This window comes from Mesorhizobium sp. M0410 (assembly GCF_040321435.1).
Classification (GTDB): domain Bacteria; phylum Pseudomonadota; class Alphaproteobacteria; order Rhizobiales; family Rhizobiaceae; genus Mesorhizobium.
Genome location: NZ_JAMYRN010000004.1, coordinates 333422 through 384046 on the forward strand (window position 1 = coordinate 333422; position 50625 = coordinate 384046).

Below are 50625 nucleotides of genomic sequence, written 5' to 3' on the forward strand. Positions count from 1 at the left end.
CGGCTGACGGGTTGGCGAAGATGATGGTCATGTCTTCGGCGACGATCAGCACCGGATGGTCGAGGCTTTCGATGATGGAACGGAAGATTTCGGCCTTTCGCCGCTCGGCCTCGAACAGGTCGCCGATGGTCACTGCGCGCCGCACATGCGGCGCCAGCAGGCAGACAAGCTCGAGATCCTCGCGGGAAATCTGGCGTCTGTCCTTGTCGGTCACCACCATTAGCGTGCCGATCCGGGTCGGCCGCTTCATCAACGCCACCCAGAAGAAATCATCCAGCCGGTTGGGTTGTACCCATTCGCGCACGATGCGGCTTTCGAGCCATCTCTGTCGCGTATCCGGGCCTTGCAGGGTGTAGATCGAATCGACGGTGAAGGGCACGTCGATCTCCATCTTGGGAACCGCCGCATAGAACGGTACTTGCGAGCCGTAGTCATGCTTCAACGGCTCAAGAACTGCGGGATCGCCGCAGGACACCGAAAACCGCGCAGAGCTGCTGATCGTGTCGATGACGGCGAGCATGGCAAGCCGGCCTTCCGCCAGATTGCAGATGGCCTCGAGTGTCGCCTGCCAGCGGTCGACGTCGGCAATCGAATCGTAGATCGCCTCAACGACCTGCGGCAATGCGCGACCGGCCGTGCGCGCCAGCGATGACATAAACCCCTCTCATTTGCCGTCCTAGGCAACGAAGCATCAACTGCTAGAATAACGCTGCGTAAGGTTACCAACAACTTATTTGATCTGCTTCGGACGGCCGCGAAAATAGCGTGAACGTATCGCTTTTCCGTCAGCCATTTTGCTCGCCGGTTGCGGCAAGACCCTTGCCTTCGCAATGCCGTGACGCCATAAGCAGGAACAGGCGCCGCAGCCGCCGCGAGGACTTGCCACAAGGACTTGCCACGAGGATTTGGATGAAGACTTTCCTTCTGCAGTTTTTCACCTGGTGGAACAGCCAGACATTGGGAACGCGCTTTCACACCTGGCGGCATGGCAAGAAGGTCGGGCAGGACGAGGTCGGCAACGTCTACTATGAGGGCGGCGTCGATTCGGAAGGCCGCACCCGCCGCTGGGTCATCTACCGCGACTATTCGGAAGCCTCGGCGATTCCGCCCGGCTGGCATGGCTGGATCCATCACCGTGTAGACGTTCCGCCGCCAAGCGAAGACTACAAGCCACGCGACTGGCAAAAGCCGCATGTGCCGAACCTCACCGGCAGCCCCGCAGCCTATCGGCCGAAGGGCTCGGTGCTGACCAACCGGCATCGTCCGCAGGTGACGGGCGACTACGACGCCTGGACGCCCGGTTCGTGATCGATCGCCGCGACAGGCCGCAGTCCCCCACGGAGGCGGTCCCCACGCGGGCGGTCCTTTGTCGCCACAATTACTGTTTAGTTGCTTGCTGATCCGACAGCAGCAACTAGCCTTGGCGTTAAGAGAATCACCCGGGCGCAAATCACCGGACCTTGCATGAGCATGTTCAGCCGAATTTTGACGGGCGGATTAACCGCGGTCGTTCTCGCTTCCATGGCGGCGCTTGCTGCTGCGCAGGAATTGGCGCCGCCTGCGCCTGACGCGTCGGTGGCGCCTGCAGCACCGGCAGTATCCGAACGCCTCACCAATCCCGTCGCTGAATTCGCCGGCATCGACAAGATCACCGGCCGGATCATCACCTTCGATGTCTATATCGACGAGACGGTGCAGTTCGGCGCTTTGCAGGTGACGCCGCGCATCTGCTATTCACGGCCCGAAAACGAAGAGCCGAAGACGGATTCGTTCGTCGAGGTCGACGAGATCACGCTCGACCGGAAGATACGCCGTATCTTCACCGGCTGGATGTTTGCCGAAAGCCCCGGGATCAACGCCGTCGAGCATGCCGTCTATGATATCTGGCTGAAGGGCTGCAAGCAGAAGTCCGACGTGCCGGCACCCGCCGCCCCCAAAACCAACTAGAATCTGTCAGCGCGCGGCGGATACCGCGCCCCGCGGAACCGCCGCGTTCCCCGAGCGTTGGTGCCTCTCTACGGAGGAGGTTGCCATGATGATGGCCAACAAGAACGAACTTCTCGACATCGAAAGGGGATTCTGGAGCGGCGACGCCGACTACTTCAAGGCCAATGCCGATACCGAATGCCTGGTGGCCTTCCCGCAGATGGCGCGGGTGATGAGCAATACCGATCTGGCCGAAACCGCCACGGACCCGAACCGCTGGCGCGATCTCGACATCGACCTCAAGGGCATCATCGAGCCGGGCAGCGACATCGTCATGCTGACCTACGAGGCGCGTGCGACCCGGCAAAATGGCGAAGCCTATGCGGCGCTGGTCAGTACTGGCTATGTCCACCGCGTCAATGGCTGGAAAATGATGTTTCACGCACAGACGCCGCTGCCGACGGCAGCAAAAAGCTGAGCGGCCGATAGAGCAATTCCAGGAAGAGTGTGAACGGCTTGCCGTCCGGAATTGCGTTTCTTTGAAATGATGAGCCATTCCAGGTTATGGAAAAAACGAGGCCTCGCCCTTCAGCGCCTCGGCCAGCATCTTCTCGTATTTGCCGCGCGGCACGTCGATTGCGCCGAAGCGTTTGAGATGCTCGGTGGTGAACTGCGTGTCGAGCAGTGCAAAGCCGCGCGCCTTCAGGCGTTCGACGAGGTGAACCAGGCAGGCCTTTGACGCGTCGGTCTCCCTGGCGAACATGCTCTCGCCGAAAAACACGCGGCCGAGCGATACGCCGTAGAGCCCGCCGACCAACCGGTCGTTGTGCCAGGCCTCGACCGAATGGCAATGGCCCATCCGATGCAGCTCGATATAGGCTTCGCGGATCGGCGCGTTGATCCAGGTCGACCGGCGTTCCTCGCGCCTTTCGGCGCAGGCCTCGATCGTCGCCTCGAAGTCGAAATCGATGCGGAACTCGAACAGGTTCTTGCGAATCGTCTTTCTCAGGCTTTTCGGTATGTGGAACCCGTCGAGCGGAATGATGCCGCGCGTCTCCGGCCGCACCCAGAATACTTCGGGGTCATTGGCGCTTTCGGCCATCGGGAAGACGCCGGAGGCATAGGCTTTGAGCAAAAGGTCGGTCGGGATGCGATAACCGGGTGCGTAGGGACGAGTCATCGCTTCGCCCCTGTATCACTCGCCTTCGGCCAGGTATTTTTCCAGCCAATGGATATCGTAGTCGCCATTGGCGATGTCGGCGTTGCCAACGAGGTCGCGAAACAGCGGCAGCGTCGTTTTGATGCCGTCGACGACGAATTCGTCGAGCGCGCGCCGCAGCCGCATCATGCACTCGACGCGGTTGCGGCCGTGCACGATCAGCTTGCCGATCAGGCTGTCGTAGTAGGGTGGGATCTTGTAGCCCGAATAGACGCCGGAATCGACGCGGATACCGAGGCCGCCCGGCGTGTGAAAGTGGGTGATGGTGCCCGGCGAGGGGGTGAAGGTCCGCGGATCCTCGGCGTTGATGCGGCATTCGATGGCATGGCCGTGGAAGCGGATATCCTCCTGGCGCACCGAAAGCCCGCCGCCCGAGGCGACGCGGATCTGCTCGTGCACGAGATCGATGCCGGTGATCGCCTCGGTCACCGGATGTTCGACCTGCAGGCGCGTGTTCATCTCGATGAAATAGAACTCGCCGTCCTCATAGAGGAATTCGATGGTGCCGGCGCCGGAATAGCCGAGATCGGCGATCGCCCTGGCGCAGACGCCGCCAATATGCGCGCGCTCCTCGGCATTGAGCGCCGGCGAGGGCGCTTCTTCCCAGACCTTCTGGTGGCGGCGCTGCAGCGAGCAGTCGCGCTCGCCGAAATGCACGCCGCGCCCGGCGCCATCGCCGAACACCTGCACTTCGATATGGCGCGGCTTCTGCAGATATTTCTCGATGTAGACGGCGTCGTCGCCGAAGGCCGCACCCGCCTCCGAGCGTGCCGTCTGCAGCGCCACCTCGAGGTCGGCCTCGCTATGCGCCACTTTCATGCCGCGCCCGCCGCCGCCGGCCGACGCCTTGATGATCACGGGGTAGCCGATCGCGGCGGCAATGCGCTTGGCTTCTTTGTCCTCGGTGACCGCACCGTCGGAGCCGGGCACCACGGGGATGCCGAGGCGCTTTGCCGTGCGCTTGGCCTCGATCTTGTCACCCATAATGCGGATATGGTCGCCGGTCGGGCCGATGAAGGTGATGTTGTGCGCGGCGAGGATGTCGGCGAACTTGGCGTTCTCCGACAGAAAACCGTAGCCGGGATGCACTGCGTCGGCGCCGGTGATCTCGCAGGCGGCGACGATCTGGTGGATGTTGAGATAGCTGTCGCGCGACGGCGGCGGGCCGATGCAGACGCTCTCGTCGGCGAGACGCACATGCATGGCGTCGGCGTCGGCGGTCGAATGCACCACCACCGTCTGGATGCCGAGCTCCTTGCAGGCGCGCAGCACCCTGAGGGCGATTTCGCCGCGATTGGCGATGAGGATTTTCTGGAACATCTTTCGCCTGTTCCCGGCTCTACTCGATCACGACAAGCGGCATGCCATATTCGACCGGCTGCGCGTCTTCGAACAGGATCGCCGTCACCGTGCCGGCGCGCGGCGAGGGGATCTGGTTCATCGTCTTCATCGCCTCGATGATCAGCAGCGTCTGGCCTTCCTTGACTTTCTGTCCGACCTCGATGAACGCCTTGGCGTCGGGCGACGGCGCCAGATAGGCTGTGCCGACCATCGGCGAGGCGACGGCGTTCTTCGACACGTCGGGCGCCGCCGGCACGGCGGCTGCCGCGGGCTGCGCGGCTGCCGGCGCGTGGGCCGGCTGCGCTGCGGCGACAGCATGGACGGCCGGCGCCTGCCGCGAGACGCGCACCTTCAGATCGCCCAGCTCGACCTCGATCTCGGTCAGGTTGGTGTCGTTCAGTATGCCCGCCAGATCGCGGATCAGCTGCTGGTCAACACCGTTCTTCTTTATCGACATTTTCGAGCCTTCTGTTTGTTGGCCGGTCATAGGCGTGCAGCCAGCGCCTGCAGCGCCAGCGTGTAGCCGAGCGGCCCGAACCCGCAGATCATGCCGACGGCGACCGGCGCGACCATGGAGACGTGGCGGAATGGTTCCCGCGCGTGGATGTTGGAGAGATGCACCTCAGCCACCGGCAGCGGCGCGACGGCGCGGATGGCATCGTGAATGGCGATCGAGGTATGGCCGTAGGCGCCCGGATTGATGACGATTGCGGCGGCCTTGTCGGCGGCCTCCTGGATCCAGTCGACGAGGTCGCCCTCATGGTTCGACTGGCGGAAATCGATCTCCAGCCCAAGTGCGGCACCTGCCTGCTTGCAGTCGTCGGCGATCGCGGCAAGCGTCTTGCCGCCATAGATGCCCGGCTCGCGCTTGCCGAGCGCGTTGAGATTGGGGCCGTTCAGGACGAAAACCGTTTTCAAAAAATGCCGACCTTTCCCGGCGCGGCTAAGCCGGCGCGCCGGACCCTCTATAATGGGCATAGACGCTGGCGAAAAGAGCGCAAGTGCGTTCTTTCTCCGTCCACAACAGCCGGAAAACGGCCCGCGCCGGAAACCCGTAGCCCTAATCGAAACCCGAACGCTAATCAGAGCGCCGCCTTCGCCGCCTCGATCTTTTCGGCCAGCACTTCCTGGCCAAGCGCGCCGAACACAACCTCGTTGCCGACCACGTAGGACGGCGTTCCGGTGATTGCGAGCTTGGTGGCGAGATCATAGGTCTTGGAGAAGGCCTCGGTGATGCTCGGGTCCTTCATCTTTTCGCGCAGCGCCGTCTCGTCGGCGCCGAGCGACAGCGCCACCTTGATTGCCGCCGCCTCGGTGGCGCGTCCTTGGCCGCCGAGCAGCGCGTTGTGGAATTCGCCGTATTTCTCCGGCTTCAGCAAGTGGAAGGCCATCGAGACGACGCTCGCCTTCTGCGAATCCGGGCCGAGGATCGGGAATTCCTTGAGCACGAAGCGCAGGTCCGGATCGGCCTTGGTCAGCGCGCGCATGTCTTCGATGGCGCGTTTGCAGTAGCCGCAATTATAATCATAGAATTCGACGATGGTGACCTTGCCGTTCGGATTTCCGACAACACCGTCAAAGGAGGAATTGAAGATCTGGTCCTTGGCGTCTTTGATGACGCCGAGACTGGCGACGCGCTGTTCTTCCTTCTGCTTGGCCTCGAGTGCCTGCTGTGCCTCCAGAAGCACTTCCGGGTTCTTCAGGAGATAGTCGCGGACGATGCCTTCGACTTCGGTGCGGTCGAGCTTGGTATCCGAGGACGCCGTCTGGGCAAGCTGCGCCGTGCCGGCCTTCGCCATCTGCGGATTGCCGGCGACGAAGCCGAACGCCAGCATGGCGAGAGCCGCTGCCACTCCGGTAGTGCCCAGCAGAATTGCCCTGGTCATGATCCTCGATCCTCTTGCCCGTGTTCTGGTCCGCTCGCTTTGGCTGTATCGCAGCCTGCGTCCGAAAGGTTCACTTCTTCTTACCTGATGGTGCGTAGTTTATAATGTCCTGCGCGCGAAGCCAGCCCGGCTCGCCCCGCTTCATGCTCTGCTGCGCCCGCATGGCGAAGATCTTCGCATTCTTGTAGTCGCCGGAATAGAAATGCCCTTCGGCGGTTGCAAGCTCGGCGGCCGGGATGTTGCCGAGTTCCCCGTAAGCCTGTGCCAGATAGCGGTATCCGTCGGCGTTTTCGCGATCCCGTCCGAGGCCGGTGTTGATCTGCGCCACCGCCTTCTTCAGCGAATCCGCCGTGCCGATGGCCATCAGCGCCTGGCCGTAAGAGACCGGCAGCAGCCCGGATCGCGCCGGATCGAGGCTGACCGCCTTGGCATAGGCGTCGGCAGCATCCTTCGGCCGGTTCGCCTTCATCAGGATGTCGCCGCGCAATTCCTGGAAATACGGGTTTTTCGGCTGTTCCTTGATCAACGCGTTGGTCTTGGTGAGCGCCGAAGCCAGATTGCCGAAAAGATAGGTCATCTGCGCGTCGCCATAGCGCGAGGCGAGGCTGCCGGGGTTCTTGCGCATCAATCGTGACGCCGCCGCCTGGCCTTGCATGTAGGCGGCGATCTTGATGCGCATCATATCGTGGCGCTGCTGCAGTGCCGGCGGGTCGACTTTATCGACGTAAGGGCTCTGCTTCACCAGCACTTCGAGATTGGCGATACGCTCCTGCGGCATCGGATGGCTGATGCGATAGGGATCGACTTGCGCGCCAGAGAGCGACAATGCGTTCTGGAAACGGCCGAACGTCTTCAGCATGCCCATGCCGGACTGGCCGGTTGCATTCAGATAAGCGATTGCCGAACGGTCGGCGGTCATCTCTTCGGTGCGCTGATAGGCTAGGATACTGCGTTGCGCCATCTCGCCGCCGCCGGCCATCACGCCCATGCCGGCCCCAGCGAGGCCGCGGCTGTTGCTGGTGGCGCCGGCAACCATGGCGCCGGCGCCAAGCAGCGTCGCCAGTATCGCCATCGTCTTGGCACGCTCGAGCTGCTCGCGCAGTTTCTGCTGATGCCCGCCGGCGATATGGCCGGCCTCGTGGGCGATGACGCCGATGATCTCGTTGGGCGTTTCGGCCGTCATCAGCGCGCCGGTATTGATGAACATGCGGCGCCCGGCAACAAAGGCGTTGAAGCTCTGATCGTTGACCAGCACGATGTTGATGGCGTCGCCCGATAGGCCGGCCGCCTTGAAGATCGGCCGCGCGTAGTCGCGTACCAGCGCTTCGATCTCGGCATCGCGCACCACCGGCACATTCTGCGCAAATGCATCGACCGAGCCGGCCATGGCGACCACCGCGGCAAGCGCAAGCGTCGCGAAAGCGCGCGCTGTCCTGGCGATCGTCGATTTGGGTCGGCTCAACATGGCAGGTCCACTGGTAGACGAGTGGGCGAAGGATGAAAAGTCAGCAGCCTAAACTTACCGAACTTGTGATCCCCACACCAATCGGGCATTTGTGCGGCGCGGCCAGCATGGCCGGCACGCGCGGACAAGTGTGGTGGATTGAAAAATGGTTGTTTCGCTTTCGCGCCGCGGCGCGGTCGAACCGTTCCACGCCATGGACATCCTGGCCGAGGCGAATCGGCTGAAAGCCAAGGGCCTGCCGGTCGTATCCATGGCCGTCGGCCAGCCTTCCGATCCGGCGCCGGCCGGGGTTCGCGAAGCGGCCGCCAATGCGTTGAAAGCAGGCCGCATCGGCTATACCGACGCGCTGGGCCTCGCCGGTCTGCGCAAGGCGATCGCGGCGCATTATGGCGAGCATTACGGGCTTGACGTTTCGCCCGAGCGGATAGCTGTCACCACCGGATCGTCGGCTGCCTTCAACCTTGCTTTTTTGGCGATGTTCGATCCAGGCGATCGCGTCGCCATCGCCGCCCCCGGCTATCCGGCCTATCGCAACATCATGGCCGCGCTCGGCATCGACATCGCCGAGATCGAGTTGGACGGCGCCGCCTATCTCCATGCCGAGCACCTGCAAGCTGCGCATCGCGAAAAACCTCTGAAGGGCGTGCTGTTCGCCAGCCCGGCCAACCCGACCGGCGCGGTCATTCCCGCCGGCGATCTCGAGGCGCTGGTCAAGACGGCGCAAGAGCTCGGCATCGCCGTAATCTCGGACGAAATCTATCACCGGCTGGCCTATGCGGCGCCAGACACGACCGCGCTTTCTTTCGGCGCGGATGTGACGGTGATCAATTCCTTCTCGAAATATTATTGCATGACCGGCTGGCGCATCGGCTGGATGGTGCTGCCGCAGGAGCTGGTGCGGCCGGTCGAGCGCATCGCCCAGAGCCTCTACATCTCGCCGCCCGAGCTGTCCCAGATTGCCGCGATCGAGGCGTTCAAGGCGACGCCAGAGCTGGAAGCGGTGAAGGCGCGCTATGCCTGGAACCGCGAGCTCCTGATGCAACGCCTGCCGGAGCTCGGCTTTGCTTTGGCCGCGCCCATGGACGGCGCGTTCTACGCCTTCTGCGACGTCACCAGGCACACCAATGACAGCATGGCGTTTGCGCGCCGGATGCTGGCCGAGGCGCATGTGGCGGCGACGCCCGGCCGCGATTTCGACCCGCTGCAGGGCCATCGCACGATGCGCTTTTCCTACGCCGGCAGCCACGACGACATGGTCGAGGCGATGGCGCGTATCGAACGCTGGCTGAAGTAGCGGGGGGCGACGATGCCGGAGCTTGAACAGGCGTCTCAACTTGAACAGGCGCCCCAGCTTGAACAGGCCTTGCGCGAGGTCGCCACCGAAATGGCGGAGCGTACCGATCGCGGCGACGTCGCCAGCTATATTCCCCAGCTCGGCAAGATCGATCCGAAAAAATTCGGCATCGCCGCGGTGACCAATGACGGCCGCGTGCTGACCGCGGGTGACGCCGACGAGGCGTTTTCAATCCAGAGCATCTCAAAGGTGTTCACGCTGACGCTGGCGCTCGGCAATGTCGGCGACGCGCTGTGGCAGCGGGTTGGGCGCGAACCTTCGGGCAATCCGTTCAACTCGATCGTCCAGCTCGAGCACGAGAACGGCATTCCGCGCAATCCATTCATCAATGCCGGCGCCATCGTGGTCTCAGACATCCTGCTTGCCGGCCATCAGCCGCGCGAGGCGATCGGCGAGATCCTGCGCTTTATCCAGTTCCTGGCCGATGACGACACGATCATCGTCGACCGTGAGGTCGCGGCGTCCGAACGCGCCACTGGCTTTCGCAATTTCGCGCTTGCCAATTACATGAAATCGTTCGGCAATCTCCACCATGCGCCGGAACTGGCGCTGGGCGTTTACTTTCACCATTGCGCTATCGCCATGAGCTGCCGGCAACTGGCCCTGGCCGGCCGCTTCCTCGCCAATGGCGGCAAGAACCCGGCGACCGGGCATTCCGTCGTCTCGGCAGAGCGCGCGCGCCGCATCGGCGCGATGATGCTGACCTGCGGCCACTATGACGGCTCCGGCGACTTCGCTTTCCGCGTCGGCATTCCCGGCAAGAGCGGCGTTGGCGGCGGCATATTGGGAATCGTGCCGGGCGTCGCCTCGCTTGCCGTCTGGTCGCCTGGCCTCAATGCCAACGGCAATTCCAGGCTGGGCTCGATCGCGCTGGAAAAACTGGCGAAGATAATGAACTGGTCGATCTTCGCACCATAGTGTCGTCGCCTGCAATTGGGGCAAAAAAATCCCGCGCAGCCGATCGGCGACGCGGGACTTTTCCAATCAGAAAGTCTGGCTAATGCACGCAAAGGCTTAGAAAAAACCCTTCCGCTGCCACCAGCCGGCACGCTTTGGCTTGTCTTCGGCCTTTGCTTCCTCGGTCTTTGCCTCGTCGGGAACGATCGAGGAGACGACCGGGACGACCGGAGCATCCACCGGTACGGGCTTGCGCCGCGACGGCCGGACCTTCGGCGTTTCCTCGGCAGCCGCCACTTCGGTCTCCGGCGACACCGGCGCGGGGGTCTCGCCGGAAGCCACTGAGGCGGCCTCGGCAGCCGATGTCTCGGCGCCCGCAATCTCGGCAACTGCTTCCGCCGCAACCTTCTTCGGCTTGGCGGCGCGGCGCGGCTTCTTCGGCTTTTCGGCGCTCGGCATGTCGTCGTTCGCCGGAGCAAGCACCGCAAGCTCTTCCGCCGGCGGGGCACCTTCCGGTTCGCCGGTCACGGGCTCTGCTTCCGACACGGCACCTTCCGTCATGGCGGCTGGCTCGCCGGCGCTGGCTTCGACGCTGTCCTCGCCGTCTTCACGGCGATTGCGCTTGCCGCCGCGCTTGCCGCGCCGGCGCTTCTTGCCGTGACCGTCGTCCGCCGCTTCCGCCGTTTCGGCAACACCGGCCGGCGCTTCACGGCCCGCTTCGGCGCCTTGGTCGCCGGCGGCTACCAACGCATCGTCTGTCGGCGCCGAAACGGAAGCACCTTCCACAGCAGCGCCATGTTCGCGGTCCCGGTGGTCACGATCCCCGTGTTCACGATCCCCGTGTTCACGATCCTTGCCGCCCCGCCGTCTGCGGCGCTTGCGGCGCTTGCGATCGCGGCCTTCGCCGTCCTCGCCGGACCTTGGCTGCTGCGGCTGCGGCGCAAGGCGTGGCTGCTCGGCCTGCACCGGTGCCTCGTCTTCCTCCTCGATGACGATCTCGTCCTCGGGTTCTTCCGGCTCGACATAGGCCGGGAAGGTGCGCGCCTCGACGAAGCCTTCCGGCTTTTCGGCCAGCGCACCGCGGAAGATGGCATAGTGTTGTGCACCGACCGTATCATCGGCTTCGATGGTGATGGTGACACCGAAGCGGTGCTCGAATTCCACCAGCGTGCCGCGCTTGTGATTGAGCACATAGAGTGCGGTCGCTGCCGGCGTCCGCACCGTGATGTGGCTGCGCGAATCCTTGAGCAGGAATTCCTCGATTGCCCGTACCACCATCAGCGCGACCGACGAATCGGAGCGCACATGGCCGGTGCCGCCGCAATGCGGGCAAGGCTTCATCGTCGATTCCAGCACGCTGGCACGGATGCGCTGGCGCGACATCTCCATCAGGCCGAAATGCGAGATGCGGCCGACCTGGATGCGGGCACGATCGTTCTTGAGGTGATCCTTCAGCCGCTTCTCGACGGAGCGGTTGTTGCGGTTCTCCTCCATGTCGATGAAGTCGATGACGATGAGGCCGGCGAGATCGCGCAGCCTCAATTGCCGGGCGACTTCCTCGGCAGCTTCCAGATTGGTGTGAAGCGCGGTGTCCTCGATCGAGTGCTCCTTGGTGGAACGGCCCGAATTGACGTCGATGGCGACCAGCGCTTCCGTCTGGTTGATGATGATGTAGCCGCCGCTCTTCAGCGTCACCTGCGGCTGCAGCATGCGGTCGAGCTGCGCTTCGATGCCGTTGCGCACAAAGATCGGCGTCGTGTCGCGGAACGGCTGAACCACCTTGGCGTGGCTCGGCATCAGCATGCGCATGAAGTCCTTGGCCTCGCGGTAGCCTTCTTCGCCGGAAACCAGGATCTCGTCGATATCCTTGTTGTAAAGGTCGCGTACCGAGCGCTTGATCAGGCTGCCTTCCTCGTAAACCAGGGCAGGGGCCGTGGATTGCAGCGTCAGATTGCGGACGTTTTCCCAAAGCCGCATCAAATATTCGTAGTCGCGCTTGATCTCTGCCTTGGTGCGGCTTTCGCCGGCCGTACGCAGGATGACACCCATGCCCTGCGGCACTTCGAGATCGGCGACCACTTCCTTCAGCCGCTTGCGGTCCTGCGCATTGGTGATCTTGCGCGAAATGCCGCCGCCGCGCGCCGTGTTCGGCATCAGCACCGAATAGCGGCCGGCCAGCGACAGATAGGTGGTCAGCGCCGCGCCCTTGTTGCCGCGCTCTTCCTTGACGACCTGCACCAGCAGGATCTGCCGGCGCTTGATCACTTCCTGGATCTTGTACTGGCGGCGCACCGGCTTGCGGCGGTTGCGCACTTCTTCCAGCGCGTCTTCGGCGCCGACCGATTCGACCTCGTGATCGTCCGAATGCGAGGATTGCACCTCTTCCAGCATGCCGCGATCATTGTCTTCGGAGGTTGCCTCGCCGCTTGTCTCGGCCCCGCCCGTCTCGGCTTCGCTTAGCTCGACTTGCGGGACGGCTTCCGAGATTACGTCGGCATCGACGCTGGCAGCGATGGAACTGGAACCGCCTTCGGACGGCTCGGTCTCGCCGCGATCGGCGACTTCATCGCTCTGTCCGGCGGCACCCTCGCTCTGTCCAGCAACGTCGGACATGGTTTCGCCATTGTCGGTAGCGGCATCCAGCTTTTCTGCGACGGCACCTTCGCCGTTCTCGCCGTCGGACGCGCCTGCCTCGTGCCTGTGCTCGCCGCGGTCACGGCTCTTGCCGCCGCGCCGGCGTCCGCGCTTGCCACGGTCGCGGCTCTGGCGGTCCTCGCCTTCGGCGGCTTCCTCGTCCTCTTCGTCCTGGGCTTCCTGTGCTTCCGCACGCAGCAGCGCCTGACGGTCGGCGACCGGAATCTGGTAGTAGTCGGGATGTATTTCACTGAAGGCGAGGAAACCGTGACGGTTGCCGCCATATTCGACAAAGGCTGCCTGCAGGGAAGGTTCGACGCGCGTTACGCGGGCGAGATAGATATTTCCTTTGAGCTGCTTCTTGTCCTGGGATTCAAAGTCGAATTCTTCAATTCGGTTACCGCGAACGACGACAACGCGTGTTTCCTCCGGGTGGGAGGCGTCTATCAGCATTTTGTTGGGCATTATTTCGTTTCCTCCCGGCAGCCGTCGGCCGCAGCTTGCGGGGCAATGCCCGCTGCCGTGGACCTGGAACATGAGTGCCGGACAATTGAACGTCCGCCGGCCGCTGCCTGAGCGCCATGGCGGTGCCGCCCGCAGCCGTAGTGGCGCGGTTTGTTGCGGACCTTTCCATGATTGCGCTTGAAGCCATCGTCACCAGCAGAACCTTTTGAACCAAAGCCCGGGAAAAACCGGACCAGCTTGTTTGCTCATACAGAGCCGGCACGGGACAATCCCGGCCGTTTTGCTCACGCAGGCGATTCCCCCGCCACGGGAGCACGCCTGCGAAAATCGTCGCGATCACCGATGCCTTCTTCGCCTGAAGCGAAAGGAGCCGTCTTGCGTCTGACCTGTAGCAGGAAGCTGCGGAGGAGGACGGTTCCAGGATTGCAGTGATCCACCATCGCTTTTATGATTTGGCAGGTTGGAAGGCAACCCCGATTCCCGATGCCGGCAAAAAGCCGTTCCGCAGCGGAAGCACAGGTCCCAAGCCTTCCATGAAAAGGCTTGGTTAACCTTCTCTGGATACCAATCGTTAATCGAGTTCGCGGCCTGCCGGCACTTTGACAAGCAACAGGGCCCTTCGACAAGCGGTCGGGCATGACGCCAAAACGGGAGCGACTGGTAGAAAGATGGGACTGGCAAGCTTCGCAGACAAGGGCCGTCATCATGGAGGCTGGTTCTTCCGCACCGCCTGCCTGCTGTCGCTGATCCTGGCTTGCCTGGTCTTTTCGCCGCTTTCGCGTGCTGCCGACGCACCGCTTGCTGCCACAAGCTACAAGATGGCCGGCGATGCCACCAAGATGCGCATCGTCATCAATTTCGACCGCGAGCCCGACATCAAATGGTTCCTGCTGCGCGGCCCCGATCGCCTGGTCATCGATCTGCCGGCCACGAGATTCGCCCTCAATGCCAAGGACGTAAAGCCGCGCGGGCTTGTCCGCGCCGTGCGTTACGGCGAGCTCGGCGAGGGGAAATCGCGGCTGATTCTCACCGGCAAGGGACCGTTCGCCGTCGACAATCTCGACGTGCTCAAGAACGGTGACGGCAACGGCTACCGCATCGCCATCGACATGTCGGCGGCCTCGCAGCGAGAATTCGACGCAGCGCTCGCTAATCAGGCGCTGACGACCGGCTCGACGGTCTCCGCCGACAAGGCCGGCAGGGTCGGTACCGGGCCGGTCTCCAATCCGGGCCATCGTTTCACCGTCGTCGTCGATCCCGGCCATGGCGGCATCGACGGCGGTGCCGAGGGCCTGAACGGTACGGTCGAAAAGAACGTGACGCTCGCCTTTGCCATGGAACTGCGCGACAAGCTCGCCGCCAGCGGCAAATACGACGTGTTCCTGACGCGCGAAACGGACGAGTTCCTGCGGCTCGACGACCGCGTGCGCATTGCCCGCCAGCATGAGGCCGACCTGCTCATCTCGATCCATGCGGACACGATCAGCCTCAAGGGCATTCGCGGTGCAACCGTCTACACCGTGTCCGACAAGGCTTCCGATCCCGAGGCGCAGGCGCTTGCCGACCGTGAAAATCTTTCCGACCAGTTCGCCGGCATGGAGATCAAGGACGACAGCAAGGAAGTGACCGATATCCTGATCGACCTGATCCGCCGCGAGACGCATAATTTTTCGATGAGCTTCGCCCATACTCTCGTCGGCCAGCTTTCCACCAGCGTCGGTCTGATCAACAACCCGCAGCGTTCTGCCGGCTTCAAGGTGCTGAAGGCGCCGGACGTTCCATCCGTGCTGGTCGAACTCGGCTATCTGTCGAACGCCAAGGACGAAGCGCAGTTGCTCAGCGCCGATTGGCGCAACAAGGCGACCCAGAGCATAACCAATGCCGTTGCCCTGTTTGCTTCGGCCAGAAGCGGAACGGGGGCCGGAGGCTGAAATGCCCACCGGCGCCCACAACCTGAAGCAGCGTTGCACGGCGACAACACCCTGTGCTTTTATTTCCGGCATTCGAAACCGAAATCCCGCGCCGCCGTATTTTGCCCACATGGTCGCGACATGGATTTTGCGATTACGGTTTGGGATCGTCCCGAAAGCTTGCGTGAAGGGCGGCTTCGTTTAGGAAATTCCCGAACCAAGGACTGGAGCGGGTATGATTCGTCTCATTGGCTATTTCTTCGGCATCGGCACGACGCTGGCCCTTTTGGTCGCGGCGGGCGTGGCGATCTATATCGGCCATTTGTCGAAGGACCTGCCCGATTATGAGGTGCTGGCCAAATACGAGCCGCCGGTGACGACCCGCATCCACGCGTCGGATGGCGCGCTGATGGCCGAATATGCGCGTGAGCGGCGGCTTTATCTGCCGATTCAGGCGATCCCGGATCGTGTCAAGGCGGCCTTCCTGTCGGCCGAGGACAAGAATTTTTACAATCACCCCGGCATCGACGTGACCGGCCTTGGCCGCGCCATTGTCGTCAACCTGCAGAATGTTGGCTCGGGAAAGCGCCAGGTCGGCGCCTCGACGATTACCCAGCAGGTGGCAAAAAACTTCCTGTTGTCTTCGGATCAGACCTACGAGCGTAAGATCAAGGAGATGATCCTCGCCTTCCGCATCGAGCAGGCCTATTCGAAGGATCGCATTCTCGAGCTCTATCTCAACGAGATTTTCTTCGGCTTCGGCGCCTATGGCGTCGCCGGTGCTGCACTCACCTATTTCGACAAATCGGTGAACGAGCTCACCGTTGCCGAAGCCGCCTATCTCGCCTCCCTGCCAAAGGGGCCGAACAACTACCATCCCTTCAAGCATGCCGATCGCGCCTTGGAGCGCCGCAACTGGGTCATCGACCAGATGGTCGAGAACGGCTACGTCACGCATGAAGAAGGCGAGAAGGCCAAGGCCGAGCCGCTCGGCGTCACGCCGCGCCGCACCGGCAACTATCTCTTCGCCGGGGAGTATTTCACCGAGGAAGTGCGTCGCCAGATCATCGCGCGCTATGGCGAGAATGCGCTCTACGAAGGCGGCCTTTCCGTCCGCACGACGCTCGATCCGAAGATGCAGCTGATTGCCCGCAAGGCCATGCAGAACGGTCTCATGAAGTTCGACACGTTGCGCGGCTACCGCGGGCCGGTCACGAGCATCGACATTTCCGGCGACTGGGGCGTGCCGCTCGGCAACGTCAAGCGATTGGAGGACGTGCCGGAATGGTCGCTCGCCGTCGTGCTCGACAGCTCTGCCACCGGCCTGTCCATCGGCCTGCAGCCGACGCGCCAGATCTCCGGTGAAATCGTCAAGGACCGCGTCGAAGGCACCGTCAGCAAGGAAGACATGAGCTTCGCCATGCGCCACGTCGTCGACGGCAGGACCGTCAAGGCGAAGTCGCCGGCCGACGTGCTGAAGCCGGGCGACGTGATTTTCGTGCAGAAGAACGAGGGCTCGGACAACAGCTACAGCTTGCGCCAGGTTCCCGAAGTGGAAGGCGGCCTGATCGCCATGGATCCGCATACCGGACGTGTCCTGGCCATGGTCGGCGGTTTCTCCTACGCGCAGTCGGAGTTCAACCGGGCGACGCAGGCCATGCGCCAGCCCGGATCGTCGTTCAAGCCGATCGTCTATTCGGCCGCCCTCGACAATGGCTATACGCCCGCCTCCGTGATCATGGACGGGCCGATCACCATCCAGAGCGGCAACACGACCTGGACGCCCAAGAATTACGACGGAACGGTTGCCGGCCCGGCGACCTTGCGCTCCGGTATCGAGAAATCGCGCAATCTGATGACGGTGCGGCTTGCCAACGACATGGGCATGAAGCTGGTCGTGGAGTATGCCGAGCGTTTCGGCGTCTACGACCATCTGGCGCCGTATCTGCCGATGGCGCTGGGATCAGGCGAGACGACGGTGATGCGCATGGTGTCGGCCTATTCGATCATGGCCAATGGCGGCAAGTCGATCAAGCCGTCGCTGATCGACCGCATCCAGGACCGCTACGGCAAGACCGTCTTTAGGCAGGACGAACGCGGATGCTCGAACTGCAACGCCGCCGAGTGGCAGAACCAGCCAGAGCCGGAGCTGGTCGACAATTCCGAGCAGGTGCTCGATCCGATGACCGCCTACCAGATCACATCGATGATGGAGGGCGTCGTGCAACGCGGCACCGGCGCCACCATCAACGAGCTCGGCCGTCACATCGCCGGCAAGACCGGAACGACCAACGACGAAAAGGATGCCTGGTTCATCGGCTATACGCCGAACCTCGTTGTCGGCCTTTATATGGGCTACGATCAGCCGAAAGGCCTTGGCAAGGGCGCGACCGGCGGCGGCCTCGCCGCGCCGATCTTCAAGGATTTCATGCGCGTGGCGCTGGACGGCACGCCCAATGTCGACTTCAAGGTTCCGGAAGGCATGAAGCTGATTGCGATCAATCGCAAGACCGGCATGCGAGCCAACGCGGGCGACGCCGGAACCATCATCGAAGCCTTCAAGCCGGGTACCGGTCCCGCCGACAGTTATTGGGTGATCGGCATGGGTGCGGACGGCTCCAACGCCACCGGCGGGGCGCTGTCGCCGCAGGCCAACCAGGCCATCCAGTCGGGCGGCGGCGGGCTCTACTGATAATCGCTGCATCGGGTCGGACCGGCTTGACGATGATGGTCGAGCCGGTCCATTCCGCTTTACAGGGGCCGGTACATTACAGGGCCGGCGCTTTACAGGAGACTGTGCCGTCCCTATGTATCGCGCCACCAAACCGCCATCCAGCAACAGGACAGAACAGCCAGCCATGCGCGCGGAAACGCAAAACATTGTCGACGAGATCAGGCAGGCAATCACCCTGCTGAGGAGGCATCTTTGACTGGGACCAAGCCATAAAGCGGCTTGAATACCTGAACGTCCGTGCCGAGGATTCGAGCCTCTGGAACGAGCCGCTGGAAGCGCAAAAGCTGATGCGCGAGCGTCAGGGCCTCGAGGAAGGCATTGCCGCGGTCAAAGGCCTCACCCAGGCCCTGGAAGACAATATCGGCCTCATCGAGCTTGGCGAGGAAGAGGGCGACGAGGGCGTCATCGCGGAGGCCGAAGCGGCGATCCGCTCGATGCGCGGCGAGGCCAAGGCGCGCCAGATCGAGACGCTGCTGTCGGGCGAGGCTGACGCCAACGATAGCTATCTGGAGGTCCATGCCGGCGCCGGCGGCACCGAAAGCCAGGACTGGGCCTCGATGCTTCTGCGCATGTATACGCGCTGGGCCGAGCGCCGGCGCTTCAAGGTCGAGGTGCTTGAAGTGCATGACGGCGAAGAAGCCGGCATCAAGTCCGCCACGCTGCTGATCAAGGGCCACAACGCCTATGGCTGGCTGAAGACGGAATCGGGCGTGCATCGTCTCGTGCGGATTTCGCCCTATGACAGCAATGCGCGCCGCCACACCTCCTTCGCCAGCGTCTGGGTCTATCCCGTCATCGACGATACGATCGACATCGACGTTTCCGAATCCGACGTCCGTATCGACACGTATCGGTCGTCGGGATCGGGCGGCCAGCACGTCAACACCACCGATTCGGCGGTGCGCATAACCCATCTCGCCACCGGTATCGCGGTTGCCTGCCAGGCCGAGCGCTCCCAGCACAAGAACAAGGCCAAGGCCTGGGAAATGCTGCGCTCGCGGCTTTACGAGGAAGAGCTGAAGAGGCGCGAAGCGGTGGCGAACGCCACCGAAGCGTCGAAGAGCGATATTGGCTGGGGCCACCAGATACGGTCCTACGTGCTGCAGCCCTATCAGCTGGTGAAAGATCTGCGCACCGGCGTCGAGAGCACCAGCCCGTCGAGCGTGCTCGACGGCGACCTCGACGATTTCATGGAAGCCTCGCTGTCGCAGCGGATCGAAGGTGGCGCCGGCGAAACGGTGGCCGATATCGACTGAGGCGCCGGGCACCAATCCGGCAGGAACGTGGGTTCATCACGCGAGCGTTACGGCCACCGCGCGAGAGTGACGAGCTCTCAATTCGCACTTACCTGTCGTTCTACAACTTTGTTTTTCATCGGATTCTTCAAGATCGATTTCCGCTTTTGACGCGGATGTCGCCGGCCGCCGGTGCCAAGCCTGGAACCAGCGCGAGCCAAATCCCGTTATTGGCGATCCCGTTGCCGGGCTTGACCAGGTTTCGTCAATCAGGGCGGCAGGTTGGTTCCGACTGCAGAGGTCGGCGTTCGGTTGCGACAGCAATTGCTTGCGCCAGCCAAGGAATCAGCCCAGCATTCATGCGCTGGGGAGGAAAAAGCATTTATGGCCGGACGCGGCGTATCTGCGACCTGACGATCCGGCCACTGGGAAGACACGTTCCGGGAACGGGCAAGCGAGATGCTTGACAACCGTTGATAGGAACTGCGCTCATGCCTGCTCTCACAACCAGACCGGCCTCAGTCGCCCGCACGGCGCGCCGACTCCTGAATTCACTTGTCGCGGCAGTGGTTTTGATTGCTGCCGCCATTCCATTTGCGGCGCCTGCTCTGGCGCATGATGCCAAACCGACCGCGGCCATGCCGCAAGGCTGGAGCTATCCGTTCTCCTGCTGCTCGGGCTATGATTGCCGCGAGGTCTCTCAGACATCGATCAGCGAACGTCCGGAGGGCTATGTCATCAAAGGAACCGGGGAGGTCGTGGCCTATAGCGACAAGCGGATCAAGAATTCGCCCGACGGCGAATATCATTGGTGCTCCGTTGCCGGTGCCAATGACGGAAAGACCATCTGCCTGTTCGTGCCGCCATCGTCCTATTAGCGCATGACGCCCAAAGCTTGCCGACGGGTGACCCGAGGGTGTGCGGCGGCTTTGGATCGATGAGCCTTCGATCGGCACTCCAGCACTGTTAACCTGTGCATCGCAGGCTCACAGGCCTGCTGACCGGCAGTTGTCAGGAGCGTTTCTTTATGCTGCCTTTGCCGTACGGGCGGCGGCATTGTGAGGGACCAATTCATGACCATCAAGGCAAGCTGCCACTGCAAGGCGACGACATTCGAGGTTTCGCAAGCGCCGCAGACAGTGACGCGATGCACCTGTTCCTTCTGTTCGAAACGCGGTTCGTTGTGGGCCTATTACACCCCATCGCAATTCAGACTCACCAGCCCGCCGGAGAATGTTTCGTTCTACCTGTGGGGATCGAAAACCATAAAACACGGTTTTTGCGCCACCTGCGGCTGTGGCACCTTCACCGAGACGCCGGACTGGTCGACAGGCGAGCCGAATTTCGACAATCCGAAGATCAGCGTGAACTCGCGGCTGTTCGACGATTTCGATCTCGACACGGTCGAAGTGGTGGTCATCGACGGCAAGAATCTCTGGTAGCCGGTCGAATTGCGGTGGTCGCACGAGCCGCCGCAGGCGTGTGGAATTGGGCCGGGAAAAGCCGCGGCAACGGCTTTTGCTGGTCCGCTTTTCGCCGCATTTCATGTTACAAGTCGCTGGAAGGGCTGATGCGGTGCGCCGTTGCGCGGCCGTGGAATGGAGAGGGACCACCATATGAAAAAGATTGTGCTCGCCGTCGTGGCGACGGCTGTGCTCGTGAGCGCATGCACCACCGATCCCTACACCGGGGAACAGAAGGTTTCCAACACCGCTGCCGGCGCCGGTCTCGGTGCTTTGGCGGGTGCCGGGCTCGGCATGCTAGCCGGCGGTAACGACCGCCGCAACGCGCTGATCGGCGCGGGCATCGGCGCGCTTGCCGGCGGTGCCATCGGTGCCACCATGGACCAGAACGAGGCCGAACTGCGCCGACAGCTTCAGGGCACCGGCGTCAGCGTCACCCGCACCGGCGACCAGATCATCCTCAATATGCCGTCCGACATTACCTTCAACGTCGACCAGGACGCGGTGAAGGCCGGTTTCTATCCGGTGCTGAATTCAGTGGCCCTTGTGCTGAAAAAGTTCCGCCAGACCACGGTCGACGTGTTCGGCCACACCGACTCGACCGGCAGCGACGAGCACAATTTCGACCTGTCGCAGCGCCGTGCTTTGGCGGTCGCCAACTATCTGTCCGGACAGGGCGTCGATTCCCGCCGCTTCGCCGTCACCGGCTTCGGCAAGACGCGTCCGATCGCCTCCAACGCGACCGCTGCCGGCCGGGCTCAGAACCGCCGCGTCGAGATCCAGCTGTCGCCGCTTACCTGAGGCAAGCGCACAAACCGGCAGCGGCCTCGCAAGGGGCCGCTCTAATGGCTAGGCCGGCCCTATGGCCGCCGGCACCCTTCATTCGTGATGTCAGGACCGGGCCGGTTGATCGACAATCGCGGCAACGATCCGGCGCACGATCGGAAGCACAATCAGCAGACTGGGAAACGCAACAAGCCATGAAGCGCCCCATGCATAGCTCCAGGCCGCTATAAACCCGTTGGTCCAGCCTGCGCCGATTGCCGTCGAAACCGCCGAGACAATCGACGACATCAGAATCGAAAGAACCAACGGCATCACCACCGCGCCGTAGGAGGGCGGCAGCTTTTTCAACTTGAAGGCTTGGTCCGGTGATGCTTGCATCGAAGTCTCCTAATCAGAAAATATGCGTAGGCGTTATTGTGAGGACGATCAGGCGGCATATGCCGTCTGCAGCGCCAGTTCCCGAATGAAGCTTCGCAGCGAACGCGGCTCGCGGCCAAGCACGGCACGCAACGTCAGGCTGTTCCCGCCGAGGCCGTATTTGGCGTAGTGGCTGTGTACTTTGGCCAGCATCTGCAACTGCCTGTCGGTATAGGGAAGGCGGGCCTTCGCCGCCCAGTCCTGAAATGTCGGCTCGCCCGCCGAAACCGGCCGGCCAAGCGCTTCGCTCATCATGGCGACGACCTCTTCGCGGCTGTGCATACCGTCGGCGCACAGCTCGAGGGTCGCATAGGACAAACGCGCTTCGGTCAATGCGATTGCCGCCACTTCAGCCACATCGCGATAGTCGACGCGGGCGAGCTTCGCCGTCCTTGGAAACGGCTCGGCGAAAACGCCGTGCTCGACGACGGACGGCCAGGCCGCCGCGATATTTTGCATGAAATTGGCCGGGTGCAGAATGGTGTATTCCATGTTCGTCGAATAGAGGGCAGCTTCGACGGGTACCTTGCTTGCATGGTTTTCCAGCCTCGTATTGGTCGGCTGGATCACCGACGAAAAGACGAACTTTCGAACGCCCGCTCGCGCCGCTGCCTCAACCATGGCAACCCCCATGGCGGCTTCGTCGGCAGCAAAGGCCGGTCCGATGTGAAAGACACCGTCGACACCTTTCACGGCCTGCTCAAGGCTCTGATGGTTGCGCAGATCTCCGATCGCGATCTCGGATGCGCCGGCTTTCCGGGCTTTTTCGGCACTCGCGGCGTCACGAACAAGCGCCCGAATCCTGGCATTGCGGCGGACGAGTTCAGGCACCACCAAACCGGCAACGCGGCCTGCGGCGCCTACGACCAGGACGGTTGGACTGGGTGTTCGCATGACGATCTCCTTCCCTCGAGTCTGCCTTTCGGCCTGTGCAGGGAAGATAAAATCTAGCGGACTGCGTTACAATTCATCGATTTCGCGATAGTTTATCCCGATTTTCGGGAGAAATAGGCGATGAGCCGGATAGACGATTTCGAAGCCTTCATTGCCATTGTCGAGCATGGCAGCCTGACGGCTGCCGCACGCCGGCTGAACCGTTCGCTGCAGTCGGTCAGCCGGTCCCTGGCGACATTGGAGGAATCGATCGGGGTCGAGCTTCTGCACAGGACCACACGCCGCTCGACGCCGAGCGAAGCCGGAGCGGCCTTTTTCCAGCGCATCAAACCCGCCGTCGAGGAGATTAACGAAGCCAGGCTTCAGGCGGCCAACCGACGATCCGAGCCGTCCGGCATCCTGCGCATGAGCGCCCCGGTTCTGTTCGGCCCGGACTTCCTCGTGCCGGTTATCGCCGACTATATGCGGACATATCCCCGGGTCGAGGTTGACCTCCAGCTTTCCGATGAATTTGTCGATCTCGATGCCGAGGGTCTCGATCTGGCGGTAAGGATCGGCAATTTGCCGGATTCCAATTTACGTGCGAAGCGCCTGGGCGCACTGCGGCGCGTGGTGTTCGGCGCACCTGCCTACTTCCAGCAACACGGCCGACCGGCCCATCCGCTCGAATTGCGCGAGCATGAATGCATCGTACGAACCGTTGACGGCCGCCCAGGCGAATGGATGTTTCAGATAGAAGGCAAGCCCCGGCCGGTGAAGGTCGCGGGCACCTTCCGGTCAAATTTGATGATATCGATCTATGCAGCCGCGGTTCACGGATTGGGTTTGGGCTACTCGCCGCTTTGGCAGGTAAAACACCTGGTGGACGACGGCCGCCTGGAACTGGCTCTGACCGAATTCGAGCCAGTGCCGGTGCCGATACACGCCGTGTGGCCGGAAGGCAGATCATCCTCGGCCAAAGTCCGCGCTTTTCTGGACCTGTTGGCATCCCGCCTGGAACTCAAGAACCTTTAGGCGCAGACCAAACTCAACGCCGAGCTTACCTCATTGACATCAAGTTCGTGACTAGAACAGCCGTGGCGGCATCGAGTGCGGGTTGATGGACCTCCGAATGACCGATGTCCTTCAACTGATCGGTCGTCAAATCTGCCAGTGCCCTCCGTCTTGCGGCGGTCCGCCGCCATCCCGTGAAGGCAGCGATCATCATTGCTGCGCCTTTCAGGCTAGACCCAAGCAAGCGTTTGGACATGCTGCGGGCGGCGCGAGTTTCCGAGTGAGCCATTGTTTTGGTCTCCCATTTCGAGTTTGCGCATGGGAGCGTGCCACGCAGACGTTTTCGGCCTGTTCGGCTGAGCGTGAACAACTGGGAGAAGTCCGACGAGCCGCCGTTAAATCGGTGTTAAATCGATCCACCGAGATGCTATTCTGTCGCCGCGGTCAAAGTCTGGAGACGATTTGTGCGCATCCGGTTGCTTGGTGGCCTGGAGGTTACTTCCCCGGAGCACCGGCCTGTCCGGTTCGCCACACGCAAGACTTCGCTCCTTTTTGCTGCCCTGGTTCTCGCGGGCCGCCGCGGCCATGGTCGCGAGCAGCTTTCCGAAGCCTTTTGGCCGGGGCGAAGCAACGGGCAGGCCCGCAATAGTTTGCGGCAAGCGCTAGTCGACATCAGGCGCACGTTCCCCGCCAGCTCGGATGCAGCCGTCTACATCTATGGGGATCAGGAAACCGTTGCACTTATTGCCGGTCCGGATGAGGCGGACATCTCGATCTTCGACAGGAAATTGGAGCAGGGCCGAACCGCCGATCTCGCCTTCGCCGCCGATCTCTACCGCGGCGAGCTGCTTGCCGGGCAAGCCATCCCTGACGAACTGGACGAGTGGTTTGGACCGTATCTGAGCAAGTATCAGCGCAAGGCGCTGCAATTGGTCGACCGGCTGAGCCTGGCGCTGCCCGCACCCGGCTCAGCCGAAAAGACGGCCTGCGAAGGGCTCGCGGAGAGATTGCTCGCCTCGGATCCGACGGCGGAGGCAGCCCATCGGGCGCTGATCCGCATCCACGCTCATCGAGGCCACGAAAACGCCGCCTTGCGTCAGTTCGAGCTGTGTCGGGCAGCTTTAAGGAAACATCTGAACGCCGAGCCTGAAGAGCAGACAAGCTCGCTGGCGGCTTCCCTGCAGTCCCGTGAACGACCTGAACATCAGCGGCCGGAGCCAAGCTCTGGCGCCGCATCACTGGCGCCGGTTCTGGCAGTCCCGACGAGGCGCGACGACCAGCCATCGATTGCGGTGCTGCCGTTTCAGAACCTAAGCGGTGATATCGAGCAGGAATATTTTGCCGACGGCATGGTGGAAGACATTGTCACCGCCTTGGCTCACTTTCGGCACCTGTTCGTAGTCGCACGGAATTCGAGCTTCACCTACAGGGGACGGTCCATAGACATAAAGCAGGTCGGGCGTGAGCTGGGCGTGCGCTATGTGGTCGAGGGAAGTGTTCGCCGGGCGGGCGACCGCCTGCGCATCGCCGGGCAGCTCATCGACACCTCGACGGAGGCCTATCTCTGGGCCGACCGTTTTGACGGGACGCTCGCCGAAGTCTTCGATCTGCAGGACCAGGTCGCCTCGAGTATTGTCGGTGCAATCACACCGAAAATGGAGGAGGCTGAGATCGAGCGTGCCAAACGCAAGCCGACAGAAAGCCTCACGCTTATGATTACTACCTCCGCGGGCTGGCGGCCTTTGACCGGACGATCACTAGTAGATCGGCCATCGACGATGCCTTGCGCCTCTTCATGAAAGCGATCGACCGTGACCGGGAGTTTGCCGCAGCCTATGCGCGGGCGGCGCGGTGCTACGCCACCCGAAAAAGCAACGGCTGGATGGTCGACCGCGCGAAAGAGAATGCCGAGGCTACTCGACTGGCCAGGAGAGCGGTCGAACTCGGAAGGGACGATGCGATTGCGCTTTCCTTCGGTGGATACGTCCTCGGCTACGTAGGTGGCGACCTTGACGACAGTGCGGCTTGCATCGATCGCGCGCTCGTTCTCAACCCGAATCTAGCGGCCGCGTGGGGCCTAAGCAGCTGGGTCAAGGCTTGCTCTGGCGAGCCAGGCAAGGCCGTCGAGCACGCCGCGCTTGCCATGCGCCTAAGCCCATTGGATCCACGTCTGTTCGCTTGGCAATTCAACACCGGGCTCGCTCATTTTTGTGCCGGCCACTACGATGACGCCGCCGCTTGGGCGGGAAAGTCGCTACGGTACCAACCGAACTGCGTGAGCGCGATGCGTGTAGTGGCGGCGAGTCATGCCCTGGCGGGGCGCCTGTCGGAAGCGCAGCAGATTATGGCCCGGGTCTGCGAGGTCGATCCCTCGCTGCGGCTCTCGAATCTCGCCGAGGTGCTGCCGCCGTTTTATCGACCGGACGATCGCAGCAGATATATCGAAGGTCTTCGCAAGGCGGGCCTGCCGGACTGACTGGCGGCAACGCTTCGCGCGGCCATGGGACGCGCAAGCTGGATATCAGACCTTGGCGACGATCCGCATGAAGGCCGGCATGTCGTCGCCGAAGCCGACGGTCGCGTCGTTGTCTTCCTGGCGCTGGCGGGCAGGGCGCTCGCGCTGCGGCCTGGTGTCGCCACGTTCCGGCGCGCGCCGTTCGTTGCGATCGGGCGAAGCCTTCCGTTCAGGTGAAGCCTGGCGCTCGCTGTTTTCCGAGCGGATCGCCTCCTTGCGGGTACGCCGCTCGCCGATGTCGGCGACTGCGGCTTCGGCCACGACCGGCTGTTCCTCGCTAACCGCTCCCGGCTCTGCTTCTTCGCTGCGCTTGGCGTGGCGTTCACGCGGCTTGCGCTCGCCCCTGTCCTTGGCGTCGTCCTTGCGCCCGGCGCGGCGTGGCGCACCACGGCCACGGCGCGGGGCCTCGTCCTCGCCGCCCTCGCTGGCGACGACTGTCGACAGGTCGCCGTCATGCCACTCGATCTTGGTGCCGATCAGCCGTTCGATGGCGTCGATGTATTTGGTGTCCGATTTGGTCGCGATGGTGAAGGATTTGCCCGAGCGTCCGGCGCGGCCGGTGCGGCCGATGCGGTGGACATAATCCTCGGCGTGGATCGGCACGTCGTAGTTGAAGACATGGCTGACGTCGGGAATGTCGAGGCCGCGCGCCGCGACGTCCGAAGCGACGAGGTAGCGCAGCTTGCCGTCACGGAAATTGGCCAGCATCTGCATGCGCGCGCGCTGGTCCATGTCGCCGTGCAGAGCGCCGGCGTCGAAATCATATTTCAGTAGTGAGCGGAACAGCTCCGACACTTCGATCTTGCGGTTGCAGAAGATAATGGCGTTCTTCAGCTCGGCATCCTCGGCCTTCATCAGATTGCGCAGCGTCTCGCGCTTGTCCCAGGGTTTTGGCCCGGATTTCACCAGCCGCTGGGTGATGTTGGTGGCGGCCGATGCTGCCTTCGACACTTCGACGCGCACCGGCGCGTGCAGGAATTTCTCGGTGAGCTTGGTGATTTCCGGTGGCATCGTCGCCGAGAAGAACAGCGTTTGCCTGGTGAACGGGATCATTTCGCAGATGCGCTCGATATCGGGGATAAAGCCCATGTCGAGCATGCGGTCGGCCTCGTCGATGACGAGGATCTCGACGCCGTTGAGCAGGAGCTTGCCGCGTTCGCGATGGTCGAGCAGGCGGCCTGGCGTCGCGATCAGCACGTCGGCGCCGCGCTCGAGCTTCTTGTCCTGCTCGTCGAAGGACACGCCGCCGATCAGCAGCGCGATGTTGAGCTTGTGGTTCTTGCCGTATTTGACGAAGTTTTCCTCGACCTGCGCGGCGAGCTCGCGCGTCGGCTCGAGGATCAGCGTGCGCGGCATGCGGGCGCGGGCGCGGCCCTTTTCCAGCCGGGTGAGCATCGGCAGGACAAAGGACGCCGTCTTGCCGGTGCCGGTCTGGGCAATGCCTAGCACGTCCTTGCCGAGCAAGGCGTGCGGGATAGCACCAGCCTGGATCGGCGTCGGCTCGGTGTAGCCGGCATCGGTAACTGCGGAAAGGACCTTCGGCGACAGGCCGAGGTCTGCGAAGGTCAACGCTTCTTGAGCGATCTGGGTGTCTGAGGACAAGTTTGGCGGTCTTTGGCTGGTTCGGGGGCGCAACGTAAGCAGTCGCGGCAAGCGCCGCGCGCCTGCAAGATTGGTATTGCAGGTAGGCGCAAGCCCACGATTTGTCAACACAAACGGGCGGCATTGGCACGATTGTGAAGTCGTAACCTTAATCGCGATGGTTACCGCATCGCCGATGCCGACTTTCCAGGAAGGCAACAGTTTTTTCCGCACCAGCGCAAGTGTTGCGGATCAGCAACGCCTTGCTGCATTCATCCCGATTGCACGGCAAAATTGCATTTAGGATTTGAGTTGGAGCAGAAACCTTGACACGAATGATTCATCCATTTTTCTTAGTCGAGGGGCCACATCATGAAAAAAATTCTTCTCTCTGCCGCATTTGTGGCACTTGCCTTGATGCCGGCGATGGCGGCCGACGTCGTGGAGTTGCCGGTTGCGTCAACATACAACTGGACGGGCTTTTATTTAGGCGCGCATGTCGGCGGCGGCAAAAGCAAGGTGGACTGGGAATATAGCCTTAACGGGGCGACGGCTGATCACGATGGCAGCGGTGCTCTAGGCGGCGTTCAGGCCGGCTACAATTTCCAGAGCGGAAATATAGTCTATGGTATCGAGGCGGATATCGCGGCCGCCAAGATCGATGGGGACACATCTTGCCCAAACCCAGCCTACACTTGCGAGTCCGATGTAAAGATGCTCGGTTCGTTGCGGGGTCGAATTGGCTACACGATGGACAGGCTGCTGATTTACGGTACCGGTGGTCTCGGCTATGGAACCATAGAGATTGGCACCAGTGGTCCCGTCGGGACGAACGATACCACGAAGACCAAAGCAGGCTGGACGCTGGGTGCGGGCCTGGAATATGCCTTTAATGATCACTGGTCGCTCAAGGGCGAATACAAGTATTTCGATCTAGGCAAGGGCGATTATACGGTCGACGGCGGCGAGAATGTCGAGGCAAAGGTCCGGATACACACCGGAGTTGTCGGCCTGAACTACAAGTTCTAATCGTAAGGATCGGTTGCGGCGAGACTTTGTGTTGCACTGGACCCGGCCTCGTGCCGGGTTTTACTTTTGTCGTTTAATACCTGAACTGTTCGGCGAGAATGCGCTCGTTCCACGAATGGTTGGGATCGAACAGCAGCGTCGCCGTTGCCGTCGGCGATTCCCTTACCGTGACCGTCGTCACCGCCTTGACCTCGGTGTGGTCGGCGGCGGCGTTCACCGGCCGCTTTTCCGGCTCCAGAATGTCGAAACGCACACTCGCCTTGTTGGAGAGCAGCGCGCCGCGCCAGCGGCGCGGACGAAACGGGCTGACCGGAGTCAGCGCCAGCAGCGGAGCGTCGAGCGGCAGGATCGGCCCGTGCGCGGACAGATTGTATGCGGTCGAGCCGGCCGGCGTCGCAATCATCACGCCGTCGCAGTGCAATTCCTCCAGCCGCTCTTGCCCATCCACGGTGATGCGGATCTTGGCGGTCTGGTAGGACTGGCGCCAAAGCGCGACCTCGTTGATCGCCAGCGCCGAAATCGTCTCGCCCTCCGCCGTAACTGCCTGCATCTCCAGCGGGCGGATCGTTTCGGCAATGGCCGCCGCGATGCGCCCGGTCAAGCCGCTGGCGCGGTATTCGTTCATCAGGAAACCGATGGTGCCACGGTTCATGCCGTAGACCTTCTTTCCCGTGCTCATCGTCTCACGCAGGGTCTGCAGCAGAAAGCCGTCGCCGCCGAGCGCCACGACGATCCCGGCTTCTTCGACGGATGCCTGGCCGTAACGCGCAGAAAGGCTTTCCAGCGCCGCATTGGCGTCGGCTGTACCGGATGAGACGAAGGCGAAACGGTTGGCGGTTTTGCTCATGGCTCTCAACGACAACCGATTGGCGACGACCGTTTGGCGACCGATTGGCGGCGACCGGTTGCTGGGCCGCGCCAGCGCCGGGTTAGCATGGGTGGGCATTTCTGCAAAGGGCGGGAGGTGTCTTGATATGGCGGCCGAACATGGCGCACTCGCGCATCGTGTCGGAGGACAAAATGATGTGATGGTTAAGGCCCGCCTTAAGCCCTCGTAAAGCCGGATCGATCATGTTAGCCGGCAGCGGACGGGCGGCGTGGGGGCTAACCAGTCGAGGCCGATCTATTGCCGCTGGCACGCTTGATTATCGTCTTCCTGATGCTGGCAAGTTTTGCCCTGGCTTTCGCGGAACTGGTGCGCCAGTCGGAAGAGAAGAGTTTTAGACCGCAGCCCACCGCCTCACGCTGCGGCGACGCGGCGGGGACACCCTGTCCGCAAAGGGCGCTTTGACGTTACTACGCTGGTCCTTAACGGGCGAGCAGATGACAGCCGGCCTGGCGCTTTTGCGCGAGATACTCGTCGACAAGCTGGCGATAGCGGACTCTCCCGAAGCTCGGGAAATGGCCGCCATGCACGACCGAGACATCGAAATCGCGCAGGCGCAGCAGCGTTTCGACATAGTCGTCGATATCGGAGTGATAGACGTCGTCGATCAGCGGGCCGTCATAGATGATGTCGCCGGAAAACAGGATGCCCGTCCTGTTTTCGTAGAGCGCAACGCCGCCGGGTGAATGACCGGGCGTGTGGATCACCTCGAAGGCACGGTCGCCGAGATCGAGGATATCGCCTTGCTCGAGCAACCGGTCGGCCGGTGCGGGCAGGATCCGGTAGCGCTTCGTGTCCCAGCCTTGCGGCATGCCGTCGAACATCTCGTCGGTGGCATAGCGGTCGGCAACCGTCCATTCGTTGCGCGGGTCGGCGAGGATCCCGGCCTCGGCCGGGTGCACGCAGCGGTCGGGAAATTCGTGATGGCAGCCGATATGGTCGAAATGCGTGTGGCTGGCCACGCAGGTGAGCTTGCGCTCCGTCAGCAGCGGCACGTGGCGCCGCAAGCTGAAATGGCCGAGGCCGGTGTCGAACAGAAGATCGCTGTCGCGGCCGCGCACATGCCAGATGTTGCAGCGGAAGAACGGCTTGATCCACGGCTCGTGGATCAGCGTCACGTCATCTCCCATGCGGATCGTTTCGTACCAGTGGCCGGCGTCGATGGTTGGAAGCGTGCTCATGTTCAGTCCGCAAGCAGGATGATGTCGCCAGCATCGCACGATACCGCGACCACGTCGCCCGGCTGGACGGCCGATGCCGAGGGAACCTTGGCGATGAAATGCAGCGCCGGGTCGGTCGCGGAGGTCCCCAGAACACGCTTGAAGCTGCCCTGAAAGACGACATCGCTCACCTTGACCGTGCCAAGCGCCACGCCGCCACTGGTTGCGCCGAGGATAAGATGCTCCGGCCGGACGGCCAGCGCAACGGTCGAGCCGGCCGGCAATGTGCCAGGCACGGAGAGCGACCCAAGCTTCGTGGTGACGGTGAGCTTGCCGCTCTTCGCCTCCGTCACCGTTCCCGATATCAGCGTGCTTTCGCCCATGAAGGTCGCGGAAAAGCGCGTCGCCGGCCGTGCATAGACACGCTCGGGCGGTCCTTCGTCCTCGATGCGCCCGTCATTCATCACCACGCAATGATCGGCCAGCGCCATCGCCTCTTCCTGGTCGTGGGTGACGTGGATGAAGGCGGTGCCGACGCGTTTCTGGATCGCCTTCAACTCGTCCTGCATCTGCCGGCGCAATTTCAGGTCGAGCGCGCCGAGCGGCTCGTCGAGCAACAGCACCGCCGGCTCGACCACCAGGGCGCGCGCCAGCGCCACGCGCTGCCGCTGGCCGCCGGAAAGCTGATGCGGCTTCTTGTCGAAGGCGGTGGCGAGGCCAACCAGCGCCAGCGCCTCGCGTGCCCTTGCTGCCCGGGTTGCGCCATCGACACCCTGCATGCGCAGACCGAAGCCGACGTTGCTGCCGACGCTCATGTGCGGGAACAGCGCATAATCCTGGAACACGGTCGTCGTCGGCCGCTTCGCCGGTGGCACTGCGGTGCAGTCCTCGCCGCGGATCAGCACCTTGCCTTCGCTCGGTGTGACGAAGCCGCCGAGGATGGACAGAAGCGTCGTCTTGCCGGAGCCGGATGGCCCGAGCAGGATCGTGTAGCTGCCCGGCTCGATCGTCAGCGAGACGTTCTTCAGCACGGTGAGCTGGCCGAAGCGATGCGAGACCGAGCTTATATCGACCAGTGGCGCACTCATGCCGGCTTCCTCCGCAACAGCATCAGCTCGAACAATACCACCAGTACGATGGAGACGGCGAAGACCAGCGAGCCGACGGCGTTGGTCTTGGGATTGAGGCCGGAGCGCAGCAGGTTCCAGATCTCGACCGGCAGCGTCGTGTCGAAGCGCGTCAGCAGGAACGAGATGACGAATTCGTCCCAGGAGAAGGTCATCGACAGGAAGAAGCCGGCGAAGATCGCCGGCGCCATAACGGGTACGGTAATCAAAAGCAGCACCTTCCATTCGGCGGCGCCGAGATCGCGCGCGGCGCGCTCGATATTGATCTGGTGGTCGCCCATCTGGCTGTAGATGATGGCAAAGCAGAGCGGCAGGTTGATCACGACATGGCCGATGCCGGCGGCAAGTAGCGATTTCGGTATGCCGGTCCAGTTGAACAGCACCAGCAGCCCCATGCCGATGATGAGATAGCTGACGGTCAAGGGCAAGGTGATCAGCCCGCGCATCAGGCCCGAGCCCGGCAAGGCGAAGCGCGCAAAACCCCAGGCGGAGAGAAAGCCGAGCGTGACGGCGACAGCCGAGGAGACGACCGCCACCAGCAGCGAATTGACCAGCGCCGAAGTCAGCCGCGTGTCGGCGAGCACGGCCTCGTACCAGCGCAGCGACGGCCCGGTGAAGGGCGGGATCGGAAACGAGGTTGCCTGCAGCGAAAACAGCACCAGAACGACGACCGGCAGAAATATGAAGCCGTAGATTGCGATGGCGTAAAGGCCGGAGACGAGGCGGATGAAAGCGCGCATGGTCAGGCCCGCTCGATCTTCAGCCAGCGGGCGCAGGCGAGGTAGGCGATGGTGACCACCGCCATCAGGATGATCGACAGCGCCGAGGCGAGCGGAAAGTCGCCGCGCCGGCCGATCTGCATCATGACGAGCTGCGGCATCAAAAGCTCGTTGTTGCCGCCGAGGATCTGCGGCGTGATGTAGTCGCCGATGCACAGCACAAAGGTGAGGAAGGCACCGACCATGATGCCAGGCAAGGTCAGCGGCAGAACGACATGCAGGAAAGTCCGCAGCGGCCCGGCGCCGAGGTCGGCGGCGGCCTTGCGGTAGCTGGGGCTGAGCTGCTTCAGATTGGCGAAGATCGTCAGCGTCAACAGCATGACGAAGAAATGCACGAAGCCGGTGATGGTGGCCAAACGCGTATTGGCGAGTTGCAGCGGTTCGCCGAACAGGCCGGAGCCGGTCAACGCGCGGTTGACGACGCCGTTCTGTGCCAGCACCAGCAGCCACGAATAGGAGCGCACGACATAGGAGGTCCAGAAGGGCAGCACCGCCAGCATCAGCGCCAGCCGCTGCCAGCGCTCCGGCACCTGTTCGGCCAGAATCCAGGCAAAGGGATAGGCAAGCAGCACCGAGATAATGGTGACGATCGCTGTGACCTGTAGCGAGTTCACCATCGCCTGCCAGTAGGACTGATTGGCAAAGAATTGGCTGTAGTTGGACAGCGTGAAGCCGCCGCCTTCGTGCGCCGTCAGGCTAGATACCGCCATGGCGACGAAGGGCAGCACGAAGAACAGCAACGTCCAGCCGAGCGCCGGCGTGACCAGCGCCCAGGGCAGGGCGCGCCCGCTGTTGGCGGCGTTCACGACCGGCAGCCGGTCATTGCGCCTGCAGCATTTCGGTCCAGACGTCCTGCATCTTCTTGTCGAGATCGGCATTCGGCGCCGGATAGGCCTGGGCGCGGGCGAGGAATTCCGGCTGCTCGTCGAAGCGCAGGATCTTCTTCTGCTCGTCGCTCAGGGCCGCCTTGCTGTTGGCCGGCATGCCCCAATAGCAGGACGAGGTGGCGAGCCGCGCCTGCCCTTCGGGGCTCATAATGTACTGGATGAATTTAAGCGCCAGATCCTTGTTCTTGGAATCCTTGAACATTGCCAGCGACTGCGACCACAGCACCGCGCCTTCTTTCGGAATAGAGAAGTCGAGGGCAGGGTTTTCCTTGGCCAGCCCAGCCGTCACCCATTCGCCGCCGCCGACCAGTATGTCGACCTCGCCTGTCGCCAGCGCCGTCTGGCTGGCGGTCACTTCGCCGACCAGCTTGGCGTTGGCCTTCATTTTGAGCAGCTCTTCCTTGATGGCGGGAAGGTCAGCTTCGGTCAGTTCCGCAGTCTTCTTACCGATCGCCAGTGCGGCCATGCCGATGACCGGCAGGTAATAATCGTAGATGGCGATCTTGCCCTTGTATTTGTCGCCGGTCAGCGCGGCAAGCGACTGCATGTCGGCCGGGTCGACCTTGGTCTTGTTGTAGCCGATCGTGTTGTAGCCGAACTTTTCGGTGATGCCGTAACGCTTGCCGTCGACGACGGTGGAGCTATCCATCTTCACCTGCGGAAACAGATCGGCCAACGGCAGCTTATCTTCCGGTAGCGGTTCGAACAGGCCTTTTTCGACGCCCCGCGGTATGTCGATGCTGTCGATCACCATCACGTCCCAGTCGCCCGGCTGCGACTGTTCGACGATGGCCAGGCCGGCGCCGGTGCCTTCGAACTCCTTGACATTGACCTTGACGCCGTTCGCCTCCTCGAACGGCTGCAACAGCGCCGGATCGGCGTGATCGCACCAGATCAGCGCGTTGAGGTCCTGCGCCTGAGCGAGGCTGCCAGCCGCCAGCAGCAGTGCTGCGGCGGCGCACGCGCCTTGGAGATAGCTCTTCAGAAAAGAAAGCGGATTCCTGACGGTTGGATTGGGGGTCTTTGGATTGACGGACATCGAGTGTTCTCCCTTGCCTTTTTGGCTTGTAGCAAAAAATTGAACCAATTCTAAAATTGAGTCAATTCTGTTTTTGTGGCAAACAGCCGCTATGAACGGATTGCGGGCAAGGCAGAAGGCGGATCGGCACCGCCGCATCATCGAGGCGGCGGCGGCGCTTTTCCGCGATGCCGGCTATGAAGGCGCTAAGATCGAAACTATCGCCGCGCAGGCCGAAGTCTCGGTCGGCACGATCTACAACTACTACCAGAACAAGGGCGACATCCTCGGCGCGATCGTTTCGATGGAGGTCAACGAGGTGCTGAATGCCGGGCGCGGCGTCGTCGCCAACCCGCCAGCCAATGTCGGCGACGCTCTCGATACGCTGCTCGGCATCTATATCGAACATTCGCTGCATTATCTCAGCAAGGAGATGTGGCGGCAGGCGATGGCGATCTCGACGCAACTGCCGGACAGCCCGTTCGGCCAGGCCTACACGGCGCTCGACCGGGCACTGACCGAGCAGATTCGCGCGCTGATCGCCAGGCTACAGGCGCTCGGCCTGGTGCGCCGCGACATCGATGGTCCCGCACTCGGCGAACTCATCTTCAACAACATGAACATGATGTTCATCGAGTTCGTGAAGCGCGAGGAGGCGAGGATTGCAGAATTGCGCACGGCGATACGCAGGCAGAACCGGATATTGGTGGCGGCGATTGGGGTGTAAGACGATCAAGGGCGAGTAGGACCAGCAACACAAATCGCCGCAGCCGGAGTATCGCCTAACGGTTGATCAGCCATAGAATGGCCGAGAGCACGATGCTGACCAGTATCGCCGTGGTGATAGGGACATAAAGCCTGAAGTTCTCACGCTCGATCACGATATCGCCGGGCAGCCTGCCAAGGCCGGAGCGGGCCAACCAAGGCCACAGCAGGCCTATGGCGACTATGCTGAGACCAACGACGATCAGAGTTCGCGACATGGCATCCTGCCGGAAAGTGTCGTGCCAGAAATATAGTGTTGACGGATCTTGCAAGCAGCGCTCCACTCGATATTGCCTCTTGAGTTGAGATTGAAATCTGCTACAACCTTAACGGGCATCAAGGGAGGGATTGGATGCGGATTTCCATCTGGCATTGGGCTATACTGCTGCTGCTGATCGGCGTGCCCGTTTTCTTTGCCGTTCGGTCAGCCGCAAAGCCATTACAGGATCCTTCGGCTCTCGTCGGTTTTGGAGGCTGGCTTATGCTGCTGGCGATTGGACAGTGCTTGGCACCTTTCCGCACGCTGGCTGAGCTGTTCTCTTCGAGCGGGGGCTATCGACAGCTAATGACGCTCCCCAACGGCGCCTTGGCGGTCTACGGCGAGGTCGCCCTGTTGCTGGCGTTTCTGGTGCTCCAGCTGGTTGTGTTCGTTGCAATGCTCCGGCGGAGTTCCCGTTTCAAGCAGCTGTTCCTGTATCAATGGTTTGCAATACCAATCGTATTTATTCTGGACACGACATGGATCTCAGCGGTTATGAGCGCTCCTGTGAGCTTGGTGCTTGCAGGGGATGCGCTGGTAATGCCCGCAGTTTCTTTTGTCCTGACCGGGATCTGGGTCGCCTACGTCTACAAGTCGGTCAGGGTGAGAAACACGTTCGACCGGGCCGCGATATCCGGTCGGGTCGCGAGTGCTTCCTGAGCTTGCCGCGAGCCCTATGTATGGCAGCCGACAAAAAATGCCGGGCGCGCTGCATCGACCCGGATCACCCGGCCTGTAGGCCTGCTCGAGCGAGGATTTCAGGCGCCGGCGTGACATGCCCGTGCGGCTTGCAGTAGCCGGGGTCGATCGCGCGATAGCCAAGCAGATGGCCGAGTGGCGCCAGGATCCCCAGCGCCACTCGCTGAATAGCAGGTGGCGGGTGCGTGAAGACGATCACGTCGGCAAATTCCCTGGCGATGACCGCTGCCTGAAGCGGCGAAGGCCTGCCTTTTCTGTCCACCTTGCCGGCATTGGCCAGGCCGAAGAGCATGCCGATCAGCAGCTCGAAACGGTTCGGGTCGACATTGTCTGCACCTGGCGCCCGGTCGACTTCGACCAGCACATGCGCTTCTTCGGTTTTGCTGCTGTTCCACCAATCATGTGCGACGCCTGCTTCGACCGTGGCGGATTGGCCGGGCCCCAGGGACAAAGTCTTCCCGGCCATGCGAGCGTCGAGCCGGCCGCCGAGGACGGCAAACCGCTCCGTCAGGTTCGGGTGGTAGTGCTCGCCCACCACTGCGGCTCCCGGTCGGGCGGTCAGATGAGCGATGCCAGGTCCCTGGCCGCGGTCTTCGGTGCCACGCAGGATGACCGCATATTCGCCGGTCACCTTGTTCTCGTAGACATCTCCACAGCGTGACATGGATCAGCTCCGGGTTTCAGAGCACCGCTGCCGGCAAGCTTACGGTTAACGGGTTGGCGGTTCAACGACCGCTCGAACGAGCGATTGCGGAAACACTAGTTGCCGGCTCTTCGTCAACGCGGGCGATCAGCGCTCTATCGGACATGCTTAGGCGGGCGCGCTCGCGGAAACGGCACGACCGTCAGTGGCGCCTTGCGGAATTCCGCGATGGCTATTTCTTCAATCAGCGCGTCGAGGGCCTGGTTGACGCGTTGGCTCGTTTCATCCGCGCCGCAGAGGCGGTTTTGTGCGCACTCCAAAAGCTCGCGCGCCGCGGCGAAATCACTACGCATGACAACACCTTTGGTTTTTGGCCCGCCGCACGGGCATTGTCGGCGCGCTTAATTGAGCGAGTGCTAATATACACTGGAGCAATTTAATCGAATGCTGTTAAGTGGCCGTCGGGAGGCGGGACGAACCTATGGCCCAGCAAAAAGCAAGACAGGAATGAGCTCGGCGTCTCCTGGTAGGAGATGCTTGAGCCTGTTCTGGTTCAGGCTAAGCCGGCAATTTCACGGGAACTTTCTGGCGATCCCGACGCTCCCGGTACGTACCGTCCTAATCTTTCGTATAGTCAGGCCCAAAACGAGTCGGTAGATTGTCGGCGAGTTTCAACCAAGGGAGCTTCTCCTCAAAAGCGACATGCAGCGTAGGTGCAAATTTTTCTGGCTCCTCCATCGCCGCCGCAAAAAAATGCATGACATCAGACATGTTCTTTGAGCGGAAGGACAGCGGCGTACCACAGTGATCGCAAAATGTTCTTTCCACACCGGGAGAAGAGTTGAATACCTTCGGTAGCTTGCCCAGCCATCGCCATTGGCCGTTCAAGACGCCAATATAGGTGGTCATCGGCGCAGAACATTGCCGCCGACAACTTTCACAATGACAGACCACGCAGGCCTGTGCCGGGCCATCGACTTCAAAGGCAATAGCGCCGCATAAGCAATGACCACGCATGCAAATACTCCTCGAGTCAACAAGGACAGCTTCATGCCTGGGCGTGAGGGAGGCGCCATGAAATGCGCCGAGCTGGCGCCCAATTCCGACATTCGGCGCTGGCGATTGTCCTCGCCCGCGCGAGGCGTTGCCTCCAAGCTGCCTTCACTATCGCCTTTGCGGCATATTGAAATGTTCGTAGAGTTTCTCCGCCAGGCCGCTGGCGCCAAAGCCCGTCAATACCGATGAAAGTGCCAGCGGCGCCTTCTTGTCGAGCATGGCTTTGGCGATCATCAGATCGTCGCTTCGCTTATGAGTCCTCAGCCTAATACGATCTTGGGCGGCTTAAGAATTCTCTGGCGGCGGCAATCTGGCGTCGATGCTCGCGAAGGAATGCCGCGCCGAAGCAAATGGCGAATGCCAGTACCGAAAGGCTTGTGGTTGCTCTTGATGCAGGATCAGGATCGGGACTTACCAGGAAACGGAAGCCGAACGCCAAGGCGAAGACGACAACGCCACCAAACATGCCGCTGACGAAGGGGGCGGTCGTGCGTTTCTGCTCCAACGACAACTCCTAGGTTTTCCGCTAGGGAACTATGGTTTCCGCCAGGGAATATATGCGTTGAAGCTGATGTGCTACCGATCCTGACGGCCCCGGCCTGTGGATATCGGGGATGAGCAGATATCAAGCGCCCCGGAGGTCTCAAGAAGCCCGTGCTGGTGCCCCCGGACGGGATCGAACCGCCGACCTTCGGTTTACAAAACCGCTGCTCTACCAGCTGAGCTACAAGGGCACGGCGCTCCGGTTAACATATTTGCTGCGCCAGTAAAGACAAAACTCCGTTTTGCCCGGCATGTCACATGGGCCGTCGGCGAGGGGCATCCTGAAAAGCGCCTGATTGCTTCCTACATATGGAAACGGTGCAATCGCTTCGAGCAGGGGTGCCGCATGATCAGATTTGTCATCATTCTCCCGATCATCTTCGTGGCCTGGATGCTGCTGGTGAAGATCATCAGAGATGTGAAGAAGGCCAATGTCGACTGGACCGGCGTCACCACCATCATCGGCTTCATCGCGCTCGCCTTCTGGCTGCGCCATGTCACGGGGATGTGAAAAGAGCGAGTAGCGAATAGTGAATAGCGAATAGCAACGTAGCGAGTGGTACGTGGCGTTCCTGGCTTTCCCTGCTCGCTATTCGCTATTCGCTCCTTCTGATCTCCACCTTTCCCGCGCCGCACCGACTGAGGGTCAGAGGCGAATGGGTCGCCTCGATCAACCTTTGTCCTTGCCGCGACGACAGATCATCAAGAGGCGGATGGATCGCCTCGGTCAACGAAGCAAGGAGATCGTCATGTTCACACGCACACTCGTTTCCGGCGTCATCGCCACCGCCGTCGCCGCCAGCACACTGCTCGGCACCCGTCAGCCTTCGGCCGCCCATCAAAACCACAAGCACCTCGGCATCGGTATTGCCGCAGGCGTCGGCGGCTTCCTGTTCGGCAGTGCGCTGGCCCAGCCGCGCACCGTCTATATCGAGGAAGACGGCGGCTCGTGGCACGTCCGGCGCTGCCTCAATCGCTACCAGAGCTACGACCCGTACTCGGACACCTATATCGGCTACGACGGTTATCGCCATCGCTGCCGGCTTTGAGAGCCACTATGCCAGCTTGAGAGGAGGCGACCGTTTCAGGCAACCGGAAGAAGGGGCACCCCCACTGCCCCTTTTTCTGCGTGTCTGAGTGGCAGGGCAGAGGGGTTGTTCCTCCGACCTCTTAGGACCTGGGTTCCTCTCCCCACCTCCGTGGGGCGAGGAACCCAAGCTGGAATAAAGTCGCGCTCCGTCAGCCTCTCTGTCCTGTCGAACATCGCTTAAGGCGAGATCGGATGCCGCTTCAGCATTCACCAACACTCTTGCCGATGTACAGGGATTTCCCGACAGCCTAATCTACTGCCGAGCCGAAACAGGGAGAGAGGGCGCTTGGGCGAGCACGATCCGAACGAAGAGCCGATCGAGACGGTTTTCCGCAACGGCACAATCACCACCGTCGGCATCCTGCTGGCGTTCTCGCTGGGCTTCATCACGCATTGGGCCGCCAACCCGATACCATGGGAAATCTATCACCTGGCTGCCGTCGTGCCGATTTTGATCGGCATTGCCCTGCAGATACGAGCGCTGCGGTTGCTGCTCGACATAACGTCTCTACAACGGCGCGTTTATGAACGCGCCAATCGTATCTTCATTGCCGGCCTCATCTTCACCGCCTGCGGAGTTGGGCTGGCGATGCTGCTTGATTTCTACGACCTGTCGACCAAGAGCGCGGTGCCCGGGGGCTAGCTCTGGCCATCCTGGCAGATGTCGCACCATTCGGCGCTGGTCAGCGCTGCCATGCGCTCGGTTCGCTGCCAAGGCCGGGAGGGGTCGGCAGGCCGCCGATCATCCTAGTCACCTGCGCTGCTGCATCGCGCACCAGCGGGCCGATTTCGGCCAGCCGCTCCGGTGTGACCCGTACCGTCGGCCCGGAGACCGAGACGCCGCCGATCGGTTCGCCGAATTCGTTGAAGATGGCGGCGGCGACACAGCGCATACCTGGATGCCGCTCCTCGTCATCGACCGACCAGCCGCGCAGCTTGATCGTCACCAGATCGCGGGCGAGCGCCGAGATGTCGGACAACGTGTTTTCGGTGAAGCGCTCCAGCCCGGCCTGGCGCAGTATGGTGGCAACGCGCTCCGGCTCGAGATGCGCCAGCACCGCCTTGCCGATGCCCGAGGCATGAAAGGAACTTCGCGTGCCCGGCCGGAAGAAGGCGCGGATCGCCTGGTGCGTCTCGACCTGGCTGACGAAGACCACGCAATCGTCCTCGGCGACGCCGAGATTGGCGGTCTCGCCGGTCTTCTCCATCAATTCCTGCATGACGATACGGGCGCGGTCGACCAGCTTGCGGCGGCGCAGGAACGCTGCGCCCATGCGATAGGTCTCGACGCCGATCGACCACAGCTGGTCGGTGCCTTCGAACTCGACCATGCCATGGTTCTCCAGCGTCGTCAGCATGCGGTAGGCGGTGGATGCCGGCAGGCCGGAACCGGCGGCGATCTCGCTCAACGACAGGCCGCTGCCATCGGCGACGATTGCCAGGATGCGCAGCGCCCGGTCCAGCGACTGCACCGAGGCGGCCTCGGACGGCCCGTTGAAAGCGCGCGGCCGGCCGCGCTGACGTTTTTCGGTGGTTTCCATCAGGCCATTCTCCGCTCTGTTCGCCCAACAAGCAATGAAAAAGTTTTTCATCCGCCGGCGAAGCTAATTTATGGAAAACAGAAAGGCCAATCAATTCAAGCAGCAAGAGCCGTTCCCTAGAAATGAAAAAATATTCTGAAAAAATTGAAAAATAATCGACGCACTGGCATCATCAGCCATCAACAATTCCGTGGAGGCTGACATGGCCAAGATGCGCGCAGTCGACGCAGCGGTTCTCGTTCTCGAAAAGGAAGGCATCTCGTGTGCCTTCGGCGTGCCGGGTGCTGCGATCAACCCGCTCTATTCGGCGCTGAAGGCGAGGGGCACCATCCGCCACATCCTTGCGCGGCACGTCGAGGCGGCCTCGCATATGGCGGAAGGGTTTACCCGCGCCAGATCGGGCAATATCGGTCTGTGCATCGGCACTTCGGGTCCGGCCGGCACCGACATGATCACCGGCCTCTATTCGGCCGCCGCCGATTCTATCCCCATCCTCTGCATCACCGGGCAGGCGCCGCGGGCGCGTCTCAACAAGGAGGATTTTCAGGCCGTCGATATCGCGGCCATCGCCGCACCCGTGGCCAAATGGGCGGTCACCGTCATGGAACCTTATCTGGTGCCGATGGCGCTGCAGAAGGCGTTCCATCTGATGCGCTCGTCGCGGCCGGGGCCGGTGCTGGTCGACCTGCCGGTCGATGTGCAACTGGCGGAGATCGAGTTCGACATCGATGCCTACGAGCCGCTGGTGCCGTTCAAGCCGGCAATGTCGCGCGCTCAGGCGGAGAAGGCGCTGAAGATGCTCGACGCGGCGGAAAAGCCCGTGATCGTCGCTGGCGGCGGCATTATCAACGCCGATGCGTCGGACCTGTTGATAGAATTCGCCGAAGTCACTGGTGTGCCTGTCATTCCGACGCTGATGGGCTGGGGCGCGATCCCCGACGACCACCGCCTGATGGCCGGCATGTGCGGACTGCAGACCTCGCATCGCTACGGCAATGCGACGATGCTCGAGGCCGATCTCGTTTTCGGCATCGGCAACCGCTGGGCCAACCGCCACACCGGTTCGGTCGATGTCTACACCAAGGGCAAGAAGTTCATCCACGTCGATATCGAGCCGACGCAGATCGGCCGCGTCTTCGCACCGGACCTTGGCGTCGTCTCGGATGCCGGTGCAGCGCTTAAGATGCTGCTCGACGTCGCCACCGAGTGGAGGACGGCCGGAAAATTGCGCGACTGGTCGGGCTGGGCCGGCGAATGCCGGCAGCGCAAGAAGACGATGAAGCGCAAGACCCACTTCGACCAGGTGCCGCTGAAGCCGCAGCGCGTCTACGAGGAGATGAACAAGGCGTTCGGCCGCGACACCACCTATGTCACCACGATCGGCCTGTCGCAGATCGCCGGGGCGCAATTCCTGCATGTCTACAAGCCGCGCAACTGGATCAATTGCGGCCAGGCCGGACCGCTCGGCTGGACATTGCCGGCAGCGCTCGGCGTTCGCGCCGCCGATCCGGACCGCACAATTGTGGCATTGTCCGGCGACTATGATTTCCAGTTCATGATCGAGGAACTGGCGGCCGGCGCACAGCACAGATTGCCCTACATCCATGTCGTGGTGAACAACGCCTATCTCGGGCTGATCCGCCAGGCGCAGCGCGGGTTTTCGATGGATTTCGAAGTCAGCCTGGCCTTCGAGAACGTCAATCGACAGGGCGATGCCGAAGCTGGCTATGGCGTCGATCACGTCGCGGTTGCCGAGGCGATGGGCTGCAAGGCAGTCCGGGTGCGCAGGCCGGAGGAATTCGCCGGTGCCTTCGAAGAGGCAAAGCGCCTGATGAACCAGCACCAGGTTCCGGTGGTGCTCGAATTCATCCTCGAGCGCGTCACCAATGTTTCAATGGGCACCGAAATCGACAAGATCACCGAATTCGAGGAGCTTGCCGAGCGCCATGAAGATGCCCCCACGGCGATCGTCATGCTCGATTAAGCCGCATATGAGGAACTACTGCCATGCCACGGTTTTCAGCCAATCTTTCGATGCTCTTTGGCGAGCATGACTTTCTCGACCGCTTCGATGCCGCTGCCCGCGCGGGCTTCAAGGGCGTCGAGTATATCGGTCCCTATGACCATGCGCCGGATGTCGTCGCGGCCAGGTTGAAGAAGAACGGGTTGACGCAGGTCCTGTTCAACCTGCCTGCCGGCGACTGGGCCAAGGGCGAGCGCGGCATTGCGATCCTGCCGGACCGCATCCCGGAGTTCCGGCAAGGCATTGCCAAGGTCGTCACCTATGCGCACGCGCTCGGCTGCGAGCAGGTCAATTGCCTCGCCGGCATCGCGCCGCAGGGCGTCGATCGCTCCGTGCTGGAAGACGTGTTTGCCGAAAACCTGGCTTTCGCGGCGGAAAAGCTGGAGCAGGCCGGCATCAGGCTGCTGATCGAGCCGATCAACACCCGCGACATTCCGGGCTTCTTCCTGAATTACTCGGATCAGGCCCTGGCGCTGATCGACCGCGTCGGCTCGAAGAACCTGTTCCTTCAATACGACATCTATCACATGCAGATCATGGAGGGGGATCTCGCCCGTACCATCGAGGCAAACCTCGACCGCATCGCGCATATCCAGCTTGCGGACAATCCCGGCCGTCATGAGCCGGGGACGGGCGAGATCAATTTTCCCTTCCTGTACAGCCACATCGACCGCATCGGCTATTCCGGTTGGGTTGGGGCGGAATACAAGCCGAAGGGCGGAACGGAAGCCGGACTGGGGTGGTTTCGGGAGTTGGCCGGGCAGGCGGCGGCATAGACGCTACGCATCGCCGCCTTAACAAGAAGCGGAGAACAACAATGGACACCATCGGCTTTATCGGCCTCGGCATCATGGGTGCGCCGATGGCGGGGCATCTGCTCGATGCGGGCTACACCGTCGTCGCCAGCAATCATCGCTCGAAGCCGCCGGCCGATCTCGTCGCCAAGGGTCTGAAGACCGTCTCTGGCCACAGCGCCGTCGCGAAAACGGCGGACATTGTCATCACCATGGTTCCCGACACGCCGCAGGTGGCCGATGTGCTGTTCGGCGAAAACGGCGTCGCGTCCGGGCTGACAAGAGGCAAGCTGATCATCGACATGAGCTCGATCTCGCCGATCGAGACCAAGGAATTCGCAAAAAAGATCAACGATGTCGGCTGCGACTATCTCGATGCGCCGGTGTCGGGCGGCGAGGTCGGCGCCAAGGCGGCGTCGCTGACCATCATGGTCGGCGGCGAGGAAACAGCCTTCGAACGCGCCAGGCCTATCTTCGAGAAGATAGGCAAGAACATCACTTTGGTCGGACCCAACGGCGTCGGCCAGATCACCAAGGTCGCCAATCAGATCGTCGTCGCGCTGACCATCGAGGCCGTCGCCGAAGCGCTGGTTTTTGCATCGAAAGCCGGCGCCGACCCGGCCAAGGTCAGGCAGGCGCTGCTGGGCGGGCTCGCAAACTCGCGCATCCTGGAAGTGCATGGCGAGCGTATGATCAAGCGCACTTTCGCGCCCGGCTTCCGCATCGAACTCCACCAGAAGGACCTGAATCTCGCCCTTGAAGGCGCGAAAGCGCTCGGCGTCGCCCTGCCCAACACTTCAACGACGCAGCAATTGTTCAACTCGTGCGCGGCGAATGGCGGGTCAAAGGAGGATCATTCGGCGCTGGTCAAGGCGCTGGAGCGAATGGCGGGATGTGAAGTGGGTGAATAGTGAATAGTGAATAGTGAATAGGTAGTCAGTTGCAGATAGGTGAGTAGTTGGTAGTAAATTGGTCACGACTTACGCACAGTCTCACCATTCACCATTCACCATTCACCATTCACCATTCACCATTCACTCTTTCAAAAATTTCCTCGCCGCATAAAGCGCCACCGCCGCGGCATTCGACACGTTGAGCGAGCGGATGGCGCCGGGCATGTCGAGCCGGGCCAGCGTCGTCACCGTCTCGCGCGTTTTCTGGCGCAGGCCTTTGCCCTCGGCGCCAAGTACCAACGCGATCTTTTCTCCGGCAAAGCTCGTTTCGAGCTCCGCCGGCCCGTCTGAATCCAGGCCGATCGTCTGGAATCCGGCCTCGTGCAGCTGCTCCAGCGCATCGGCGAGGTTCTTCACCTCGATCTGATCGATGTGTTCGAGCGCGCCGGAAGCCGACTTTGCCAGCACGCCGGATTCCTGCGGGCTGTGGCGCGCCGTGGTGATCAGTGCGCCGGCGCCGAAGGCGACCGCCGAGCGCAGGATCGCGCCGACATTGTGCGGATCGGTGATCTGGTCGAGCACCAGCACCAGCCTGGTGTCGCCGAGCGCATCGAGGCGTTTCGGTTTCAGCGGCTCGGCCTCGATCAGCACGCCCTGGTGCACGGCATCGGAGCCGGTGACCTTGTCGATGTCCCTTGGTTCGACCAGTTCCGCCTTGAAGGGCAAAGCGCCGAGATCGGCGATTGCCAGTCGCTCGGCAGCGTTGCGCGTCACCAGCATCTTCTTGATTTTGCGGCGCGGATTGTCGAGTGCGGCCCGCACCGTGTGCAGCCCGTAGAGCCGCACCAGCCCATCCGCCGGGTTCTCGCCGGGCGGCACCGGCTGGCGCGGCCTGAACGCTGGCGCGCCGCCGCTCTTCTCGTCGCGATGCGCGCGGCGCAGCTTGGCGTAGTGGGTGTCTTTAGGGGTCTTGGATTTGTTATCGTTGCTCATGGCCGGCTTCTATAGCCGTGTCGTCCGGTCATGGATACAGCCGCAGAAGCTGCTTGTCGGGCGAGGCGTGAGATTCAGCGCTTTTTGCCGGGCTGTTGCGGTTGACAGTTTTGGGCGCTGCCGCCATAAGGCGCTTCGCGGAAGGGCTGCTTTGGCAGCCGCGACGCGTCGATGCCTCGTTGCATGGCTCTGGCGGCAGACTGGAGAGGTGCCCGAGTGGTTAAAGGGGACGGACTGTAAATCCGTTGGCTATGCCTACGTTGGTTCAAATCCAACCCTCTCCACCACTGCCGGCCCGGAAGCCCTGAAACGCAGAGCGAGCGTCGGAGCGGATCCGATGCTTGACTGAAAGGCGCGGGTATAGCTCAGTGGTAGAGCAGCAGCCTTCCAAGCTGAATATGCGGGTTCGATTCCCGCTACCCGCTCCAGATTTCCCGCAGCCGCAGCGCACCTCGCGCACGATGCCGAAGCAGGCAGCCCCAAGCGAAGCGCTTTGCCGATAGTTCAAAGTATTCGTTGCGCGTCCAGACGGACGCGCATCTTAATCTGTGTTATCGTTGTCCCGAACCGCAGGCGGCGTTGGGCGACAGGCGTCAGCTCGCGAATTTGCTGAATATGGACGCGAGCTGGTTCTGCTGCGGCACTTGCCCGTTCGGCGTCAGCTGGTCGACAAGCCCGGGCAAGGCCGCGGACAATTGCTTGAGCAGATCCTGCTGGTTCAGGCCCGTCCTTTGCGCGATCTCCTGAATGATTTGTGGCCCGAGAGCACTGCCCAGATCGCTGGGGTTGATCGGCTGGTTCTGACCGGTACCGACCCACGAATTGGCAACGTTGCCGTGGCCGGCGTCCTTCAGTTTGTCGAGCAGGCCGCCCAGACCGCCAAGCAGTCCGCCGTCGGCGGATGCGGTTGTATCAGGCGGGACGGGGGCAGGGCTCTGCGCTGCCTCCGGCTGGGCGGAACTTCCACCGCTCAGCATTTTTCCCACCAACAGTGCGCCGAGCGCGATCATCAGCGGCTTGGCGACGTTGCCGCCGGGAACGGCATTGTCAAACAGTCCCATTGTGGATCTCCATGTCAAATTGCCCGTCCGTCTCCAACAATGACGCATCCATGGCGAATTTCAAGCCGGTTTGAGCTTTCCGTAATCATGATTTTCAAGTTGGCTTGAGCTTTGCTTAATAATGTGGAAGTAATCGGGTGCGGGGAACGGAGAGGAAAAATGTCAATATTAAGCTGGATTATTCTCGGCGTCATCGCCGGCTTCATAGGCAGCAAGATCGTCAATAAAAGCGGGCAAGGCCTTGTGCTCGACATCGTGCTCGGGATTGTCGGTGCCATCGTCGGCGGGCTCATCTTCAGCGCCTTTGGCGCGTCGGGCGTTACCGGGCTCAACATCTATAGCCTGATCGTAGCCGTGGTCGGTGCCGTGGTTGTCCTGTGGGCCTATCACCAGTTCAGCGGCAGGCGGGCTCTGTAGAAGCCGCTCGGCAATTGCGTCGGCATTCATCCGAATGCCGACCGCCTATCTGATCCTTTTGAGGATTTCGCGGATCAGCGTGTTGAGGCCGGCTTCCAGCCCTCCCACCATGATCGGCCATAATTCCTCGAGCAGTCGCTGCCATGCGGCATCGCGCCCGTTCCTCACCGGCAGATTTGGCATCGCGCCCATTGCCGCCGTCACGTCGCGGCGCAGCCGGTCGCCGCAGGCGCTTGCGCCGCTGATCGTCGGATCGAAGGGCAGCCGGGTGAAATCCCATTTTCCGCGCTGCTCGATGCCGAGATTGCTTTCGACCTCGGCGTGCGACAGCACCGTTTTGGGCGTGACCTTGATGCGGTAATATTTGCAGAGTTCGGCGACAACCGTGGTCATCGCGTCCCACTGCGCCCTGGTCATCGGATAGCGGCCGGCATCGAACGGCCTTTCCTCCGCCCCGGCCATGCAGCAGAGCGAAACCCCGATCGAGCCGCCGTTGCAGTTGAGCGTGTGCGCGGCATATCCCGGTTTTACCCGGCTCGAATTGAGCGCGATCGAAGGCCGGCCCCTGACCAGGCGGCCATTCCCCTCGACCAGTATGTGATACGCATCCCTGTCGGTATCGCCGGCCGAATGCGAGCCGGCCGTCCAATGGCAAATGACGCGCCTCATCGCAACATTGGGCAACCAGTCGGGCGGCAACGCCACAGAAATCCCCGCGACATAAGTTCAGTGACGGAGCACAGTATAGTTTCGTTGGCGGCCGACGCGAAAACGAAACGATAATTTGGTTGAGCGTTTTCTAACGGTCAGCTATTCGCCGGCATCTCCGGCGACCGCGTGTTCTCTGTATTGCGGCAGATCGTCGGTGATCGTGAACCACTTCGCCTTCGAGCCGACGAAGATGTGCTGCGTCGGGCGGATGGTCGGCTCGTCGACGAGGGTTCCCATGGCGACATGCACGAAGGCACCGTCGCGGACCACGGAATAGAGCAACGAGCCGCAAGTCCGGCAGTGCGCGTCATGGCCGGTTTCGTCGCCGAAGATCATGAGATTGTCCTCGCCCTTGGTCAGGCTCAGCCTGTCGCGTTCGATGCCGGCGAATGGCTTGAACGCCGAGCCGGTGGTGCGCCGACAGTTCGAGCAGTGGCAGTTCGCGGCATAGATGAACGCGTCCGCCACCGCGTACTGAACGGCGCCGCACAGGCACTTTCCGATAAGCCTGCGGTTGCGTGAATTCTGGTTGTCATCCGGGCTTGCCACGCGCTCCTCCTATTGTGCAGGCCGATTTCAGTTTCAAGCGACGACGGTCAACCGGCGCTTGCGCTCGTCGAGCGAGACGATGGTCAACCCGCTGGCCACCACCAGCAGGAGGCCGCAGATGGCCAGCGCATTCGGGAGCTGCCGGAAAACCACCAGGCCTGAAATCACCGCCCAGACGGTAAAGCAATAGTAGAACGGCGCCACCACGCTGGTCGGCCCGACGCGATAGGCCATGAAGATAAAGAAGTGGCCGAAGATCAGGAACAATCCGGCGCCGCCCATCAGCAGCAGGTGACGGATTTCAGGCACCACCCACTGCTCGGAAACCAGATGCGCAACGCCGGCGCCGGTTAGCACCACAATCACCGCGGAAATAGCGACGATCATCCCCGGCACGTCGGCGGCGACCTTGCGTCCGGCCAGATCGCGCGCCGCGGACAGGGCGGCATTGCCTAGCGCCAGCAGGGCGTAGACCGAAATCCCCTGCATCGTCGGTTGTGCCACCATCACTGCGCCGATAAAGCCGAGCCCGATCAGCGCTAGGCGCACCCCGCCGATCCGTTCGCCAAACAGCATCGAGGAGCCGACCAGCATCAGCAAGGGCGTGATCTGTCCGAGCGCGGTCGAATCGGCGATCTGCATGTTGGCGAGCGCCACCACGTAGCAAAGGATCGCACCCAGTTCGAGCAGGTTCCTGCGCAAAACCTTGGCGTCTAGGATCAGCGGGATCTGCTTGCCGTAGCCCAGCATGAACAGCAGCGGAATGCCCCACAATGTTGCCGCAGCGCCGCGCAGGAACAGCACCTCATAGGGCGGCAGTCCCGCGGTTGCGAGTTTCATCATCGTGTCGTTGACGATGTAGGACCCGGTCGAAACGACCATGAACAGCGGGCCTCGTATGGCAGTCGGGATGAAATGCATCGGCCCACGAAATCAGACCGGCGCCAGGGCGGCAATGGGCCAGATCCGGCTGTAAATCCGTCAAAGCCGTCAGCCGCCGCCGTAACCATTCCATTTGCCCTTGTTCGTTCCCATATCCGCGCCACATTCTCCGAAACCGGATCATGCGTTCGGGCCGGGCGAGCGCGCTCGGCGACAAGACACTTGTGTTTTTCGGCCTTAGTCGCTAATCGCCCCGCATTCGACTGAACTGAAGGTCCAGGCCGTCCCCAGGCCGTCCAAGGAAAGAGACTATGGCAAAAGGTAAATTCGAGCGCACTAAGCCTCATGTGAACATTGGCACGATTGGTCACGTCGACCATGGCAAGACGTCGCTGACGGCGGCGATCACCAAGTATTTTGGCGAATACAAGCGCTACGACCAGATCGATGCGGCGCCCGAAGAGAAGGCGCGCGGCATCACCATTTCGACGGCGCACGTCGAATACGAGACCGCCAACCGCCACTATGCCCATGTCGACTGCCCCGGCCACGCCGACTATGTGAAGAACATGATCACCGGTGCCGCGCAGATGGACGGCGCGATCCTGGTGGTGTCGGCCGCCGACGGCCCGATGCCGCAGACCCGCGAGCACATCCTGCTCGCCCGCCAGGTCGGCGTGCCCTCGATCGTGGTGTTCTTGAACAAGGTCGACCAGGTCGACGACGCCGAGCTGCTCGAGCTGGTCGAGCTCGAGGTGCGTGAGCTTCTGACCAAGAACGAGTTCCCCGGCGACGACATTCCGATCGTCAAGGGTTCGGCGCTTGCCGCACTTGAAGACAGCGACAAGAAGATCGGCGAGGACGCCATCCGCGAACTGATGGCTGCGGTCGATGCCTACATTCCGACGCCGGTTCGTCCGCTCGACAAGCCGTTCCTGATGCCGATCGAGGACGTGTTCTCGATCTCGGGCCGCGGCACGGTTGTGACCGGCCGCGTCGAGCGCGGCGTCGTCAAGGTCGGCGAGGAGCTGGAGATCGTCGGCATCCGTCCGACCACCAAGACGACCTGCACGGGCGTCGAGATGTTCCGCAAGCTGCTCGACCA

The 50625-nt window shown here is 62.0% G+C and carries 54 protein-coding genes, 3 tRNA genes and 1 pseudogene (1 of these 58 running past the window's edge); 27 read left to right on the top strand and 31 right to left on the bottom strand.

The features are described from left to right. Nucleotides 1-655: the 5' portion of a helix-turn-helix transcriptional regulator gene (locus NKI63_RS07720; protein WP_352508569.1), read on the bottom strand. It extends 506 nt beyond the left edge of the window; the window shows 655 of its 1161 coding nt (coding positions 1-655); it begins with the start codon at nt 653-655; the stop codon falls past the left edge of the window. 254 nt (nt 656-909) lie between these two features. On the opposite strand from NKI63_RS07720, the gene NKI63_RS07725 reads away from it, so the two are divergent. The 3 genes from NKI63_RS07725 (at nt 910) to NKI63_RS07735 (ending at nt 2404) form a co-directional block, all read left to right on the top strand. After that, a complete protein-coding gene (locus NKI63_RS07725; protein WP_254817092.1) occupies nt 910-1308 on the top strand; it encodes an NADH:ubiquinone oxidoreductase subunit NDUFA12 in 399 nt (132 codons plus the stop codon). 156 nt (nt 1309-1464) lie between these two features. Further along, a complete protein-coding gene (locus NKI63_RS07730) occupies nt 1465-1947 on the top strand; it encodes a DUF2155 domain-containing protein (protein WP_352508568.1) in 483 nt (160 codons plus the stop codon). Between the two features lie 88 nt (nt 1948-2035). Then, nucleotides 2036-2404, top strand: coding sequence for a hypothetical protein (locus tag NKI63_RS07735; RefSeq protein WP_352508588.1), 369 nt, complete (start codon nt 2036-2038; stop codon nt 2402-2404). 84 nt (nt 2405-2488) lie between these two features. Here the strand turns inward: NKI63_RS07735 and aat are convergent, their stop codons facing one another. From aat to NKI63_RS07765, 6 genes are all read right to left on the bottom strand, one after another. Further along, nucleotides 2489-3106 (bottom strand): leucyl/phenylalanyl-tRNA--protein transferase, encoded by a 618-nt coding sequence (gene aat, locus NKI63_RS07740; protein WP_352477444.1) that lies wholly within the window; start codon nt 3104-3106, stop codon nt 2489-2491. 15 nt (nt 3107-3121) lie between these two features. Next, nucleotides 3122-4465, bottom strand: coding sequence for an acetyl-CoA carboxylase biotin carboxylase subunit (gene accC, locus NKI63_RS07745; protein ID WP_352477446.1), 1344 nt, complete (start codon nt 4463-4465; stop codon nt 3122-3124). 19 nt (nt 4466-4484) lie between these two features. Continuing rightward, nucleotides 4485-4943, bottom strand: coding sequence for an acetyl-CoA carboxylase biotin carboxyl carrier protein (gene accB / locus NKI63_RS07750; protein ID WP_352477448.1), 459 nt, complete (start codon nt 4941-4943; stop codon nt 4485-4487). Between the two features lie 26 nt (nt 4944-4969). Continuing rightward, on the bottom strand, nt 4970-5404 hold the full coding sequence (gene aroQ / locus NKI63_RS07755; protein ID WP_031211260.1) for a type II 3-dehydroquinate dehydratase: 435 nt from the start codon (nt 5402-5404) through the stop codon (nt 4970-4972). Nucleotides 5405-5568: 164 nt separating this feature from the next. Continuing rightward, nucleotides 5569-6372, bottom strand: coding sequence for a DsbA family protein (locus tag NKI63_RS07760; RefSeq protein WP_352508567.1), 804 nt, complete (start codon nt 6370-6372; stop codon nt 5569-5571). Nucleotides 6373-6442: 70 nt separating this feature from the next. Beyond that, nucleotides 6443-7837, bottom strand: coding sequence for a M48 family metalloprotease (locus NKI63_RS07765; RefSeq protein ID WP_352508566.1), 1395 nt, complete (start codon nt 7835-7837; stop codon nt 6443-6445). Between the two features lie 145 nt (nt 7838-7982). Here NKI63_RS07765 and NKI63_RS07770 point away from each other — a divergent pair, with 145 nt between their 5' ends. Continuing rightward, nucleotides 7983-9131 (top strand): pyridoxal phosphate-dependent aminotransferase, encoded by a 1149-nt coding sequence (locus NKI63_RS07770; protein WP_352508565.1) that lies wholly within the window; start codon nt 7983-7985, stop codon nt 9129-9131. A gap of 12 nt (nt 9132-9143) precedes the next feature. Next, nucleotides 9144-10109: a glutaminase gene (locus tag NKI63_RS07775; RefSeq protein ID WP_254817099.1), complete on the top strand. Its 966-nt coding sequence runs from the start codon at nt 9144-9146 to the stop codon at nt 10107-10109. Nucleotides 10110-10205: 96 nt separating this feature from the next. On the opposite strand, the gene NKI63_RS07780 is transcribed toward NKI63_RS07775, so the two are convergent. Then, the gene (locus tag NKI63_RS07780; protein ID WP_352508564.1) at nt 10206-13187 is read right to left on the bottom strand and encodes an Rne/Rng family ribonuclease; all 2982 of its coding nucleotides are present in this window, start codon (nt 13185-13187) and stop codon (nt 10206-10208) included. A gap of 668 nt (nt 13188-13855) precedes the next feature. On the opposite strand from NKI63_RS07780, the gene NKI63_RS07785 reads away from it, so the two are divergent. The 6 genes from NKI63_RS07785 to NKI63_RS07810 all read left to right on the top strand — a co-directional run bounded on the left by NKI63_RS07785 (nt 13856) and on the right by NKI63_RS07810 (nt 21330). Beyond that, complete coding sequence (locus NKI63_RS07785) at nt 13856-15118, top strand: N-acetylmuramoyl-L-alanine amidase (RefSeq protein ID WP_352508563.1); 1263 nt, start codon at nt 13856-13858, stop codon at nt 15116-15118. A gap of 214 nt (nt 15119-15332) precedes the next feature. Beyond that, a complete protein-coding gene (locus NKI63_RS07790; protein ID WP_352508562.1) occupies nt 15333-17789 on the top strand; it encodes a penicillin-binding protein 1A in 2457 nt (818 codons plus the stop codon). A 166-nt stretch (nt 17790-17955) separates the two neighbouring features. Beyond that, nucleotides 17956-19087, top strand: a protein-coding gene (gene prfB / locus NKI63_RS07795) for a peptide chain release factor 2 (protein ID WP_254817103.1) whose coding sequence is annotated in 2 segments (ribosomal slippage) — nt 17956-18021 and nt 18023-19087 — 1131 coding nt in all. Because the reading frame shifts where the segments join, the coding sequence is not laid out codon by codon here. 470 nt (nt 19088-19557) lie between these two features. Beyond that, nucleotides 19558-19944 carry a hypothetical protein gene (locus tag NKI63_RS07800; protein ID WP_352508561.1) on the top strand — a complete coding sequence of 129 codons (387 nt, stop codon included), beginning with the start codon at nt 19558-19560 and terminating at the stop codon, nt 19942-19944. Nucleotides 19945-20139: 195 nt separating this feature from the next. Beyond that, nucleotides 20140-20508 carry a GFA family protein gene (locus NKI63_RS07805; protein ID WP_254817105.1) on the top strand — a complete coding sequence of 123 codons (369 nt, stop codon included), beginning with the start codon at nt 20140-20142 and terminating at the stop codon, nt 20506-20508. A gap of 174 nt (nt 20509-20682) precedes the next feature. Then, nucleotides 20683-21330 carry a YiaD family glycine zipper/OmpA-like lipoprotein gene (locus tag NKI63_RS07810; protein WP_254817106.1) on the top strand — a complete coding sequence of 216 codons (648 nt, stop codon included), beginning with the start codon at nt 20683-20685 and terminating at the stop codon, nt 21328-21330. Nucleotides 21331-21420: 90 nt separating this feature from the next. On the opposite strand, the gene NKI63_RS07815 is transcribed toward NKI63_RS07810, so the two are convergent. Both NKI63_RS07815 and NKI63_RS07820 read right to left on the bottom strand, forming a co-directional pair. Beyond that, nucleotides 21421-21693 carry a DUF2798 domain-containing protein gene (locus NKI63_RS07815; RefSeq protein ID WP_352508560.1) on the bottom strand — a complete coding sequence of 91 codons (273 nt, stop codon included), beginning with the start codon at nt 21691-21693 and terminating at the stop codon, nt 21421-21423. A 48-nt stretch (nt 21694-21741) separates the two neighbouring features. Continuing rightward, complete coding sequence (locus NKI63_RS07820; protein ID WP_352508559.1) at nt 21742-22626, bottom strand: NmrA/HSCARG family protein; 885 nt, start codon at nt 22624-22626, stop codon at nt 21742-21744. Nucleotides 22627-22746: 120 nt separating this feature from the next. On the opposite strand from NKI63_RS07820, the gene NKI63_RS07825 reads away from it, so the two are divergent. After that, complete coding sequence (locus NKI63_RS07825; RefSeq protein ID WP_352508558.1) at nt 22747-23640, top strand: LysR family transcriptional regulator; 894 nt, start codon at nt 22747-22749, stop codon at nt 23638-23640. Nucleotides 23641-23665: 25 nt separating this feature from the next. On the opposite strand, the gene NKI63_RS07830 is transcribed toward NKI63_RS07825, so the two are convergent. Next, nucleotides 23666-23908, bottom strand: a complete 243-nt coding sequence (locus tag NKI63_RS07830; RefSeq protein ID WP_352689927.1) for a YjiS-like domain-containing protein — start codon at nt 23906-23908, stop codon at nt 23666-23668. A gap of 175 nt (nt 23909-24083) precedes the next feature. Here NKI63_RS07830 and NKI63_RS07835 point away from each other — a divergent pair. Continuing rightward, nucleotides 24084-26095 (top strand): annotated as a pseudogene (locus NKI63_RS07835) (BTAD domain-containing putative transcriptional regulator). Between the two features lie 45 nt (nt 26096-26140). Here the strand turns inward: NKI63_RS07835 and NKI63_RS07840 are convergent. After that, nucleotides 26141-27736: a DEAD/DEAH box helicase gene (locus tag NKI63_RS07840; RefSeq protein WP_352508557.1), complete on the bottom strand. Its 1596-nt coding sequence runs from the start codon at nt 27734-27736 to the stop codon at nt 26141-26143. Here NKI63_RS07840 and NKI63_RS07845 point away from each other — a divergent pair. Together NKI63_RS07845 and NKI63_RS07850 are read left to right on the top strand one after the other, a co-directional pair. Beyond that, on the top strand, nt 27723-28019 hold the full coding sequence (locus NKI63_RS07845; RefSeq protein ID WP_352508556.1) for a hypothetical protein: 297 nt from the start codon (nt 27723-27725) through the stop codon (nt 28017-28019). The genes NKI63_RS07840 and NKI63_RS07845 overlap by 14 nt on opposite strands. A gap of 68 nt (nt 28020-28087) precedes the next feature. Continuing rightward, nucleotides 28088-28744, top strand: a complete 657-nt coding sequence (locus NKI63_RS07850; RefSeq protein WP_352477471.1) for an outer membrane protein — start codon at nt 28088-28090, stop codon at nt 28742-28744. Nucleotides 28745-28817: 73 nt separating this feature from the next. Here the strand turns inward: NKI63_RS07850 and NKI63_RS07855 are convergent, their stop codons facing one another. From NKI63_RS07855 to NKI63_RS07880, 6 genes are all read right to left on the bottom strand, one after another. After that, on the bottom strand, nt 28818-29591 hold the full coding sequence (locus NKI63_RS07855) for an NAD kinase (RefSeq protein ID WP_352508554.1): 774 nt from the start codon (nt 29589-29591) through the stop codon (nt 28818-28820). Between the two features lie 461 nt (nt 29592-30052). Continuing rightward, the gene (locus tag NKI63_RS07860; protein ID WP_352508553.1) at nt 30053-30811 is read right to left on the bottom strand and encodes an MBL fold metallo-hydrolase; all 759 of its coding nucleotides are present in this window, start codon (nt 30809-30811) and stop codon (nt 30053-30055) included. Nucleotides 30812-30813: 2 nt separating this feature from the next. Next, nucleotides 30814-31878 (bottom strand): ABC transporter ATP-binding protein, encoded by a 1065-nt coding sequence (locus tag NKI63_RS07865; RefSeq protein WP_352508552.1) that lies wholly within the window; start codon nt 31876-31878, stop codon nt 30814-30816. Further along, nucleotides 31875-32657, bottom strand: a complete 783-nt coding sequence (locus tag NKI63_RS07870) for an ABC transporter permease (RefSeq protein ID WP_352508551.1) — start codon at nt 32655-32657, stop codon at nt 31875-31877. Before NKI63_RS07870 ends, NKI63_RS07865 begins: the two co-directional genes overlap by 4 nt. Before the next feature lie 2 nt (nt 32658-32659). Beyond that, nucleotides 32660-33502 carry an ABC transporter permease gene (locus NKI63_RS07875; protein ID WP_502896212.1) on the bottom strand — a complete coding sequence of 281 codons (843 nt, stop codon included), beginning with the start codon at nt 33500-33502 and terminating at the stop codon, nt 32660-32662. 13 nt (nt 33503-33515) lie between these two features. After that, complete coding sequence (locus NKI63_RS07880) at nt 33516-34622, bottom strand: polyamine ABC transporter substrate-binding protein (protein ID WP_352508550.1); 1107 nt, start codon at nt 34620-34622, stop codon at nt 33516-33518. Nucleotides 34623-34713: 91 nt separating this feature from the next. Here NKI63_RS07880 and NKI63_RS07885 point away from each other — a divergent pair, with 91 nt between their 5' ends. After that, on the top strand, nt 34714-35328 hold the full coding sequence (locus NKI63_RS07885) for a TetR/AcrR family transcriptional regulator (protein WP_352820954.1): 615 nt from the start codon (nt 34714-34716) through the stop codon (nt 35326-35328). Nucleotides 35329-35383: 55 nt separating this feature from the next. Here the strand turns inward: NKI63_RS07885 and NKI63_RS07890 are convergent, their stop codons facing one another. Further along, nucleotides 35384-35584, bottom strand: coding sequence for a DUF2905 domain-containing protein (locus NKI63_RS07890; protein WP_254817120.1), 201 nt, complete (start codon nt 35582-35584; stop codon nt 35384-35386). A gap of 134 nt (nt 35585-35718) precedes the next feature. Between NKI63_RS07890 and NKI63_RS07895 the strand changes: the two genes are divergently transcribed. Beyond that, the gene (locus NKI63_RS07895; protein WP_352689930.1) at nt 35719-36285 is read left to right on the top strand and encodes a DUF2569 family protein; all 567 of its coding nucleotides are present in this window, start codon (nt 35719-35721) and stop codon (nt 36283-36285) included. Between the two features lie 64 nt (nt 36286-36349). Here NKI63_RS07895 and NKI63_RS07900 read toward each other — a convergent pair whose 3' ends face one another. The 6 genes from NKI63_RS07900 to NKI63_RS07925 all read right to left on the bottom strand — a co-directional run bounded on the left by NKI63_RS07900 (nt 36350) and on the right by NKI63_RS07925 (nt 38757). Continuing rightward, nucleotides 36350-36988, bottom strand: a complete 639-nt coding sequence (locus NKI63_RS07900) for a cupin domain-containing protein (protein ID WP_352689931.1) — start codon at nt 36986-36988, stop codon at nt 36350-36352. 134 nt (nt 36989-37122) lie between these two features. Next, nucleotides 37123-37320, bottom strand: a complete 198-nt coding sequence (locus NKI63_RS07905) for a hypothetical protein (protein ID WP_352752606.1) — start codon at nt 37318-37320, stop codon at nt 37123-37125. A gap of 265 nt (nt 37321-37585) precedes the next feature. Next, nucleotides 37586-37984 (bottom strand): GFA family protein, encoded by a 399-nt coding sequence (locus NKI63_RS07910; protein WP_352508546.1) that lies wholly within the window; start codon nt 37982-37984, stop codon nt 37586-37588. Between the two features lie 147 nt (nt 37985-38131). Continuing rightward, nucleotides 38132-38257 carry a hypothetical protein gene (locus tag NKI63_RS07915; RefSeq protein ID WP_302894114.1) on the bottom strand — a complete coding sequence of 42 codons (126 nt, stop codon included), beginning with the start codon at nt 38255-38257 and terminating at the stop codon, nt 38132-38134. A 31-nt stretch (nt 38258-38288) separates the two neighbouring features. After that, nucleotides 38289-38528, bottom strand: coding sequence for a hypothetical protein (locus NKI63_RS07920; protein WP_352509827.1), 240 nt, complete (start codon nt 38526-38528; stop codon nt 38289-38291). 153 nt (nt 38529-38681) lie between these two features. Then, a tRNA-Thr gene (locus NKI63_RS07925) sits at nt 38682-38757 on the bottom strand. A 155-nt stretch (nt 38758-38912) separates the two neighbouring features. On the opposite strand from NKI63_RS07925, the gene NKI63_RS07930 reads away from it, so the two are divergent. The 3 genes from NKI63_RS07930 (at nt 38913) to NKI63_RS07940 (ending at nt 40299) form a co-directional block, all read left to right on the top strand. Further along, nucleotides 38913-39077: a hypothetical protein gene (locus NKI63_RS07930; RefSeq protein WP_352509826.1), complete on the top strand. Its 165-nt coding sequence runs from the start codon at nt 38913-38915 to the stop codon at nt 39075-39077. Between the two features lie 238 nt (nt 39078-39315). After that, nucleotides 39316-39615, top strand: coding sequence for a BA14K family protein (locus tag NKI63_RS07935; protein ID WP_352509821.1), 300 nt, complete (start codon nt 39316-39318; stop codon nt 39613-39615). A 327-nt stretch (nt 39616-39942) separates the two neighbouring features. Then, the gene (locus tag NKI63_RS07940) at nt 39943-40299 is read left to right on the top strand and encodes a hypothetical protein (RefSeq protein ID WP_352477490.1); all 357 of its coding nucleotides are present in this window, start codon (nt 39943-39945) and stop codon (nt 40297-40299) included. 40 nt (nt 40300-40339) lie between these two features. Here the strand turns inward: NKI63_RS07940 and bhcR are convergent, their stop codons facing one another. Further along, a complete protein-coding gene (gene bhcR, locus NKI63_RS07945) occupies nt 40340-41197 on the bottom strand; it encodes an HTH-type transcriptional regulator BhcR (RefSeq protein WP_352509820.1) in 858 nt (285 codons plus the stop codon). 202 nt (nt 41198-41399) lie between these two features. Between bhcR and gcl the strand changes: the two genes are divergently transcribed. From gcl to NKI63_RS07960, 3 genes are read left to right on the top strand one after another with little or no spacing between them, the layout of a single operon-like run. Beyond that, on the top strand, nt 41400-43181 hold the full coding sequence (gene gcl / locus NKI63_RS07950) for a glyoxylate carboligase (protein WP_352509819.1): 1782 nt from the start codon (nt 41400-41402) through the stop codon (nt 43179-43181). A 23-nt stretch (nt 43182-43204) separates the two neighbouring features. Continuing rightward, complete coding sequence (hyi, locus tag NKI63_RS07955; protein WP_352509818.1) at nt 43205-43996, top strand: hydroxypyruvate isomerase; 792 nt, start codon at nt 43205-43207, stop codon at nt 43994-43996. Further along, on the top strand, nt 43993-44925 hold the full coding sequence (locus tag NKI63_RS07960; protein ID WP_352689938.1) for a 2-hydroxy-3-oxopropionate reductase: 933 nt from the start codon (nt 43993-43995) through the stop codon (nt 44923-44925). Before hyi ends, NKI63_RS07960 begins: the two co-directional genes overlap by 4 nt. A 123-nt stretch (nt 44926-45048) precedes the next feature. Here the strand turns inward: NKI63_RS07960 and NKI63_RS07965 are convergent, their stop codons facing one another. After that, nucleotides 45049-45900 carry a TrmH family RNA methyltransferase gene (locus NKI63_RS07965; RefSeq protein WP_352689935.1) on the bottom strand — a complete coding sequence of 284 codons (852 nt, stop codon included), beginning with the start codon at nt 45898-45900 and terminating at the stop codon, nt 45049-45051. Between the two features lie 202 nt (nt 45901-46102). Between NKI63_RS07965 and NKI63_RS07970 the strand changes: the two genes are divergently transcribed. Further along, nucleotides 46103-46187 (top strand) — tRNA-Tyr (locus NKI63_RS07970). 67 nt (nt 46188-46254) lie between these two features. Continuing rightward, a tRNA-Gly gene (locus NKI63_RS07975) sits at nt 46255-46328 on the top strand. A 165-nt stretch (nt 46329-46493) separates the two neighbouring features. Here the strand turns inward: NKI63_RS07975 and NKI63_RS07980 are convergent. Beyond that, complete coding sequence (locus tag NKI63_RS07980; RefSeq protein ID WP_023680430.1) at nt 46494-46961, bottom strand: YidB family protein; 468 nt, start codon at nt 46959-46961, stop codon at nt 46494-46496. A gap of 159 nt (nt 46962-47120) precedes the next feature. Here NKI63_RS07980 and NKI63_RS07985 point away from each other — a divergent pair, with 159 nt between their 5' ends. Continuing rightward, nucleotides 47121-47378, top strand: coding sequence for a GlsB/YeaQ/YmgE family stress response membrane protein (locus NKI63_RS07985; RefSeq protein WP_023680431.1), 258 nt, complete (start codon nt 47121-47123; stop codon nt 47376-47378). Nucleotides 47379-47423: 45 nt separating this feature from the next. Here the strand turns inward: NKI63_RS07985 and NKI63_RS07990 are convergent, their stop codons facing one another. From NKI63_RS07990 to NKI63_RS08000, 3 genes are all read right to left on the bottom strand, one after another. After that, entirely contained in the window at nt 47424-48083 is a 660-nt protein-coding gene (locus tag NKI63_RS07990) for an N-acetylmuramoyl-L-alanine amidase (protein WP_031213130.1), read from the bottom strand. A 105-nt stretch (nt 48084-48188) separates the two neighbouring features. After that, complete coding sequence (locus tag NKI63_RS07995; RefSeq protein ID WP_352702318.1) at nt 48189-48638, bottom strand: GFA family protein; 450 nt, start codon at nt 48636-48638, stop codon at nt 48189-48191. A 33-nt stretch (nt 48639-48671) separates the two neighbouring features. Further along, complete coding sequence (locus tag NKI63_RS08000) at nt 48672-49559, bottom strand: DMT family transporter (protein WP_352820963.1); 888 nt, start codon at nt 49557-49559, stop codon at nt 48672-48674. Between the two features lie 272 nt (nt 49560-49831). Here NKI63_RS08000 and NKI63_RS08005 point away from each other — a divergent pair. Further along, nucleotides 49832-50625 (top strand): elongation factor Tu (locus tag NKI63_RS08005; RefSeq protein WP_352820966.1); only part of this gene is annotated, 794 nt, incomplete at its 3' end.

Bases quoted from the DNA above. Each gene is read 5' to 3' on its own strand.
- NKI63_RS07725 (WP_254817092.1), top strand. From the start codon at position 910: ATGAAGACTTTCCTTCTGCAGTTTTTCACCTGGTGGAACAGCCAGACA.
- NKI63_RS07730 (WP_352508568.1), top strand. From the start codon at position 1,465: ATGAGCATGTTCAGCCGAATTTTGACGGGCGGATTAACCGCGGTCGTT.
- NKI63_RS07735 (WP_352508588.1), top strand. From the start codon at position 2,036: ATGATGGCCAACAAGAACGAACTTCTCGACATCGAAAGGGGATTCTGG.
- aat (WP_352477444.1), bottom strand. From the start codon at position 3,106: ATGACTCGTCCCTACGCACCCGGTTATCGCATCCCGACCGACCTTTTG.
- accC (WP_352477446.1), bottom strand. From the start codon at position 4,465: ATGTTCCAGAAAATCCTCATCGCCAATCGCGGCGAAATCGCCCTCAGG.
- accB (WP_352477448.1), bottom strand. From the start codon at position 4,943: ATGTCGATAAAGAAGAACGGTGTTGACCAGCAGCTGATCCGCGATCTG.
- NKI63_RS07760 (WP_352508567.1), bottom strand. From the start codon at position 6,372: ATGACCAGGGCAATTCTGCTGGGCACTACCGGAGTGGCAGCGGCTCTC.
- NKI63_RS07765 (WP_352508566.1), bottom strand. From the start codon at position 7,837: ATGTTGAGCCGACCCAAATCGACGATCGCCAGGACAGCGCGCGCTTTC.
- NKI63_RS07770 (WP_352508565.1), top strand. From the start codon at position 7,983: ATGGTTGTTTCGCTTTCGCGCCGCGGCGCGGTCGAACCGTTCCACGCC.
- NKI63_RS07775 (WP_254817099.1), top strand. From the start codon at position 9,144: ATGCCGGAGCTTGAACAGGCGTCTCAACTTGAACAGGCGCCCCAGCTT.
- NKI63_RS07780 (WP_352508564.1), bottom strand. From the start codon at position 13,187: ATGCCCAACAAAATGCTGATAGACGCCTCCCACCCGGAGGAAACACGC.
- NKI63_RS07785 (WP_352508563.1), top strand. From the start codon at position 13,856: ATGGGACTGGCAAGCTTCGCAGACAAGGGCCGTCATCATGGAGGCTGG.
- NKI63_RS07790 (WP_352508562.1), top strand. From the start codon at position 15,333: ATGATTCGTCTCATTGGCTATTTCTTCGGCATCGGCACGACGCTGGCC.
- NKI63_RS07800 (WP_352508561.1), top strand. From the start codon at position 19,558: ATGCCTGCTCTCACAACCAGACCGGCCTCAGTCGCCCGCACGGCGCGC.
- NKI63_RS07805 (WP_254817105.1), top strand. From the start codon at position 20,140: ATGACCATCAAGGCAAGCTGCCACTGCAAGGCGACGACATTCGAGGTT.
- NKI63_RS07810 (WP_254817106.1), top strand. From the start codon at position 20,683: ATGAAAAAGATTGTGCTCGCCGTCGTGGCGACGGCTGTGCTCGTGAGC.
- NKI63_RS07815 (WP_352508560.1), bottom strand. From the start codon at position 21,693: ATGCAAGCATCACCGGACCAAGCCTTCAAGTTGAAAAAGCTGCCGCCC.
- NKI63_RS07820 (WP_352508559.1), bottom strand. From the start codon at position 22,626: ATGCGAACACCCAGTCCAACCGTCCTGGTCGTAGGCGCCGCAGGCCGC.
- NKI63_RS07825 (WP_352508558.1), top strand. From the start codon at position 22,747: ATGAGCCGGATAGACGATTTCGAAGCCTTCATTGCCATTGTCGAGCAT.
- NKI63_RS07830 (WP_352689927.1), bottom strand. From the start codon at position 23,908: ATGGCTCACTCGGAAACTCGCGCCGCCCGCAGCATGTCCAAACGCTTG.
- NKI63_RS07850 (WP_352477471.1), top strand. From the start codon at position 28,088: ATGAAAAAAATTCTTCTCTCTGCCGCATTTGTGGCACTTGCCTTGATG.
- NKI63_RS07855 (WP_352508554.1), bottom strand. From the start codon at position 29,591: ATGAGCAAAACCGCCAACCGTTTCGCCTTCGTCTCATCCGGTACAGCC.
- NKI63_RS07860 (WP_352508553.1), bottom strand. From the start codon at position 30,811: ATGAGCACGCTTCCAACCATCGACGCCGGCCACTGGTACGAAACGATC.
- NKI63_RS07865 (WP_352508552.1), bottom strand. From the start codon at position 31,878: ATGAGTGCGCCACTGGTCGATATAAGCTCGGTCTCGCATCGCTTCGGC.
- NKI63_RS07870 (WP_352508551.1), bottom strand. From the start codon at position 32,657: ATGCGCGCTTTCATCCGCCTCGTCTCCGGCCTTTACGCCATCGCAATC.
- NKI63_RS07880 (WP_352508550.1), bottom strand. From the start codon at position 34,622: ATGTCCGTCAATCCAAAGACCCCCAATCCAACCGTCAGGAATCCGCTT.
- NKI63_RS07885 (WP_352820954.1), top strand. From the start codon at position 34,714: ATGAACGGATTGCGGGCAAGGCAGAAGGCGGATCGGCACCGCCGCATC.
- NKI63_RS07890 (WP_254817120.1), bottom strand. From the start codon at position 35,584: ATGTCGCGAACTCTGATCGTCGTTGGTCTCAGCATAGTCGCCATAGGC.
- NKI63_RS07895 (WP_352689930.1), top strand. From the start codon at position 35,719: ATGCGGATTTCCATCTGGCATTGGGCTATACTGCTGCTGCTGATCGGC.
- NKI63_RS07900 (WP_352689931.1), bottom strand. From the start codon at position 36,988: ATGTCACGCTGTGGAGATGTCTACGAGAACAAGGTGACCGGCGAATAT.
- NKI63_RS07905 (WP_352752606.1), bottom strand. From the start codon at position 37,320: ATGCGTAGTGATTTCGCCGCGGCGCGCGAGCTTTTGGAGTGCGCACAA.
- NKI63_RS07910 (WP_352508546.1), bottom strand. From the start codon at position 37,984: ATGCGTGGTCATTGCTTATGCGGCGCTATTGCCTTTGAAGTCGATGGC.
- NKI63_RS07915 (WP_302894114.1), bottom strand. From the start codon at position 38,257: ATGATCGCCAAAGCCATGCTCGACAAGAAGGCGCCGCTGGCACTTTCA.
- NKI63_RS07930 (WP_352509826.1), top strand. From the start codon at position 38,913: ATGATCAGATTTGTCATCATTCTCCCGATCATCTTCGTGGCCTGGATG.
- NKI63_RS07935 (WP_352509821.1), top strand. From the start codon at position 39,316: ATGTTCACACGCACACTCGTTTCCGGCGTCATCGCCACCGCCGTCGCC.
- bhcR (WP_352509820.1), bottom strand. From the start codon at position 41,197: ATGGAAACCACCGAAAAACGTCAGCGCGGCCGGCCGCGCGCTTTCAAC.
- gcl (WP_352509819.1), top strand. From the start codon at position 41,400: ATGGCCAAGATGCGCGCAGTCGACGCAGCGGTTCTCGTTCTCGAAAAG.
- hyi (WP_352509818.1), top strand. From the start codon at position 43,205: ATGCCACGGTTTTCAGCCAATCTTTCGATGCTCTTTGGCGAGCATGAC.
- NKI63_RS07965 (WP_352689935.1), bottom strand. From the start codon at position 45,900: ATGAGCAACGATAACAAATCCAAGACCCCTAAAGACACCCACTACGCC.
- NKI63_RS07980 (WP_023680430.1), bottom strand. From the start codon at position 46,961: ATGGGACTGTTTGACAATGCCGTTCCCGGCGGCAACGTCGCCAAGCCG.
- NKI63_RS07985 (WP_023680431.1), top strand. From the start codon at position 47,121: ATGTCAATATTAAGCTGGATTATTCTCGGCGTCATCGCCGGCTTCATA.
- NKI63_RS08000 (WP_352820963.1), bottom strand. From the start codon at position 49,559: ATGCATTTCATCCCGACTGCCATACGAGGCCCGCTGTTCATGGTCGTT.